At 69.8% G+C, this 57671-nt stretch carries 53 protein-coding genes (2 of these 53 cut by a window edge); 14 read left to right on the forward strand and 39 right to left on the reverse strand.

What is annotated here, in order from left to right:
- The 5 genes from ABEA33_RS21085 to ABEA33_RS21105 all read right to left on the reverse strand — a co-directional run.
- Positions 1-414, reverse strand: partial view of a ComEC/Rec2 family competence protein gene (locus tag ABEA33_RS21085; protein WP_345528982.1) — the 5' end (the start) only. It extends 1902 nt beyond the left edge of the window; only the first 414 of its 2316 coding nucleotides appear in the window; its start codon is at positions 412-414; the stop codon falls past the left edge of the window.
- Between the two features lies 1 nt (position 415).
- Positions 416-1351 carry a helix-hairpin-helix domain-containing protein gene (locus tag ABEA33_RS21090; RefSeq protein ID WP_345528983.1) on the reverse strand — a complete coding sequence of 312 codons (936 nt, stop codon included), beginning with the start codon at positions 1349-1351 and terminating at the stop codon, positions 416-418.
- Between the two features lie 101 nt (positions 1352-1452).
- Positions 1453-2349, reverse strand: a complete 897-nt coding sequence (locus tag ABEA33_RS21095; protein ID WP_345528984.1) for an aminoglycoside phosphotransferase family protein — start codon at positions 2347-2349, stop codon at positions 1453-1455.
- Between the two features lie 10 nt (positions 2350-2359).
- A complete protein-coding gene (locus ABEA33_RS21100) occupies positions 2360-3250 on the reverse strand; it encodes a DegV family protein (protein ID WP_345528985.1) in 891 nt (296 codons plus the stop codon).
- Positions 3251-3301: 51 nt separating this feature from the next.
- A complete protein-coding gene (locus ABEA33_RS21105) occupies positions 3302-5218 on the reverse strand; it encodes a CE1 family esterase (RefSeq protein ID WP_345528986.1) in 1917 nt (638 codons plus the stop codon).
- A gap of 343 nt (positions 5219-5561) precedes the next feature.
- Here ABEA33_RS21105 and ABEA33_RS21110 point away from each other — a divergent pair, with 343 nt between their 5' ends.
- Entirely contained in the window at positions 5562-7028 is a 1467-nt protein-coding gene (locus tag ABEA33_RS21110; RefSeq protein WP_345528987.1) for an AAA family ATPase, read from the forward strand.
- Between the two features lie 5 nt (positions 7029-7033).
- Here ABEA33_RS21110 and leuS read toward each other — a convergent pair whose 3' ends face one another.
- Both leuS and ABEA33_RS21120 read right to left on the reverse strand, forming a co-directional pair.
- On the reverse strand, positions 7034-9514 hold the full coding sequence (leuS, locus tag ABEA33_RS21115; RefSeq protein ID WP_345528989.1) for a leucine--tRNA ligase: 2481 nt from the start codon (positions 9512-9514) through the stop codon (positions 7034-7036).
- A gap of 141 nt (positions 9515-9655) precedes the next feature.
- Positions 9656-10282: a TetR/AcrR family transcriptional regulator gene (locus ABEA33_RS21120; protein ID WP_345528990.1), complete on the reverse strand. Its 627-nt coding sequence runs from the start codon at positions 10280-10282 to the stop codon at positions 9656-9658.
- Between the two features lie 187 nt (positions 10283-10469).
- Here ABEA33_RS21120 and ABEA33_RS21125 point away from each other — a divergent pair, with 187 nt between their 5' ends.
- The 5 genes from ABEA33_RS21125 to ABEA33_RS21145 are packed head-to-tail and all read left to right on the forward strand — an operon-like array spanning position 10470 to position 15247.
- Positions 10470-11267, forward strand: a complete 798-nt coding sequence (locus tag ABEA33_RS21125; protein ID WP_345528991.1) for an SDR family NAD(P)-dependent oxidoreductase — start codon at positions 10470-10472, stop codon at positions 11265-11267.
- Positions 11268-11269: 2 nt separating this feature from the next.
- Positions 11270-12403 (forward strand): DUF5938 domain-containing protein, encoded by a 1134-nt coding sequence (locus tag ABEA33_RS21130; protein WP_345528992.1) that lies wholly within the window; start codon positions 11270-11272, stop codon positions 12401-12403.
- A 2-nt stretch (positions 12404-12405) separates the two neighbouring features.
- Positions 12406-13932 (forward strand): acyl-CoA synthetase, encoded by a 1527-nt coding sequence (locus ABEA33_RS21135; protein WP_345528993.1) that lies wholly within the window; start codon positions 12406-12408, stop codon positions 13930-13932.
- Positions 13929-14702 (forward strand): SDR family NAD(P)-dependent oxidoreductase, encoded by a 774-nt coding sequence (locus ABEA33_RS21140; protein ID WP_345528994.1) that lies wholly within the window; start codon positions 13929-13931, stop codon positions 14700-14702. The genes ABEA33_RS21135 and ABEA33_RS21140 overlap by 4 nt, the downstream gene beginning before the upstream one ends.
- Before the next feature lie 56 nt (positions 14703-14758).
- On the forward strand, positions 14759-15247 hold the full coding sequence (locus ABEA33_RS21145) for a beta-class carbonic anhydrase (RefSeq protein ID WP_345528995.1): 489 nt from the start codon (positions 14759-14761) through the stop codon (positions 15245-15247).
- Between the two features lie 16 nt (positions 15248-15263).
- Here ABEA33_RS21145 and phoA read toward each other — a convergent pair whose 3' ends face one another.
- The 5 genes from phoA to ABEA33_RS21170 all read right to left on the reverse strand — a co-directional run bounded on the left by phoA (position 15264) and on the right by ABEA33_RS21170 (position 20425).
- Positions 15264-16688, reverse strand: a complete 1425-nt coding sequence (gene phoA, locus ABEA33_RS21150) for an alkaline phosphatase (protein WP_345528996.1) — start codon at positions 16686-16688, stop codon at positions 15264-15266.
- A 195-nt stretch (positions 16689-16883) separates the two neighbouring features.
- Positions 16884-17300: a VOC family protein gene (locus tag ABEA33_RS21155; RefSeq protein ID WP_345528997.1), complete on the reverse strand. Its 417-nt coding sequence runs from the start codon at positions 17298-17300 to the stop codon at positions 16884-16886.
- Positions 17301-17383: 83 nt separating this feature from the next.
- On the reverse strand, positions 17384-19048 hold the full coding sequence (locus ABEA33_RS21160; protein ID WP_345528998.1) for an acyl-CoA synthetase: 1665 nt from the start codon (positions 19046-19048) through the stop codon (positions 17384-17386).
- Positions 19049-19091: 43 nt separating this feature from the next.
- Entirely contained in the window at positions 19092-19880 is a 789-nt protein-coding gene (locus ABEA33_RS21165; protein WP_345528999.1) for a DinB family protein, read from the reverse strand.
- Between the two features lie 14 nt (positions 19881-19894).
- Complete coding sequence (locus ABEA33_RS21170) at positions 19895-20425, reverse strand: Dps family protein (RefSeq protein WP_345529000.1); 531 nt, start codon at positions 20423-20425, stop codon at positions 19895-19897.
- Between the two features lie 85 nt (positions 20426-20510).
- Between ABEA33_RS21170 and ABEA33_RS21175 the strand changes: the two genes are divergently transcribed.
- A complete protein-coding gene (locus ABEA33_RS21175; RefSeq protein ID WP_345529001.1) occupies positions 20511-21011 on the forward strand; it encodes a hypothetical protein in 501 nt (166 codons plus the stop codon).
- A 57-nt stretch (positions 21012-21068) separates the two neighbouring features.
- Here the strand turns inward: ABEA33_RS21175 and katG are convergent, their stop codons facing one another.
- The 4 genes from katG to ABEA33_RS21195 all read right to left on the reverse strand — a co-directional run bounded on the left by katG (position 21069) and on the right by ABEA33_RS21195 (position 25420).
- Positions 21069-23300 carry a catalase/peroxidase HPI gene (gene katG / locus ABEA33_RS21180; protein ID WP_345529002.1) on the reverse strand — a complete coding sequence of 744 codons (2232 nt, stop codon included), beginning with the start codon at positions 23298-23300 and terminating at the stop codon, positions 21069-21071.
- Positions 23301-23367: 67 nt separating this feature from the next.
- Positions 23368-23802, reverse strand: a complete 435-nt coding sequence (locus ABEA33_RS21185; RefSeq protein WP_345529003.1) for a Fur family transcriptional regulator — start codon at positions 23800-23802, stop codon at positions 23368-23370.
- A 66-nt stretch (positions 23803-23868) separates the two neighbouring features.
- Complete coding sequence (locus ABEA33_RS21190) at positions 23869-25194, reverse strand: chloride channel protein (protein ID WP_345529006.1); 1326 nt, start codon at positions 25192-25194, stop codon at positions 23869-23871.
- 16 nt (positions 25195-25210) lie between these two features.
- The gene (locus ABEA33_RS21195; protein ID WP_345529008.1) at positions 25211-25420 is read right to left on the reverse strand and encodes a hypothetical protein; all 210 of its coding nucleotides are present in this window, start codon (positions 25418-25420) and stop codon (positions 25211-25213) included.
- Positions 25421-25540: 120 nt separating this feature from the next.
- Between ABEA33_RS21195 and ABEA33_RS21200 the strand changes: the two genes are divergently transcribed.
- The 5 genes from ABEA33_RS21200 (at position 25541) to ABEA33_RS21220 (ending at position 30489) form a co-directional block, all read left to right on the forward strand.
- A complete protein-coding gene (locus tag ABEA33_RS21200) occupies positions 25541-27106 on the forward strand; it encodes a peptide chain release factor 3 (RefSeq protein WP_345529009.1) in 1566 nt (521 codons plus the stop codon).
- Positions 27107-27151: 45 nt separating this feature from the next.
- Positions 27152-28405: a cytochrome P450 gene (locus ABEA33_RS21205; RefSeq protein WP_345529010.1), complete on the forward strand. Its 1254-nt coding sequence runs from the start codon at positions 27152-27154 to the stop codon at positions 28403-28405.
- Positions 28406-28501: 96 nt separating this feature from the next.
- Entirely contained in the window at positions 28502-28708 is a 207-nt protein-coding gene (locus ABEA33_RS21210) for a hypothetical protein (RefSeq protein ID WP_345529012.1), read from the forward strand.
- A gap of 72 nt (positions 28709-28780) precedes the next feature.
- Complete coding sequence (locus tag ABEA33_RS21215; RefSeq protein WP_345529014.1) at positions 28781-29257, forward strand: DUF2243 domain-containing protein; 477 nt, start codon at positions 28781-28783, stop codon at positions 29255-29257.
- Positions 29258-30240: 983 nt separating this feature from the next.
- Positions 30241-30489, forward strand: a complete 249-nt coding sequence (locus ABEA33_RS21220; protein ID WP_345529015.1) for a hypothetical protein — start codon at positions 30241-30243, stop codon at positions 30487-30489.
- A gap of 102 nt (positions 30490-30591) precedes the next feature.
- On the opposite strand, the gene ABEA33_RS21225 is transcribed toward ABEA33_RS21220, so the two are convergent.
- The 11 genes from ABEA33_RS21225 to ABEA33_RS21275 form a co-directional block, all read right to left on the reverse strand.
- Positions 30592-30981, reverse strand: coding sequence for a VOC family protein (locus tag ABEA33_RS21225; protein ID WP_345529017.1), 390 nt, complete (start codon positions 30979-30981; stop codon positions 30592-30594).
- Between the two features lie 365 nt (positions 30982-31346).
- The gene (locus ABEA33_RS21230; RefSeq protein ID WP_345529018.1) at positions 31347-31823 is read right to left on the reverse strand and encodes an NUDIX domain-containing protein; all 477 of its coding nucleotides are present in this window, start codon (positions 31821-31823) and stop codon (positions 31347-31349) included.
- Positions 31824-31925: 102 nt separating this feature from the next.
- On the reverse strand, positions 31926-32984 hold the full coding sequence (locus ABEA33_RS21235; RefSeq protein WP_345529019.1) for a phosphotransferase family protein: 1059 nt from the start codon (positions 32982-32984) through the stop codon (positions 31926-31928).
- A 58-nt stretch (positions 32985-33042) separates the two neighbouring features.
- Positions 33043-35385, reverse strand: coding sequence for a transketolase-like TK C-terminal-containing protein (locus ABEA33_RS21240; RefSeq protein ID WP_345529020.1), 2343 nt, complete (start codon positions 35383-35385; stop codon positions 33043-33045).
- A complete protein-coding gene (locus ABEA33_RS21245) occupies positions 35382-35906 on the reverse strand; it encodes an HtaA domain-containing protein (protein WP_345529021.1) in 525 nt (174 codons plus the stop codon). The genes ABEA33_RS21240 and ABEA33_RS21245 overlap by 4 nt, the downstream gene beginning before the upstream one ends.
- On the reverse strand, positions 35903-37087 hold the full coding sequence (locus ABEA33_RS21250; RefSeq protein WP_345529023.1) for an acyl-CoA dehydrogenase family protein: 1185 nt from the start codon (positions 37085-37087) through the stop codon (positions 35903-35905). Before ABEA33_RS21250 ends, ABEA33_RS21245 begins: the two co-directional genes overlap by 4 nt.
- Complete coding sequence (locus tag ABEA33_RS21255) at positions 37084-38070, reverse strand: 2-oxoacid:ferredoxin oxidoreductase subunit beta (RefSeq protein WP_345529024.1); 987 nt, start codon at positions 38068-38070, stop codon at positions 37084-37086. Before ABEA33_RS21255 ends, ABEA33_RS21250 begins: the two co-directional genes overlap by 4 nt.
- Positions 38067-39953: a 2-oxoacid:acceptor oxidoreductase subunit alpha gene (locus tag ABEA33_RS21260; protein WP_345529025.1), complete on the reverse strand. Its 1887-nt coding sequence runs from the start codon at positions 39951-39953 to the stop codon at positions 38067-38069. The genes ABEA33_RS21255 and ABEA33_RS21260 overlap by 4 nt, the downstream gene beginning before the upstream one ends.
- Positions 39950-40255, reverse strand: a complete 306-nt coding sequence (locus ABEA33_RS21265; RefSeq protein ID WP_345529026.1) for a hypothetical protein — start codon at positions 40253-40255, stop codon at positions 39950-39952. The genes ABEA33_RS21260 and ABEA33_RS21265 overlap by 4 nt, the downstream gene beginning before the upstream one ends.
- A gap of 53 nt (positions 40256-40308) precedes the next feature.
- Positions 40309-41232, reverse strand: a complete 924-nt coding sequence (locus tag ABEA33_RS21270; RefSeq protein ID WP_345529027.1) for an SDR family NAD(P)-dependent oxidoreductase — start codon at positions 41230-41232, stop codon at positions 40309-40311.
- Positions 41225-42424 (reverse strand): cytochrome P450, encoded by a 1200-nt coding sequence (locus ABEA33_RS21275; protein WP_345529028.1) that lies wholly within the window; start codon positions 42422-42424, stop codon positions 41225-41227. Before ABEA33_RS21275 ends, ABEA33_RS21270 begins: the two co-directional genes overlap by 8 nt.
- Before the next feature lie 86 nt (positions 42425-42510).
- Between ABEA33_RS21275 and ABEA33_RS21280 the strand changes: the two genes are divergently transcribed.
- On the forward strand, positions 42511-43293 hold the full coding sequence (locus ABEA33_RS21280) for an enoyl-CoA hydratase (protein ID WP_345529029.1): 783 nt from the start codon (positions 42511-42513) through the stop codon (positions 43291-43293).
- A gap of 4 nt (positions 43294-43297) precedes the next feature.
- Here the strand turns inward: ABEA33_RS21280 and ABEA33_RS21285 are convergent, their stop codons facing one another.
- From ABEA33_RS21285 to ABEA33_RS21330, 10 genes are all read right to left on the reverse strand, one after another.
- Complete coding sequence (locus tag ABEA33_RS21285) at positions 43298-43765, reverse strand: nuclear transport factor 2 family protein (RefSeq protein WP_345529030.1); 468 nt, start codon at positions 43763-43765, stop codon at positions 43298-43300.
- Between the two features lie 9 nt (positions 43766-43774).
- Positions 43775-44533: an SDR family NAD(P)-dependent oxidoreductase gene (locus tag ABEA33_RS21290; protein WP_345529031.1), complete on the reverse strand. Its 759-nt coding sequence runs from the start codon at positions 44531-44533 to the stop codon at positions 43775-43777.
- Positions 44534-44538: 5 nt separating this feature from the next.
- Complete coding sequence (locus tag ABEA33_RS21295) at positions 44539-45711, reverse strand: thiolase family protein (RefSeq protein WP_425577460.1); 1173 nt, start codon at positions 45709-45711, stop codon at positions 44539-44541.
- A gap of 39 nt (positions 45712-45750) precedes the next feature.
- A complete protein-coding gene (locus tag ABEA33_RS21300; RefSeq protein WP_345529032.1) occupies positions 45751-46797 on the reverse strand; it encodes an LLM class flavin-dependent oxidoreductase in 1047 nt (348 codons plus the stop codon).
- Positions 46798-46876: 79 nt separating this feature from the next.
- Positions 46877-47725, reverse strand: a complete 849-nt coding sequence (locus ABEA33_RS21305) for an alpha/beta fold hydrolase (RefSeq protein ID WP_345529033.1) — start codon at positions 47723-47725, stop codon at positions 46877-46879.
- Positions 47722-48933 carry a CaiB/BaiF CoA transferase family protein gene (locus ABEA33_RS21310; RefSeq protein WP_345529034.1) on the reverse strand — a complete coding sequence of 404 codons (1212 nt, stop codon included), beginning with the start codon at positions 48931-48933 and terminating at the stop codon, positions 47722-47724. Before ABEA33_RS21310 ends, ABEA33_RS21305 begins: the two co-directional genes overlap by 4 nt.
- Positions 48930-50099, reverse strand: coding sequence for an alpha/beta hydrolase (locus ABEA33_RS21315; RefSeq protein ID WP_345529035.1), 1170 nt, complete (start codon positions 50097-50099; stop codon positions 48930-48932). Before ABEA33_RS21315 ends, ABEA33_RS21310 begins: the two co-directional genes overlap by 4 nt.
- A gap of 71 nt (positions 50100-50170) precedes the next feature.
- A complete protein-coding gene (locus ABEA33_RS21320) occupies positions 50171-50938 on the reverse strand; it encodes an enoyl-CoA hydratase-related protein (RefSeq protein ID WP_345529036.1) in 768 nt (255 codons plus the stop codon).
- The gene (locus ABEA33_RS21325; protein WP_345529037.1) at positions 50938-52065 is read right to left on the reverse strand and encodes a Rossmann-fold NAD(P)-binding domain-containing protein; all 1128 of its coding nucleotides are present in this window, start codon (positions 52063-52065) and stop codon (positions 50938-50940) included. The genes ABEA33_RS21320 and ABEA33_RS21325 overlap by 1 nt, the downstream gene beginning before the upstream one ends.
- 2 nt (positions 52066-52067) lie before the next feature.
- Positions 52068-52880, reverse strand: coding sequence for an SDR family NAD(P)-dependent oxidoreductase (locus ABEA33_RS21330; RefSeq protein ID WP_345529038.1), 813 nt, complete (start codon positions 52878-52880; stop codon positions 52068-52070).
- Positions 52881-53026: 146 nt separating this feature from the next.
- Here ABEA33_RS21330 and ABEA33_RS21335 point away from each other — a divergent pair, with 146 nt between their 5' ends.
- Positions 53027-53764, forward strand: coding sequence for an SDR family NAD(P)-dependent oxidoreductase (locus tag ABEA33_RS21335; protein ID WP_345529040.1), 738 nt, complete (start codon positions 53027-53029; stop codon positions 53762-53764).
- Positions 53765-53797: 33 nt separating this feature from the next.
- Here ABEA33_RS21335 and ABEA33_RS21340 read toward each other — a convergent pair whose 3' ends face one another.
- Both ABEA33_RS21340 and ABEA33_RS21345 read right to left on the reverse strand, forming a co-directional pair.
- Positions 53798-55747: an oxidoreductase gene (locus ABEA33_RS21340; protein ID WP_345529041.1), complete on the reverse strand. Its 1950-nt coding sequence runs from the start codon at positions 55745-55747 to the stop codon at positions 53798-53800.
- 23 nt (positions 55748-55770) lie between these two features.
- Positions 55771-57671: the 3' portion of an alpha-ketoacid dehydrogenase subunit alpha/beta gene (locus ABEA33_RS21345; RefSeq protein ID WP_345529042.1), read on the reverse strand. The gene runs 106 nt beyond the window's last position; only the last 1901 of its 2007 coding nucleotides appear in the window; the start codon falls outside the window, past its right edge; it ends in the stop codon at positions 55771-55773.

Raw genomic sequence — 57671 nt, forward strand, 5'->3', positions numbered from 1 at the left:
GGCGTACGACGAACCGCGACCGGTCACCTCCCGCAGCTCGAGCCGGGTGACGACCAGGTCGCCGTAGCGGGCGGAGACCTTCCGCGGATCGGAGCGGACGGTGCCGACGACGCTGACGGCGGCCCGCTCGTCGGCCAGTGCTCCCACCGGCCCGTGCCCGATCTGGTCGAGGCGGAGGACGGTGACCGTGCCGGTCGCGGCGAGGACCAGCAGCGCACCCGACGCCGTGCGAGCGACGGCGGCCCCAGACCACCGGCGCAGCGCCCACACCCCGACGGCCAACGCCGCGACGACCAGGACGACCCACCACCCCAGCCAGCGACCGGCGCCGGCACCTGCCCACCCCGCACCGGCGAGGGCGAGCATCCGGAGGTCGGGTCGGTCACGCCGGGTATCGGTGCCATCGACGTCCACCTCAGATGGTCACGTGCGGGGCGATCTGGGCCAGGGTCGCGTCGCCGATGCCGTCGACCTCGAGGAGCTCATCGACCGAGGTGAACCCACCGTGCTCGGTGCGCCAGGACAGGATCGACTGGGCGGTCACCGGCCCGACCTCGGGCAGCGCCTCCAGCTCGGGTTGCGTCGCCGTGTTGAGGTTGACCAGCGGCCCGCCGGGTGAGGCTGCGCCCGTAGCGGCGGCCGCGCCGGCGGTCGGCGCCGGTGGCCCGCCGACCACGATCTGCTCTCCGTCGACGAGCACCCGCGCCAGGTTGAGGGAGGAGAGGTCGACGCCTCGTCGCGCCCCACCGGCGGCCTCGACGGCATCGATCACTCGGGCGCCACCGTCGAGCACCACGATCCCCGGGTCGCGCACCTTGCCGGTGACGTCGACCGTCACCGACCCGTCCGCCGCTGACTCGACCCCGCCGGCCGCTGCCGGAGTGGCGTCGGCAAGCGGCGCAGCCGCATCGGACGGAGACGCGCCGGACGTCAGCGGTGCCGACGGGGCCTCGAGTCGATCGGAGTCACCGCGGACCACCCACCACCCCGTGACGGCGATGCCGGCCGCGACCAGCACCGCGACGATCACGAGCTGCGTCGGCCCCAGCGCGACCCGGCCACGCATGGCCTCCGGGAGCAACGCCGCCGCTCCGCGACGGGCGGCATGACGACCGGGCACGGGCACCACCGGCGCCGGCAGGTCTGGCACCGCAACCCGCTCCGGATCGGAGTCGGGCACCGCACGGAGCGGCCGGATCCGGGTGTGCCCGTCCAGCCACGACTCGTCCGCGCTCCCCGCTGGCTTCTCGGCCGCCTGCTCGACCTGGGTCGAGGCGAGCTCCGCGGTCAACAGCGCGAGCCGCCGGGAGACGGCCTCCTGATGGTCGGCACGAGGTCGGAGAGAGGTCATGCCGCGACGCTAGGCAGCGACGCCGACCATCGGCGACGCATGGACGCCGCCCTGTGCGCAACGGCGTCGGAGACGTCGCTGTGGACGGTAAACGGGCTGGTCTACCCGGCGTCGTCGAGCAGGCGGTCGAGGGTGCGGCGACCCCAGCGGCTCATCGTCGGGTTCGACTCCGCGTAGTACCAGACCAGACCCATCGACTGCTGGAACGCCCAGGCCATCCCGCGACGCCACTGCACCTCGCTGCAGCGCAGCGCGTCGCGCAGCACCTCCCGCCGTACGGCGTCCAGGAGGTGCCACGCACCCACCAGGTCGAGCGCGGGGTCGGCCGCCGAGAACCCGCCGCCGTCGAGCACGCCGACCAACCGACCGTCGCGAACCAGGACGTTGGGGGGCGTCAGGTCCCGGTGACACATGGCGTCCGGGTCGACGCTCGGTAGCGTCCGCAGCTCCGCCCACATCGCCCGCAGGCGCGGGACGTCGAGCAGGCCCTCGCTCTCCGCGAAGCACGTCTCCAGCCACTCGTCGTGGTCAGGCAGGCTCCCGCCTCGACCGTCACCCTCGAACCGCCTGCCGCGCACGTCGACCCGACGCAGGTCCGAGATGAAGCCGGCCAAGTCCTCGGCGAACGCGGTCGAGCTCGCCGGGTCCGCGTTAGTGGCGACCTGCCCGGGCAGCCACGTCTGGACGCTCCAAGGCGCCGGATATCCAAGCCCCGGCCGCCCGAGGGCCACCGGCACCGGCGTCGGCACCGTGCTGGCGTCGGCGAGCTCACGCGCAGCGCCGGCCTCGGCCTTCAGCTCCGCTTCGACCGCGGCCGGGTCCTCGGCGACCAGCGGGAAGCGTGCGGCCAGGTCCTCGCCGATCCGGAAGATCGCGTTGACGGTGCCGGCCGTCGCCACCGCCCTGACCGGCAGGTCGCGCCACTGCGGGAACTGCTCGGCGACCAGCCGTCGCACGGCCTCCTCGGAGATCTCGAGCTGGTCCTCGTGCATCGACATGGCTGGGAGGCTACAGCCGCGGGGCGACGCAGACCGCGATCATTCCCGGGCCGACATGGGCACCGAGGACCGCGCCGAGCTCGCCGCACCACACCTCACGCCCGCCGAGGTTGGCCTCGAGGCGAGCCGCGAGCTTCTCGGTGAGCTGACCGGCGCGATCGGGACTGGCGAGGTGCGCGACGCAGACGTCGACCGATGCCTCACCGGCCGCCAGTACGGCAAGCTCCTCGAGCCGAGCAAGCGCCCGGGCCGATGTACGCACCCGCTCGAGCGAGGCGACCTTGCCGTCCTCGATCTGGAGCAGCGGCTTCACCGCGAGCGCCCCACCCAGCAGGGCGGCGGCCGCGCCGATCCGGCCACCGCGGCGTAGGTACTCCAACGTGTCGACGTAGAACAACGAGGCCGACGCCGCGGCCCGGTCCCGCGCGGCCGACGCGGCCTCCTCGGCGGAGCCTCCCGCATCGACCACGTCGACGGCCGCCAGCGCGGCGTACCCGGTCGCGACCCCGACCTGCCGGGTGTCGACCGGGATCACCGGGATCGACGCGTCGCGGGCGGCGAGCTGGGCCGACTCGAAGGTGCCGCTCATGTCCCCGGACAGGTGGACGGACACAATCGCCGTCGCGCCATCGCTCGCGGCCTTCTCGTAGACCTCCAGCAGTGCGGCCGGGCCGGGCCGCGAGGTGCTGACCGGCTTCCATTCCTTGAGCGCCGCAGCGACCAGGTCCGGCGTCGCGCCGTCGGCGCCCTCGTCGTACACCGTCGCACCGATGACCACCTGCAACGGTACGACGACGATGCCTCGCTCCGCCGCCACCTCCGGAGGCAGGCTGGCGGTGGAGTCAGTGACGATCGCGACCTGGCGCGGCGACCCCGCCGACCCTACTGACCCCGCTGGCATGGCCGCAGGCTACCTGGCGCGACCGCCCGCGCCAGGCCGCGGTCGGGACAACTAGGACGGAATCTCGACCTCGTCGCCTCGGCGCTGGAACCCGCTCGGACTGAAGGTGCGTAGGACGCGACCCTTCCTGGTGACCTGGTGCCGGTAGTGGCGGAGGAACTCCCACAGCAACGGAGTCTCCTCCGGGATGTTGTTGTGGGACCGGTAGAGGTTATTGGTCAGCTTGACCATCGGGACGTCACTCGAGCGGTCCTTCCAGGTCCACGTCCGGAACCGGTCCTTCCAACCGCCCCGCCTGCCGGCTCGGGTGTCCACGTCCTCGAGTCCGAGGTCGTTGACGCCCAGGTGGTAGGCCGCCCAGGCGTCCAGGCGGTTGTCGATGTCGTCCCACAGGTCCCCCTCCTGGAAGGCGAGATCCCCGTAGCCGTAGATCAGGTAGGTGGGGATGGGGCGTTTCGCTGAAGGGTAGGTCACCCCGTCGATCTCCACCGTGCCGGCGGGACTCGGCGCCACCGCGAACGACGTGGAGGCGACCGCGGCGAAGTACTCGGGCTTCGCGAGCGCGAAGTTCTGGGTCACCGCACTGCCCGCCGACTGTCCCGTGCTGTAGAAGCGGGTCGGGTCGACGTCGTACTCGCGCAGCATCACCTCGCGCAGCTGGCGGAAGAAGACATCGGAGTCGCGGTGGCTCACGGAGATGGCCGACGCGCTGTACTGCTCGCAGACGGTCACCACGATGCAGCCCTCCCGTTCCGCGACCTTCCACCACTGGGCGGAGTCGAAGAACACCCTGTCGGTCTGGGTGTTGCCCGGCCAGACGAAGACCACGGGTGCCCGGCGACCCCACCGACGGCGCGCGGAGTCAGGCACGTGGACCAGGTACTCGCGTGCGTACCCCGCGACCTCCATCGTGCGCACCTCGACGTCGAGTCGGTCGTAGTCGGCTCGCTGCACCAGCTGGTTGCCGTAGGCGAAGAAGTTCTCGTAGCGCGAGTAGAACGTCAGGAAGGCCACGATCTGCCGCGTGGTCCGGGGGCTCCAGTAGCTGAGCGGGCGGTCCTGGACCGCGACCTGCGAGATCGGTCCCGAGTACGACGTCATCCACCGCTGCGACCCGCGCCGCTGCTCGTGGACGACTCCCAGCACCCCGTCCCGACGACCGTGTGCCTCCGCGTCGTTGGCCCGTCGCCAGTAGCTCACGCTGAACGACGCCGTCCGGCGTGGATTGATGTGCCAGGTCGGAAGCACGACCTCGTCGTGCCGGATGAGGTCGAAACCGTCGGGGAAGACGACGTCGGTGTAGCTGCCCTCGGTCCGCCCGTCGAACTCCAGGGGCCCGATGCCTCCGAGGTAGTCGGCCGGCAGGCCCGTGGAGTCGAGGTAGACCTGGCTGATCACCCGCAACGGGAAGGCGGCCGCCCAGGCCTCGAGCGGACCGGCGCCGGCGCCGTACCCCACCAGGTAGTGCTCACCGAAGATCGAGAAGTAGCTGTTCGCCTGGTAGAAGGCCATGGCCGCGTCGAGGTACCCCCGCTCGGTCACCGCGTCACCCCAGCCCTCGGCCCCGGGCTCCAGCAGGAAGAGTCCCTCTCCGCGGGCATCGGCGACGTCGCGCCACCCGGTCCGGCGCAGGAAGTCGGTGGAGTCGACGCCGTCCGGGACCGCCAGGACGGTGTAGTAGGAGCGGATCGGCGTCTCCGGTGAGATGTAGACCTTGGCGGTCCGTGCCGCGCCCGCAATCGTGAACGCCTTCTCCCAGTAGCCGGTCATCTCGCGCGGCAGCTTGTTGGCCCTGCTGTAGTCGAACGCCGGTGCTGGCCGTCCGTCGAGCGGCTGCGCCGGGCCGAGGGGACGGGAGCGGCGGGCCCGGGCCGCGGCGGCCGGATCGCGGACCAGGCCGGTCCCGGCTAGGGCGGCTCCAGCGGCGGCAGTGCCCCGGATGACGGTACGACGATCGACGTTGGACATGCGTTCTCCCTGTTCGACGGGCATGCGGCAGCGCATGCTGGACAGGCACCAACGCCGGTGAGGTCGGCCTCGATCGCGGCAGCCCAGACTGCCCCAGTAGACCGACGGATCAGGTGCGACGCGGATCGTCGCGCACGTCCCGAGCGTTCGTGCGTGTGATGGCCATCACTGCACCCGAGTCTCGGTGCCGGATCAGCACGGGGTCAACGAGTTGCCAATCGGTTGCCATCGTCCGACGACCGCGATCGATACGCGGGCCGACCGGGGACGGAAGTCGGGTGCTCCGCGGCCGCCGCGCCACTAGGCTGCGCGGACCGCTGACTACCCCGGAGGCCCCGTGCCGATGTCCAGGTCCACCATGGTCTTCCACACCGAGCAGGCCGCTCCGGTCGACGACTCGCGCCCCGAGCTGTCGGACCTCGGGCGCTACGGCCGGATGCTGGTCCGGCGCTTCGTCAGCAAGGCCCGCGCCGCCGAGCAGCCGAGCTTCCGCGGACTCATCGCGGAGCACCTGGCCAGCGACCCGGACGGACTCCCGGTCGTCGAGGAGCACTGGCCGGCGTACGAGCACGTCAACGTGCAGCGCGCAGTGGACGCGTGGCTCGCCGCGCCCGGACGTGAGCACCGGATCATCGGAGTCACCGACTTCCGCCACCGCGGACCGCTCGGGCTGGCCGACCTCCTCGGCCAGTCCCCGATCGAGCAGATGCACGGTCCGCGTCCGGGCAACGTGTCGCGGGCCAGCCAGCCGATCGGACCGGGCGGAGAGACGATCGACTGCGTGCGCGCGGCCGTCTTCCTGGTCGAGCAGGGCGAGGACCGCCTCGCGTTCCTCTATCGCGGCGCCGACCCCGAGAGCGACATGCGCGGGGTCTCCGTCGAGGTCGTCGCGACCCGCCCGGAGCTGGCAGCAGACGTCACCGCGACGATGCGTCGGCTCGCGCTCGAGCTCAACGTCTACCGCGGTCAGGTCGTGTCGTTCGGGCACAGCATGTTCGGCGAGCGGTCCTCGCTGCTGCGCTTCCACGATCGGCCGCACCTGTCGGCCGAGGACCTCATCCTGCCGCCCGACACCTTCGCCGACGTACGCCGACAGGTCGTCGGGGTCGCGCGCAACAGCGAACGGCTCAGGGCAGCCGGGCAACACCTCAAGCGCGGCCTCCTGCTCTACGGCCCGCCAGGCGTCGGCAAGACCCACACCGTGCGCTACCTCGTCGGCGAGCTGGTCGGCACGACCATCGTCGAGCTCACCGGCGAGACGCTGGGGGCGATCCGGGACGCCTGCTCGATCGCGCGGAGCCTGCAACCGTCGATGATCGTCGTCGAGGACGTCGACCTGATCGCCCAGGAGCGGGACCACTACGGCGGCGAGACTCCCCTGCTGTTCACCCTCCTCAATGAGATGGACGGTCTCGCCGAGGACGCCGACGTGGTCTTCCTGCTGACGACCAACCGGGCCGACCTGCTCGAGCCGGCACTCGCGTCGCGGCCCGGCAGGGTGGACCAGGCCGTGCACATCGACCTGCCCGACCGGGATGCCCGGCGTCGGCTGGTCGAGCTCTACTCCGGTCGCCTGGAGGTCGACCTCAGTGGGCTCGACGGCATCCTCGACCGCACCGACGGCGTCACCGCGTCGTTCCTCAAGGAGCTGCTGCGGCGGGCCGCGGTCGTCACCGCCGACCGCGAGGACACCCCCGACGCCGCCGACACGTTGACGGTGACCGCCGAGGACCTCGAGGTCGCCCTCGACGACCTGCTCGACACGCGCAACCAGATGACCCGAGCCGTCCTCGGCTTCCGCGAGGAGTGACCGGGTCAGACGACGACGTTGACGAGCTTGGGCGCGCGCACGATCACCTTGCGCACCTCACGCCCGTCGATGGCGCGTACGACGTCGGCGTGAGTCAGCGCCAGCTGCTCCAGGTCCGCCTCGGAGATGTCCGGGGCGACGTCCAGGCGGGCCTTGACCTTGCCCTGGATCTGGACGACGGCGACCACCGACTCCTCGACCAGCAGGGCGGGGTCGACCTCGGGCCAGCCGGCGCGGGCGACGGTCGGCTGGTGGCCCAGCCGCTCCCACATCTCCTCGGCGGTGTACGGCGCCACCAGCGACAGCAGGATCGCGACCGCCTCGGCGGCCTCGCGCACCGCCGGGTCGTCGGGACCGCAGCCGGAGTCGACGGCCTTGCGGGTCGCGTTCACCAGCTCCATGACCTTGGCGACCATCACGTTGAACCGGTACGCCTCGACCAGCTCGGCGGCGTCGTGCACGGTGCGCGCGGTGATCCGGCGCAGCGCGACGTCGCCACCCTGGGGCGACGTACCGACCGCCGAGGTGACGTCACCGGACAGCCGCCAGGCGCGCTGGATGAAGCGCAGCGAACCGGCCGGGGACATGTCGGCCCAGTCGATGTCGTCCTCCGGCGGACCGGCGAAGACCAGGGTCAGGCGTACGGCGTCGACTCCGAACTCCGCAAGTTGGTCCCCCAGACTGACGCCGTTGCCCAGCGACTTGCTCATCTTCTTGCCGCGGTTGATGACGAAGCCCTGGTTCAGCTGACCGGCGAACGGCTCACCGACCTCCAGCATCCCCATGTCGCGCAGCACCTTGGTGAAGAACCGTGCGTACAGCAGGTGCAGCACGGCGTGCTCCACACCGCCGACGTAGATGTCCGCGGGCATCCAGGCATTGGCCAAGGCCGGGTCGAACGGGCCGTCGGTGTACGTCGGCGAGCAGTAGCGCAGGAAGTACCACGACGAGTCGACGAACGTGTCCATCGTGTCGCTGTCGCGCTTTGCCGGGCCGCCGCACGTGGGGCACTCGACGTTGACCCACTCCTCGGCCGCCGCCAGCGGCGAGACGCCCTTCGGCTTCAGGTCGGCGCCGCGCAGCTCGGGCAGCTCCAGGGGCAGCTGGTCGTACGGGACGGCGACCTCGCCGTCCTTCTCGCAGTGGATGACCGGGATCGGCACGCCCCAGTAGCGCTGACGGCTCAGCAGCCAGTCACGCAGCCGGAAGTTGACGGCTCCCTGACCGGCGCCCTGCCGTTCCAGGAAGTCGATCGTGGCCCGCTTGGCCTCCGCGACGGGCAGGCCGTTGATGTCCAGCAGCGCGTCGACGCCGGCGGCGGGAGAGTTGATGGCCGGCCCCTCTCCGTGGAAGGCCTCGCCGTCGAAGCCCTCAGGGGTCTGCGTGGTCCGGATGATCTCCAGGCCCATGGCCGTGGCGAACTCCCAGTCGCGCTGGTCGCCGCCGGGCACACCCATCACCGCGCCGGTGCCGTAGTCGGCCAGCACGTAGTCGGTCGCCCAGACCGGGATCTGCCTGCCGGTCACCGGGTTGGTCGCCGTGACCCCCAGATCCACGCCGGTCTTCGGGCGGTCTGCGGACAGCCGCTCGATCTCCGTCTCCTTGCGGATCTCCTCGCGGTAGGCCTCGAAGGCGGCCCGCTGCCCGTCGGTGACCAGCTCCGCCGCCAGCGGGGAGTCGACCGCAACGACCAGGAACGTGGTGCCGAAGATCGTGTCCGGACGAGTGGTGTAGACGGTCACCGGCTCGTCGCGGCCCTCGATCGCGAACGAGACGTGCGCACCCTCGGAGCGCCCGATCCAGTTGCGCTGGGCGGCCACGACGCGGGCCGGCCAGGTGGCCTCCAGGTTGTCCAGCTCGTCCAGCAGCTCCTGGGCGTACTCGGTGATCTTGAAGTACCACTGCGTCAGCTCACGCTTGGTGACCTCGTGGCCGCAGCGCTCGCACCTGCCGTCGACGACCTGCTCGTTGGCCAGCACCGTCTGGTCGTTGGGGCACCAGTTGACCGGGCTGTTCTTGCGGTAGGCCAGTCCTCGCTCGCGGAACTTCAGGAAGAGCCACTGCGTCCAGCGGTAGTACTCGGGGTCTGAGGTGTGCAGCCGGCGCGACCAGTCGAAGGAGATGCCGTAGCGCTTGAAGGATTCGTACTGCGTCTCGATGTTGGCGTAGGTGTACGTCGCCGGGTGCTCGTTGTTGCGGATGGCGGCGTTCTCTGCGGGCAGCCCGAAGGAGTCCCACCCCATCGGGTTCAGGACCTCGTAGCCGCGCTGCCACCAGTAGCGCGCGATCACGTCGTGGAGCGCCGTCACCTCGGCGTGGCCCATGTGCAGGTCGCCGCTCGGGTAGGGGAACATCGTCAGCGCGTACTTCTTCTCGCGCGGCGAGTCGTCGTCGGCGCGGAAGGGCTGCAGCTCGTCCCACACCGGCAGCCACTTGTCCTGGGCGGCGCGTACGTCGTACGTCGCCGGCTCGTCGTGCTCGCTCATCGTCGTCTCTCTCGCGTGGTCTCGGATCTGCTCGGGGCACAAAAAAACCCCTCGGGCGTGAGGGGTGGCCGCACTGTGAAGGTGATCAGTGCGGCTGGCTAAGGAGCAGGGTCCTGCGCATGTGCCCAGGGTACCCGAACGTCAGGCCGCGGCGCTGGTCACCATGAGCGGCATCAGCTCGTGGACCCGGGCCGCCATCGTGTCGACGGCGTCGGCCGCGCCCGTCAGGTGCCCGAGCAGGGCCTGCTGGAAGAGTCCGTCGAGCACGCCGTACGCCGCCGCCGGGGTCATCGCCGGCGGCCGGCCGCACAGCTCGGCGTACTTGCTGACGATCCGCCAGATCATGTCCTCCAGCGTCTGGTCGATCATCAGCACCGCCTCGCGGAGCTTCTCCTCGAACATGCTCTGCGTGCGCAGGTCGTACCAGAGCCGGTGCATCGGAGCCTCGTCGCGCAGCGTCTCGACCAGCTTGGCGGCGAACGCGTCCAGCAGCCCCTCCGGGGTGGTCGAGTCGTCGACGACGGAGTCGTAGCGGGTGACGCAGCGCGCCTTGTAGTAGCGCACGCAGTAGATGATCAGCTCGAACTTGTCGGCGAAGTAGTAGTGCACGACGCCGTGGCTGAACTCCGAGTTGTTGGCGATCTCACGCAGGCTGGTGCGGGCGTAGCCGAGCTCGCCGAGGGTCTGCAGGGCGGACTCCGCGAGCTGGTTGCGGCGCTCGTCGTACTTGTCCGACGGGGCGCGCCGCGCCTCCTTGGTGCCTGCCATCAGCCGCCTCCTCGCTCGCTCGACCGCCTGGGTCGGGCGTCACTGTACGCGACCACGGCCGCGCCTCGTCATCGATCTTGACGATTGTCCAGACTCATCTGGACGTTTGTCCAGAAAAGTCTTGACAGTCGTCAAGGGTTACGGCCTACGTTGTGACGACCACCACTTCTGCCCCGAGGAGAACTCCATGACCGCTCTCGATCTCACGGGCCGCACGGCCCTCGTCACCGGAGGCGCGCAGGGCCTCGGCGAAGGCATGGCTCGCGCCCTGGCCGCGGCCGGCGCACGGGTCGTCGTCGCCGACCTCCAGGACGAACTCGGCGCGAAGGTCGCCGACTCGCTGGAGGGTGACGGTCACGGGTTCGTGCACCTCGACGTGACGGACGAGGGCAGCTGGGAGAACGCCGTCACGGCGGCGGCCTCCGACTTCGGCGGGCTGGACGTGCTGGTCAACAACGCCGGCGTCGAGATCAGCAGCCTCATCGTCGACGTGGACCCGAAGGACATCCGCACGATGCTGGAGGTCAACATCCTCGGCACCGCCCTCGGGCTCAAGTGGGGTCTGCGAGCGATGCGGCCCGACGGCGTCGCGGGCAACGGCGGCAGCATCATCAACATCTCATCGGTGGCGGCCACGATCGCCTTCCCGGGCATCCCGATCTACTCGGCCACCAAGTCGGCTGTCGACCGGATGACCCGGGTCGCGGCGATGGAGGCCGGCAAGCTCGGCTACGGCGTACGCGTCAACTGCATCTACCCCGGCCTCGTGCCCACGGCGATGGGCCAGGGGCTCGCCGTCGACATGGCGAAGCTCGGCCTCTTCGCGTCCCCGGAGGAGGCCGTCGGCGCGGTCGTCGAGCTGACCCCGTCGGGACGCCTCGGCGAGGTCGCCGACATGGCGGACGCTGTGGTCTTCCTGGCCTCCGACAGCGCCCGCTTCGTCAACGGCGTCGGCCTCCCGGTCGACGGCGGGATGGGGATGTGACCATGACTGCGAGCTCCCGCCCCGTCGTCGTCTACGGCGCCTCGGGCTACACCGGCCGACTGATCTGCGAGTACCTCCGCGAGTACCACGTCCCCTTCGTCGCCGCCGGCCGTGACGGCGGCAAGATCAAGGCCTCGATGGAGTCCAACGTCGCCGGCATCGAGACCGCCGACTACGAGGTCGTCGAGGTCAGCCACGACGTCGAGTCGCTCACCGACCTCTTCAGCGGCGCCGCGGTCGTACTCAACACCGTCGGGCCCTTCAGCAAGTGGGGGCCCGAGGTCGTGGAGGCCTGCCTCGCCGCCGGCGCGCACTACACGGACACCACGGGCGAGCAGGACTGGCTGATCACCTGCGACGAGCAGTACGGCGCCGACTTCGCCGCCGCCGGTCTCCTGCTGTCGCCGGGCATCGCGCAGATGTACACGACCGGCGAGATCGCGGCCGAGGTCGCGCTCGAGAAGCCCGGCCTGGACACCCTCGACATCGCGGTCTTCTGGGGCGGCAGCCCGACGATCGCCTCCACCCAGACGATCCTCTTCAACGCAGCGCTCTCCGGCGCGCACTACCTGGACCAGAACACCTACGTCCCGTTCGACCCCGAGGACGGTCACACCCAGCTGGTGATCCCCGGCCAGCACGAGCTCGGTCTCGCGCTGCCGTGGGGCGGCACCTCGCACCCGGTCTGGTACCGCCGGGATCCACGCGTCGCCAACGTCAAGGCCTTGGGCGGCGTCTTCAACCGGGCGCTGATGCTGGGTGTGCCCCAGATCGTGGCCGCCGCCATCGAGGCGACCAAGGACATGGAGGCCGACGAGAAGTACGACGCCCTCGCCGCGACCGCGGCCCAGGTGATGAACTCGATGCCGCCCCGCGAGAACCCCCGGGTCAACAAGTCCCTCGACTCGGTGCACGCCTCGGGCCCCCTCGGCCGGGCGCACTGCGTCATCCACGGCAACCAGAACTACAAGCAGACCGGCGCGCTACAGGCGTACGCGGCGTACTCCCTGCTGCAGCAGCCACCGAAGCGCGTCGGCTTCGCGTCGGGCTGCCAGGCCTTCGGGCACCGCGAGCTGCTCGGCGTGCTGCGCAGCTTCGGCCTCGTCTCCGAGCCGGTGCTGACGGTCGAGGGCTGAACGTGAGGCTCGCCGACTACCTCGACAAGGGGGCGTCCCTCGGACCGGACGCGCCCTGCCTGACGACCGACGGCGAGACCTTGTCGTACGCCGAGGTGCAGGATCTCAGCGGTCGGATCGCGGCCGCGCTGGTCGCCCACGGCGTACGCCCGGGCGAGAAGGTCGCCATCTTGTCGGCGAACGACCCGCTGGCCTTCACCTGCGTCTTCGGGATCAGTCGAGCCGCAGCCGTGTGGTGCCCGATCAACCCTCGCAACGAGGCTGCCGAGAACCAGGAGCTGCTCGAGCTCTTCGAGTGCGTCACGTTGTTCTTCCAGGAGCGGTTCGCGCCGCTCGTGCAGCAGATCCGTGGAGACCTCCCCCAGCTTTCCACGCTGGTCTGCATCGATGGCGACGTGCCCGGCGCGCTGTCGTGGGAAGACTTCGTGGCAGGCCACGTCATCGACGTTCCCCCCGTCGATGACGTGGCCATGATCGTCGGCACCGGGGGCACCACCGGCCGGCCCAAGGGGGTGATGCTGACGGGCACCAACCTCGAGACGATGACCGCCATCACCCTGATGAGCTACCCGTTCGAGGGCCGGCCGGTCTACCTCGCGCTCGCACCGCTCACCCACGCGGCGGGCGTGCTGTGCTTCCCGGTGCTGGCGCTCGGCGGCGAGATCGTGGTGATGCGCGCTCCCGACGTCGGACAGTTCCTCGAGCTCGTGGAGCGACATCGCGTCACCCACACGTTCCTGCCGCCCACACTGATCTACATGGTCCTCGCTCACGAAGCGCTCGACACCACGGACCTCTCGTCGCTGCAGTGCTTCTGGTACGGCGCGGCGCCGATGTCGGCAACCCGGCTCGAGGAGGCACTGGTGCGCATCGGGCCGGTCATGGGTCAGCTCTTCGGCCAGACCGAGGCGCCGATGATGATCTCGACGCTGCCGCCGCGCGACCACTTCCGGCCCGACGGCAGCATCGCCCACGAACGGCTGTCATCAGCGGGGCGACCGGCCCCGCTGGTGACGGTCTCCATCATGGGCGACGAGGGCGCCCTGCTCCCCCGCGGCGAACGCGGGGAGATCGTCGTCCGAGGCTCGCTCGTGATGGCGGGCTACCACCGCAACCCGGAGGCGACCGCCGAGGCCTCGGCGTACGGCTGGCACCACACGGGCGACATCGGCTACCTCGACGACGACGGCTTCCTGCACATCGTCGACCGAGCGAAGGACATGGTCATCACCGGCGGCTTCAACGTGTACTCGACCGAGGTCGAGCAGGCGCTGATGGCGCACCCGGACGTGCAGGACTGTGCGGTGATCGGTCTGCCCGACGAGAAGTGGGGCGAGCGCGTCACCGCCGTGCTGCAGCTGCGCCCGGGCGCCAACGTGGAGCCGGCCGAGATCACGGCGTTCGTCAAGGAGCGCATCGGCAGCATCAAGGCGCCCAAGCAGGTGGAGGTCTGGCCAGACCTGCCTCGCTCGAAGGTCGGGAAGGTGCTGAAGTCCGACATCCGGACGTCGCTACAGTCGCCCGCATGACTGACAACCGCACCGTCCCCGATCTGTTCCGGCTCGACGGCAAGGTGGCGATCGTGACGGGGGCGTCGAGCGGCCTCGGCGTCGCGTTCGCCCAGGGGCTCGCCGAGGCCGGCGCCGACCTGGTCCTCGGCGCCCGGCGGGTGGACCGGCTCGCCGACACGGCCAAGCTCGTCGAGGCGGCCGGGCGGCGGGCACTGACCGTCGCGACCGACGTCGCCGACCCCGACTCGTGCAGCAACCTGGTCGCACTCGCCGTGGAGGAGTTCGGCCGGGTCGACGTGCTGGTCAACAACGCCGGCATCGCTACGGCGGTACCGGCGACGCGGGAGGCACCCGACGACTTCCGCACGGTCATCGACGTCAACCTCAACGGCTGCTACTGGATGGCGCAGGCGTGTGGCCGGGTGATGCAACCGGGATCGAGCATCATCAACATCAGCTCGGTCCTCGGCATCACGACCGCGGGACTCCCCCAGGCGGCGTACGCCTCCTCGAAGGCCGGCCTGATCGGGCTCACGCGCGATCTCGCCCAGCAGTGGACCGGCCGCAAGGGCATCCGGGTCAACGCGATCGCGCCCGGGTTCTTCACCTCGGAGATGACCGACCAGTACCCGCCCGGCTACCTCGAGTCACAGCAGCAGCGGATCCCCGCAGGCCGCAAGGGCGACCCGGCCGAGCTCGCGGCCGCCGTACTGTTCCTCGCCTCCGACGCCGGCGGCTACGTCACCGGCCAGACCCTCGCCGTCGACGGCGGCATGACGATCACTTAAGGCTTGTTTCTTTAGTGATTTGATCTAGATTGGAGCTCCGTACCCCAGGAGGCTCCATGTCCGTGACCGACCAGCTGCTCGAGAACAACGAGAAGTACGCCGCCGGCTTCGACGGCCCGCTCCCCCTCCCGCCGGCCAAGCACGTCGCCGTGCTCGCGTGCATGGACGCCCGGATCAACGTGTACGGCGTCCTCGGGCTCGAGGAGGGCGAGGCCCACGTGATCCGCAACGCCGGCGGCGTCGTGACCGATGACGAGATCCGTTCGCTCGCGATCAGTCAGCGGCTGCTCGGCACCCGCGAGGTCGTGCTCATCCACCACACCGACTGCGGGATGCTGACCTTCACCGACGAGGAGTTCAACGCCGCGCTCCAGGAGGACACCGGGCTGCGTCCCACCTGGGCGGCCGAGGCGTTCGACGACCTCGACGCGGACGTCCGCAAGTCGATCGGGAGGATCAAGGACAGCCCGTTCGTCCCCTACACCGACTCGGTGCGCGGCTTCGTCTTCGACGTCGCGAGCGGACGGCTGCGCGAGGTCTCCTGAAGCCGCGCACCGACTGTCAGTGGTGGTGTGACAGCCGTTCGCGGAGACCGAGCGCGTCGCGGATCGTGAAGTAGAGATCCGTCTGGTCGGTCAGCCCGACGATGTTGGCCGCACCGGGCCCGTAGCCGGCGACCCGCAGCTGCGTGCCCGTGTGCTGCTGCGAGGTGCCGGTCGAGGTCGCGTAGTTGATCGCCATCGGCGCCTCGTCGGCAGTGGTGAGCGTGACCGTCTTGCCGGGCGAGTCGCTGCCCACCTCGATGATCTGGCTGGTGTGGGCGTGGTCGGCCGTGACGAAGACCGACGTGTTGCCGTGCTTCTTCGCGTAGGCCAGGGCCACCTGGACGGCCTCGTCGAGGTCGACGGTCTCGCCGAACTGCCCGCATGCGTCCGACGCGTGGTCCTGCTTGTCGATGCTGGCACCCTCCACCTGGAGGAAGAAGCCGTTGCGGTTCTCGAGCAGGTCGATGGCCTTGTCGGTCATCTCGGCGAGGGTCGGCTGGGTGGACGGACGCGCCGGGTTGTCGGTGCACTTCACACCGGGCAGCTTCGAGCCCCCCGCCGTCGCCGCCGGTCCGACCCACCGCACCGGCAGGTTGCCGGGCGCGAAGAGACCGAGGAGGGGCCTGCGCTGGTCGGCTCGGCGGATGCCCGCGAGGCCGGCCTCGTCCGCGACCAGCTGGTAGCCGCGCTCCCGTGCCTGCTGGGTGAGCGTCTTGCCCGCCCAGCTGCCGGCCTTGGCCGTCTGCGCAAACGTCGTGGATCCACCACCGAGCGTCACATCGGGGCGGGTGTCGAGCAGCTGCTCGGTGATCGAGCCCAGCCCGCCGTTCTCCTTGGCCTCGGCCGTGCAGGTCGCCGTCGCCTGGTCGGGGCCGTAGCAGGAGCGCGCCGAGATGTGCGAGACCTGGACCGCCGGGGTGGCGTCCTGGATCTCCGAGGTCGTGACGTCACCGGTCTTGAGCCCGTTGGCCTTGGCCAGCTCGAGCAGGGTGCGCTGCGGGGTGCCGTGGATGTCCACCGAGACCGCGTTGTCGTAGGTCTTCGTGCCGGTCGACCAGGCGGACCCGGTGGCCGCCGAGTCGGGCACGTAGTCGGGCAGGCCGGTCGCCTTCGTCAGGGAGTACGTCGTGTACTGACCGGTCAGCGGCAGCGCGTCGATCCCGGCGAACCGGCCCGCAGCGCCCTTCGCGTAGTTGCGGGCGGAGGTGATCTCCGAGTCGCCCATGCCGTCGCCGATCAGCAGGATGACGTTACGAGCGTGGCCGCCGACGACGGCCTTGCGTACGGCGTTGGTCCGGTCACCGTCGTTGCGGGTGGCGCCGCCTTTGTCGGACAGCGCGTCCGGCGACGTGCCGGCGGAGGCGAGGGTGCCGGTGACAGAGATCGCGAGAGCGGCGAGCCCGGCGACGACGAGCCAGGGCCGAGAGGTGCGTGCATGCATGCCGAGGGGGTCCTTCCGAGTCAGGATGTCGACTCGAGCCGACCAGTCCCAGGTGAACGGCCGACCACGTTGCGGTGACGGCAACATGGCACTGCAACACGGACTCAGGCTCGCGCGCCCGGCGTCTCCTCCGTCCCCGGTGGACGCCGTCGGTCGTGTTCGCCGTCGGGCTCGAGCTGGCGCACTGAGGCGGGATCAGCCGCTCGTGCCCGCGATGTTGACCATCCAGCTGACCCCGAACTTGTCGGTGAGGTCGCCGAACCAGTCGCCCCACGGCGCCTTCTCGAGCGGCACGTTGACGGTGCCTCCTGCGGCCAGTCCGTCGTACCAGCCCCTGAGCGTGTCCACGTCGTCGCCGCTCAGCGCGATCCGGCCGTTCGCGAAGTCGCCCTCCATATGGCTGGGCACATCGGCGCCCATCACCTGCACGGAGTCCGACACCGACAGCGCGGAGTGCATCAGCTGGTCGGACTCGCTGTCAGGCACGCCCATGCCACCCTGGTCGGCGAACGTCATCACCTCGAGCTGGCCGCCGAAGACGGACTGGTAGAATTCCATCGCCTCCCGGGCCTGGCCGCGGAAGTTGAGGTACGGGTTGAGCTGGGTGGTCATGTCACGCTCCCTTGTCGATGGTTCGTCGGTGCTGTGTGGAGTCATTGACCACCCTCGCACCGCGAACTCATCGGCGTAAGGCATCAGCCGGCGTCGGGGACCGCCTGTGCCTTCGCCCACCGGTAGTCCGCCTTGCCGGACGGCGACCGCTGCACCGACGGCACCCGGATGATCGCCTTCGGCACCTTGTAGCGGGCGATGTGCCTCTCGGCCTCGGCGACCAGCTCCTCGTCGGTCGCCTCGGCGCCCTCCTCGAGCTGGACGACGGCCACAGCCTCGCTCCCCCAGCGCTCAGACGGCCGGCCGACCACGATGACGTCGCGTACGGCGGGATGCGCGGCGAGCGCGCGCTCCACCTCCTCGACGAAGATCTTCTCGCCGCCAGAGTTGATCGTGACGCCGTCGCGGCCGAGCAGCACGATCTGCCCTTCGGCGTTGATGATCGCGCGGTCTCCGGGGATCGAGAACCGTACGCCGTCGATGACCGGGAACGTGCGCGCGGTCTTGGCCGCGTCGCCGTGGTAGCCCAACGGCACCCGGCCGCGCTGCGCCAGCCAGCCCTCTCCCTCGCCGGTGTCGATGACACGGGTGAAGAGGTCGTCGACCAGGGCCGTGGCGGCGACCGGGTTGAAGGTGGCCGTGCCCGCCTCCATGCCCTTGAGCGAGAGCGAGCTCATCTGGAGCCCGGTCTCGGAGGCGCCGGCGGCGTCCATCACCAGGATGTGGGGCAGGGTCTCGAGGATCCGGTCCCGGACACCGGGGGTCAGCGGGGCACCGCCGTTGTTGAACGCCGCCAGTCCGGACAGGTCGTAGTCGCCGCGCTCCACCTCCTCGATGAGGGGCAGAGCGACGGCGTCGCCGACGACCGGGATGCTGACGACCCGCTCGCGCGCCGCGACCCGCATCGCGTCGGCCGCGTCCAGGCGACGGACCTCGTCGGGCAGCACGATGGTGCCGCCGCTGGTGATCGTGTGAAACGTCGACCACTGTGCCGCACCGTGCATGAACGGCGGGATCATCAGCAGCTTCATCGAGCCGCCGGCGTTGCGAGCGGCCTCCGCGATGGCGTCGTACGACGCGAACGGCTCGTTCGTCCCGAACGGGGTGCCGCCCATGGAGGTGACGTAGATGTCGTCGTTGCGCCACAGCACGCCCTTGGGCATCCCGGTGGTGCCGCCGGTGTAGAGGATGTAGAGGTCGTCGCCGTCCGGCTCGGGCAGCCCGCTCGCGGGCACCGGCGTCGCGACGGCGGCCTCGTAGTCGATCGCGCCGGGCAGCAGGTCGTGGCCGGACTCGTCCGCCACCTGGATCAGCAGCTCCAGGTCGGGCAGCTGGTCGCGGATAGCGGCGAGAGTCGGCGCGAACTCACTGTGATACACGAGCGCCTTCGTCCGGGCGTCGGTGAGGAGGTAGACCAGCTCTTCCTCGACGTAGCGGTAGTTGACGTTGAACGGCGCGACCCGGGCCCGGAAGGAACCGACCATCGCCTCGATGTACTCGTTGCCGTTGTGGAGGTAGATGCCGAGGTGGTCCTGGCCCGACTCGTGGCCGGCCAGCTCCTCGCGCCCGACGTGAGAGCCCAAGCCGTGCTGGACGAGCAGGGACGCGAACCCGGTGGACCGCGCGTCCATCTCGGCGTACGTCACCCGCCGGTCGCGCCAGACCAGGACCACCTGGTCGGGCACCGCGGCCGCCACGGTGGAGAAGACCGTCGACAGGTTGAATCCGTGGGCATCGGGACCGGGCATCGTTGACCGCCTCGCGCTAGAACGGGTTCTCGTTCGCGCGATGCTAGCGACTCCGCGCCTCCAGCGTCGCGAGGTCGCGCTCAGCGAACCGGCGGTGCTCCCACTCCTCGCTCAGGATGGCGCCGATGCAGCGGCGAACCGGATAGCTCTCCGACGCCGGGTAGCCGGGCTCGAGCACCGGGTCGGTCATCTCGGCCAGACGCTCGTCGGTGAGACCGGCGACCACCGCGCCGACCCGGGCCATCCGGTCGGCGCGCACCGCCAGCACCTCGTCGAGGCTCGGCCGCGCGTCGAGGTCCTGCGGCACCGTCCCCGGCCGGTCGTCCATCTCGGAGTGCGGCAGCCCGAGCGGGTGGTACGGCGTCGGGTCACCGAGCAGCGCGCGCAGCACCCAGGCGTCGGTAGCCATGATCAGGTGGCGCAGGGTCTCGATGAACGACCACTCCTCGTCGACCCGTTCGTCGAGCAGCTCGGGCGGCAGCCGCCGGGCCCGGTCGACGGTCTCGGCCCAGCGCCGCTCGATGATCGGCCACGCCGTACGAAAGCCGTCGGCATCCTCCGGTCGCATCAAGACGCGCTCCGGGTCGAGCCGGTCCATCTCGGCCCGCACGTACGGCGCGACGTCGACGCCGTTGACGATCAGGCTCCCGAAGTCACCGTCGAGCTCGAGCCGGTCGGCCCACACGCCCCGCAGGAGGGCGCCACTCATGTTCAGGTCGCTGAACCGGCTGTTGCTCAGGTCGACGATCTTGAAGCGGGCGCCGGTCAGGTCACGTTCGATGAACTCCACCATGGCGGCAGCCTGCCACCAGGCACCGACAGTGCGGAACACTCAGCGATGCTGCGTCACCGATGGATGGGACGCGGCAGGCTCGCGTTGGCGACCCGGTTCTCCGAGTCGATCATCCAGGCGAGCTGCTCGAGGCGCTCGATGATCGCGTGCAGGATGTCGGCGGTCGTGGGGTCCTCCGCGTCCACGTCGTCGTGGATGCGTCGAGCGGTGCCCGCGACGGCATACAGGCTCGCGGTGATCAGGTCGACGGCGTCCGCGGTGTTGATCTCACCGGTCGGGAACTCCGGGAGGCTGGACTTCTCCGCGACGGTGGCCGCGCGGCCGTCCGGGGTCACGTAGACGGCGCGCATCCGCTCGGCGACCTGGTCGGAGAACTCTCGAGCCGCGTCGACGACCTCGTCGAGCGCCAGGTGCAGGTCGCGGAAGTTGAGGCCGACGACGTTCCAGTGCGCCTGCTTGCCGACGAGGTGCAGGTCGATCAGGTCGACGGAGAGCTGCTGGAGGTGGGTGGCCAGCTGCTCCGAGGCGGTGAACGGCGGGCGGGCGGCGTGAGTGGTCTGGTCGGAGTGCAGGAGATCGGTCATGGCTCCAGCCAACCACCTATTCTGGATCAATTCCAGAAAGGTGAGGCTAGCCTCAACCCCGATCCGAGGCCGGATACTAGGGGTCGTGCGCGCCAACCATCCCCTCTCCGACCCGCTCGGCTTCGCTCGAGGCGGCGAGGGTGCGATCACCGGCACCGTCGTCTGCGCCGCCGCCATCGCGGCCGGCGCCGGCACCGTGGACACGACCGCTCAGCTCAGCGTGGCCATCGCCGGCACGGTGATCGTCTACTGGATCGCGCACCTGCACGCGATCACGATCGGCAGTGCGATGAACCAGCACCACCACCCGCTCGCCGCCGTCCGGCACGCGTTCTGGGAGGCACTCCCGATCGCCGGAGCGTCCCTGGTGCCGCTCGGCATCCTGTTGATCATGCGGCTCTTCGGCGCCAGCCTGATCGTCGGCGCCTGGACGGCGCTCTACGCGACGATCGCGCTGCTCGCGATCTACAGCTACCAGGCCGGCGCCCGGGGCGGCCTGGGGATGCGTGGCCGGCTCGCCAGCGCCCTCGTCGGCGCCCTCGTCGGTGTGCTGGTCGTCGTGCTCAAGCTGCTCCTGCAGCACTAGAAAGCACGAGAGGCCCGCGCGACGCGCGAGCCTCTCGTGGTGGAGCAGGTGGAGCGATCAGGCGAGGTCGAACCGGTCCGCGTCCATGACCTTCGTCCAGGCGGCGACGAAGTCGCGCACGAACTTCTCCGCGGCGTCGTTGCTCGCGTAGACCTCGGCGAGTGCCCGCAGCTGCGAGTTGGAGCCGAAGATCAGGTCGACGGCGGTCGCCGTCCACTTCAGGTCGCCGCTGGCGGCGTCGCGGATCTCGTACACGTTCTCCGCCGACTCCGAGGCCTTCCACTGCGTGCCCGAGGCCAGCAGGTTGGCGAAGAAGTCGTTGGTGAGCACGCCCGGACGGTCGGTGAGCACCCCGTGCTGCGCACCGTCGACGTTGGTGTCGAGCGCCCGCAGGCCACCCACCAGGACCGTCATCTCCGGTGCCGACAGGCCGAGCATGTACGCGCGGTCGACGAGCAGCGTCTCCGGCTGCAGCTTCTCGCCCGGCCGCACGTAGTTGCGGAACCCGTCGGCGCGGGGCTCGAGCACCTTGAACGAGTCGACGTCCGTCTGCTCCTGCGTGGCGTCGGTGCGGCCCGCGTGGAACGGCACGGTCACGTCGACACCGGCGTCCTTCGCGGCCTTCTCGACCGCGGCAGAGCCCGCGAGCACGATCAGGTCGGCCAGCGAGACCTGGGCGCCACCACCGGCGTTGAACTCACCCCGGATCTCCTCGAGCTTCTCGAGGACCGCGGCGAGCCGCTCGGGCTGGTTGACCGCCCAGCTGCGCTGCGGCTCCAGGCGGATGCGGGCTCCGTTGGCACCACCACGCTTGTCGGTGGACCGGAAGCTCGCAGCCGAGGCCCATGCGGTCGAGACGAGCTGCGACACGGACAGGCCGGACTCCAGCACCTTCGCCTTGAGCGCGGCGACGTCGGCGTCACCGACGAGCTCTCCCTCGACGGCCGGCACCGGGTCCTGCCACAGCTGCGGCTCGGGGACCCACGGACCGAGGAAGCGCGCAACCGGACCCATGTCGCGGTGCAGCAGCTTGTACCAGGCCTTGGCGAAGGCCAGCGCGAACTCGTTGGGGTTCTCCAGGAAGCGGCGCGAGATCTTCTCGTACGCCGGGTCGAACCGCAGCGCGAGGTCGCTCGTCAGCATCGTGGGCTTGCGCTTCGGCGAGTCCGCCGCCGGGCCGGGGATGATGTCCTCGGCGTCCTTGGCGACCCACTGGTGCGCACCCGCGGGGCTCAACGCGTGCTCCCACTCGTACTTGAAGAGCAGCTTGAAGAAGTCGTTGCTCCACCGGGTCGGCGTCGTGGTCCAGGTGACCTCGAGACCCGACGTGATGGCGTCGGCACCCTTGCCGGAGCCGTAGGCGCTCTTCCAGCCGAGGCCCTGCTCCTCGAGCGGGGCACCCTCCGGCTCCGGGCCGACGAGGTCGGCGTCGCCGGCTCCGTGGGTCTTGCCGAAGGTGTGGCCACCGGCGATGAGGGCGACGGTCTCCTCGTCGTTCATGGCCATCCGGGCGAAGGTGTCGCGGATGTCGCGGGCCGAGGCCAGCGGGTCCGGGTTGCCGTTCGGACCCTCGGGGTTGACGTAGATCAGACCCATCTGGACGGCGCCGAGGCTCTCGTGGAGTTCGCGCTCCTCGGCGTACCTCTCGTCGCCCAGCCAGGTGTCCTCCGGGCCCCAGAAGATCTCCTCCGGCTCCCAGACGTCCTCGCGACCGAAGCCGAAGCCGAAGGTCGTGAAGCCCATGTCCTCGAGCGCGACGTTGCCGGCCAGCACGAGGAGGTCGGCCCAGGAGATCTTCTGGCCGTACTTCTGCTTGACCGGCCACAGCAGGCGGCGCGCCTTGTCGAGATTGCCGTTGTCGGGCCAGCTGTTCAGCGGCGCGAACCGCTGCCCGCCGTCGCCGGCGCCGCCGCGGCCGTCGTAGATGCGGTAGGTGCCGGCTGCGTGCCAGCTCAGGCGGATCATCAGGCCGCCGTAGTGACCGAAGTCGGCCGGCCACCAGTCCTGCGAGGTGTTGAGCACCTCGACGAGGTCGCGCCGGAGCTCGGCCAGGTCGAGCTTCTCGAACTCGGCGGCGTAGCTGAAGTCCTCGCCGAGCGGGTTGCCCTTCGACGAGTGGCTGTGCAGTACGGAGAGGTCGAGCTGGTTGGGCCACCAGTCCCGGTTGGTGTGGGGCCGTCCGCCGGTCTTCGGGGTGGGCGCGTCGAGCGCGGGGTTCTCGCTCTCGCTGCCCGAGCCGTCGTGCATCACCGGGCAGCCCCCTTCGGGGTTGGACTTGCTCTCGCTCATGGTCTTTCGCGCTTCCTTCCAACGGGGGTGTTCATTGCTGGGTTCATTGCTGGGTTCACTGCCCGGCTCATTGCCGGGCTGGTGCGATGGCGCAGGAGGGACACCGGCCCCAGTAGATGACCTCGGCCTCGTCGACCACGAAGCCGGAGTCGTCGGAGGCGGTGAGGCACGGCGCGTGGCCGACGGCGCAGTCCACGTCGGCGATCGCCCCGCAGGAGCGGCACACGACGTGGTGATGGTTGTCTTCGACGCGCGACTCGTAGCGCGCGACCGACCCGGTCGGCTGGATCCGGCGTACGAGTCCCGCGGCGGTCAGCGTGTGCAGCGAATCGTAGACGGCCTGATGGGAGACCTCGGGCAGGTCAGCGCGGACGGCGCCGATGATCGACTCGGTGTCGGCGTGCGGGTGGGAGTGGACCGCCCCCAGGACCGCGACCCGGGGCCGCGTCACCCGGAGCCCGGCACCCCGCAGCAGCTGCGGGAAGTCGTCGGCCGGGGTCACGTCGGCAGTCTTGCGCGCTTTCTGGAACGAGTCAAGAAAATGGAATGGTGTGTCCCAGTGCGACCGTCACGGGGCGGTCGCAGCCGCCACGGCCGATTCCTGCGTCTGCCGCCGAGAGCCGTACGTCGTGAGCAGCTCGCCGACCACGAGCGCGACCACGGCAGCGAGGATGACGACGGGCATCTGGCTCGCCGCCGCGTCTCCCAGGAGCAGCACCACGAGGAGCACGCTGGTGATCGGCAGGCCGATCACGGCAACGCCGGCCGCCATCCCGATCGCCAGCGCCGGCACCAGCTCGACGCTCGGGACGAGAGTGAAGGCCAGCACGCCGATCGCCGCACCCAGGAAGATCGCCGGGAACGCCGGACCGCCCCGGAACGCGCCCAGGCACACGGCGTACGCGACACCCTTCAAGACGATGAGCGCGACGAGCGCGCCGGTGGACCAGGAGTCCGGGCTGCTCGCGAGCGTGCCCAGCGTCGCCTGTCCCGAGAGGGCTACCTCGGCCGGGGAGTGATCCGTCAGCACGGCGTACAGAGCCGCACCGCAGCCGGCGACCAGCCCGGCACCGATCGTGCCGGCGAGGACGTGCTCGCCGGCGATGACCGCTACCCGCTTGCCGACGCCGAAGATCACCCACGTCACGACGCTCACCGCAGCGGCCAGCGGGAAGACGAGGACCACGTCACCCACCGACAGGCCGGTCGCCTCCAGGTCGGGGATCGCGAGTGAGCCGATGCCGAACCCGGTCCAGTCACCGAGGCCGGTGAACAGCACGGCGCCGACGCCGCTGGCCACCAGGCAGGGCAGCAGCACCAGCGTCGCCTGACGCCGTGCGAGCCCGACGATCTCGAGGAACAGGATCGCGGCGATCAGCGGGTTCCCGAAGATGGCGGAGATGGCGGCGGCCGATCCCGCACCGGACAGGATCATGGTGGCTTGGGGGTCGTCCGCGAACCTGGTCCACCTGATGGCGAGCAGGGCCAGTCCCCCGCCGAGCGCGATCAGGGGCGCCTCGGGTCCGACCACTGCTCCCAGCGCGAGACCGGCGCCGGCCGCGAGGACGACGCCGGGCACGGCACTCGCCGAGGCCCCGCCTGCGGAGAACCCGTCCGCGGGCACGTGACCGCCGTGGCCGGGCAGGTATCGCACCGCCAGACCGACCAGCACTCCGCCGAGTCCGAGCGCGGCAATCGCCCACCAGGCCGGCGGCTCGGCGTAGCCGAGCTCGTGCGGCAGCGAGTGCCAGAGCAGGTGCTCGAGCTCGTGCACGGCGGCCAGGAAGAGGAACGCCACCAGGGACAGCGGGATCCCCAGCAGTGCAGCGCCTCCGAGCAGCGCGAGGTAGCGGCGGTTGTGCAGGTCCGGACCGGCCACTGCCTCACTGGTCATGCGCTGAGGCTAGTGGTCAGGAGGCGCTCGCTGACGCGTCCTGCGTGCTCGTGGTGTCCGCGGTGTCCGTCGTGCTGGTGGAGCTCCCGGTGATCGAGGCGATCAGGCCGCCGCGGACGGGGAGGATGACCTCGCCCACCAGACCCGGGCCGACGGTGCCGGTGACCCGACCCTCCTGGCCGACGACGCCGCCGTCCTCGCGGTCGACCGACGAACGGCGTGCCATGGTGCCTCCGAGTCTGCAGCGAACGCCCGACCGGCATCCTGTGACGGGGATTCAACCAGTGGAACGGACGCCGCGCATCCCGATCCGTCGAACCGCCGGTCCGGCCGGTAAGTTCGCGGCGTGTCCGACAACCGCCCACGCCGTACCTTCGCGGTGATCAGCCACCCCGACGCCGGCAAGTCCACGCTCACCGAGGCCCTCGCCCTGCACGCCCGGGTGATCACCGAGGCGGGCGCCGTCCACGGCAAGGGCGGACGCCGCGCGACGGTGTCGGACTGGATGGACATGGAGAAGGCGCGCGGCATCTCGATCACGTCGGCGGCCCTCCAGTTCGTCTACCGCGACCACGTCGTCAACCTGGTCGACACCCCCGGTCACAGCGACTTCTCCGAGGACACCTACCGCGTGCTGTCCGCGGTCGACTCCGCCGTGATGCTGGTCGACGCCGGCAAGGGGCTCGAGCCGCAGACGCTCAAGCTCTTCAAGGTCTGCGCGCTTCGGGGAATCCCGGTGATCACGGTGATCAACAAGTGGGACCGGCCTGGCCTGGCCGCGCTCGAGCTGATGGACCTGATCGAGCAGCAGATCAAGCTGCGCCCCACTCCTTTGACCTGGCCGGTCGGTGAGGCCGGCGACTTCCGCGGCGTGCTGGACCGTCGTACGGGCGAGTTCGTGAAGTACACCCGGACCGCGGGCGGCGCGACCCGCGCCCCCGAGGTGCGGATGCCGGCCTCCGACGTCGACGAGATCGATGCGGCTGTCTGGCACGACGCGGTCGAGGAGCACCAGCTGCTGTCGGCCGACGACGCCGACCACGACCAGGAGGGCTTCCTGGCCTGGCGTACGACGCCCGTCATGTTCGCCTCCGCGCTGCAGAACTTCGGCGTCGCCCAGCTCCTCGACCTGCTCCTCGACCTGGCCCCGGCGCCGCACGCGACCGAGGGCGTGGACGGCTCGGTGCGCGAGGTCGAGGACCCGTTCAGCGCGTTCGTCTTCAAGGTGCAGTCCGGCATGAACGCCGCCCACCGCGACCGGGTCGCCTACGCGCGGGTGGTGTCCGGCGAGTTCGACCGCGGCATGATCGTGACCCATGCCTCGACCGGCCGGCCGTTCGCGACCAAGTACGCGCAGGCCGTCTTCGGTCGGGAGCTGTCCTCGATCGAGCACGCCTATCCGGGCGACATCATCGGCCTGGTCAACGCCCAGGCTCTGCGCGTCGGCGACACGATGTACGTCGGCGACAAGATCGAGTTCCCGCCGGTGCCGAGCTTCGCCCCTGAGCACTTCCAGACCGCCACCGCCGCGGACATCGGGCGCTACAAGCAGTTCCGGCGCGGCATCGACCAGCTCGACCAGGAGGGTGTCGTCCAGGTGCTCCGCTCCGACCTGCGCGGCGACCAGAGCCCGGTGCTCGCCGCGGTCGGGCCGATGCAGTTCGAGGTCGTCCAGGAGCGGATGACCAACGAGTTCAACTCCCCCATCCGGCTCTCGCGGCTCGACTACCAGGTGGCCCGTCGTACCGACGCCGCCGGAGCGACCGCGCTCGCGGGCAAGCGCGGCGTGGAGGTCCTGCAGCGCTCGGACGGCACCTACCTCGCGCTCTTCGTCGACCAGTGGCGCGCCGGCACGACGGCCCGCGACAACCCCGACGTGATGCTCGAGGCGCTGCCTGCCGGCGGCGGCTGAACCCCGCAGATCAACTTCGATTTTCAATCGATAGGGTCGCGACCCATGGTGGTGCGCGCGGAGCAGTTGAGACGGGGCGTCCGTTTCGCCGCAGACCTGTACGGCGGCAAGGCGCGCGGGCTGCTCGACGTCCACGTGCGCCGCAACGACTTCGCCCGGCTGCGCTCCGTCGTCGACCCCTACCCGGTCTACGAGCAGATCCGGACAGCCGGTTCGTTCGTCGTGACGCCGACCGGGCACCTCGCGTCGGCCGACCATGCCATCTGCGACGAGGTCCTGCGCAGCCGCAGGTTCGGAGTCGCGCCGGAGAGCTCGGCACCGGTGGACCAGGCCTTCGACCGCTCGTTCCTGACCCGCAACCCGCCCGACCACACCCGGCTGCGGCGACTGGCGGCCCCTGCGTTCGCCCCCAGCCGGCTGGCCGACTTCCGCGTCATGGTCGAGACGACCGTGACCCGCCTGCTCGACGACGTCGCTGCTGCCGGGACGTTCGACCTGGTCCCGAGCCTGACGTCGCCGTTGCCGGTCGCAGTCATCAACGAGCTGCTCGGCCTCCCAGAACGCGAGGGGACCACGCTGGCGGCGTACGGCGCGGTCCTCGGCGACGCCGCGCCGGGGTTCCGCTCCCTGCGGCACGCGCAGCAGGTGATGGTGGCCGCCGACAAGCTGACCCGGCTGCTCGACCAGATCATCGACGAGCGCCGCAGGGAGCCCCGTGACGACCTGATCAGCGCCCTCGTCGCCGCCGAGGGCGACGGCGACGCACCGATCCGCGCGGACGAGCTGGTGCCACTGTGCCGGATGCTGCTCATCGCCGGGTTCGAGACCACGGTCGGCCTGATCGGCAACGCCGTCGACACCCTCCTCGACCACCCCGACCAGTGGGCGCTGCTGGTGGCGGATCCCGAGCTCGCCGGGGCCGTGGTCCAGGAGACCCTGCGGTTCGACCCGCCCGTGCAGCGCACCGGCCGGGTGTCCTTCGACGAGACCGAGGTCGCCGGCCGGCCGATCGCCGCCGGCCAGTGGGTCAACGTGCTCATCGGCGGCGCCAACCGGGACCCCGCCGTCTTCCGCGATCCCGCAGCCTTCGACATCACCCGCACCGACGCGGGCGAGCACCTCGCGTTCTCCAGCGGCATCCACCACTGCATCGGCCGCCCGCTCGCCGAGCTCGAGGCGACCATCACGCTGCGGGTCCTCGCCGAGCGGATGCCGAGCCTGCGCCGAGCGGGGCGTGTACGACGCGGCAACGCGACCCTCGTCCGGATGCCGCTGAGCCTGCCGGTCCGCGCCCACTGATCCTCAATGTTCGGTACCCGGCCCCGCGTTTCGCCGCTGTGGCTGCCCGACCGGCCAAGGTCGTACCCGAGAGCCAGCCGCCGACCGGGAGAACGCATGAGTGTCATCGAGCTCGTCGACCAGTCGGCGGCGACCGCCCTCGAACACGCATCGGCCCTGGAGGCGCACCTGCGAACGGCGGGAGACGCGGCCGATCCGGCCATGCTCGAGTGCCGGGAGGAGATGCACCAGCTCGTTGCCGACATCGTCTCGCTTCGCAATGCGGCCGAACTGCTCAAGCGGGAGCTCGCGAACGCGAGCTGACCAATCGTGGTGCGAGCACGCGAGTAGTCGTCGAGGCGAATGCGGGGAGCGCTCCTGGGCTACCAGGAAGACGTGGACGCAGAAGGAGGAGCCGAGCGGCCATCGGCGGCGCCCGGCCTGCTCTTCGGCATCGGCCTGGGCGGTTTCGTCGACGGGATCGTGCTGCACCAGATCCTGCAGTGGCACCACATGGTCAGCGACGTCGAAGGAGCACCGACGACGACGGTCGGCGGCCTCGAGGTCAACACGATGGCTGACGGGTTCTTCCACGTCGGGACGTTCCTCGTCGTCCTCGGCGCCTCCATCGTCACCATCGCGCTCTGGCGGCAGGGACGGATCGCACCGAGCTGGTCCTTCCACGTGGGCGGCATGCTGGCCGGCTGGGGCCTCTTCAACCTGGTGGAGGGCCTGGTCGACCATCAGCTGCTCGGCGTCCACCACGTCCGTGACGACCTGGGAGGTCCGCTGTCCTGGGAACTCGGCTTCCTCGGCGTCTCCCTGCTCCTCATCGCGGCCGGCTGGGTCCTGATTCGACGCGGCCGGACCTGAGCCGATGGACCACGTGGCGGCTCGTTGACCAGCGCCACGGCGCCGAGCGGCACGGTGAGCCAGGTGCCGTGCGTCCTACTACCTCGGGCGGGTGCCGCGCGCTTGGGAACGTGCGTGTCCGCCACCAGCACGATCTCCGTCGTCATGACATCAATCAACAGAGGAGTCCGCCGCAGACAACGCGGGAAACAAATGAGACCGGGCTGGCGCTGATCCCCTGAATTCGGGTTCAACGCCAGCCCGGGCCTGCTTCTTCGGTGGAGCTGAGGGGATTCGAACCCCTGACCCCCTGAACCGAAAGGCATATCCACAACATCTCGGAAGATCTCGACCGAACACCCGCCGACATCGCTCTCACCTGGGCCAACGCCCTGGATCACGAGCACTGACATCGCCCACGTTACCTGACCTGTTGGCACCCGCTCGGCTCACTTCGGGCGATCTCGACACCAGAAGTGCCGCCTTTCCGCCGCTTTCAGATCGACAGTTGCGGACGGCCGCTTTGTCGGAGCAACGCAACGCCACGAAGACTACGGACTTGCCACCGGCACGCCAGGCAGCCTGCCTGCCGGGCCCGCGGCACGTTGCAGGGCCAGCGGAGCAGGAATTCGAACCTGCGACCTCTGGACAAGATCGGAGGCCCTCACCGGGCTACCTCAGACTGCGGATTCCCCTGGAAAACCTCGGTTTGCTGAGGAGGTTCCCCATCGGACGCCTTCAACTCTATCGGAACGTCTCGGGTCACTTGCCGGTCGTTTCTGATGACATTTCGATGACCTGTCAGATCCCTTACCCGACCCAGTGGCGAGGGAGATCGAGTGAGGCCATCGCAACCATCGGCAAGGACCCTCATCCTCCAGGCCTGGGCACCCCGAACGCGCCCGCCATGACTACCGCGCTCGTGCCATCGCCCGCGTCCCGGAAGAAGAAGCCGTTCCTACTCCCTCCGCCCACGCGATGGCGGGAACGCCTGCTGCTCCACCATGACCCCGTACCTCGAAACCATCGACAGCGTCGACGCTCTCGACGACCTAGCCTCCCTGCTGTACACCTCTGACACCTACGCGCTGTTGTTACTTGCTGGAGCAGTTCAGGACTTGGCAGTCGACGCGGACGAGCTCACCCTCCGCTCGCTTGAGAACGATGGGAAACCGTCGCGAACGAGCCTGGAAGATCTCGCGACCTTCATCCCTTTTCAAGTCGTGCTCATTACCCTGTCAGACATGATCTAGGACCCGACCGGTGCCACCACTCTGAGGTTGCAGATATGCCCACGATGCGCCGCTAAGGGGCAACGTCCGCTCCAAGGCGTCATCCAAGTTCTGGGAGTCCCTCTACTCCATGTGCACCAGTTCGAGCGCAATCCCGTCCGGGTCACGAAACGTGAGCTGATGGCCATTGGGCGGCATGACCACGACAGGAGTGAGGCGGTCCCCGCGGCTTCGCAGGATGGCTTCCACCGACGCTAGATCACTCAATTCCGCCACAGCGAAGGAAAGATGGTCCAATCCTGGGCGGCGCTCATCGAAGGCTGATGGCTCCGGCACGTCGTGCTGACGGAGGACAATCGCCAAGTCCCCGGGAAGAAGTCCATACGCGAACGTCGTTGATTCGCTTCGCCCAACTGCTTGCTTCGACCAGCCGAGGACCTCGGAATACCAGCGCTCACTCCGGCCGAGATCAGAGACAGTGATGCTGATGTGCGATATGGCTGTAGTGGGCATGACCAAGGGTATACGGGGGCTGTGCCCTCGTTGAGACCTTTGGCCGAGTCAAACCTGCGCGGCACCGGCGTTCCCTTCCGATCCTGCACTCGGCGACACTCGACGCCATCCAACTTCGCCATGAACACGCTGAGCCGCGACTTCCGCCTCCGAGGTACAGAAGTAGCGGCAAAGCCAAGCGTTTTAAGGTCGAACCGGATGTAGCCGACTTCGACGGATCGACCTGAAAGCGCTCGCCCAGCGAGGGGAGCTCGATCCGGCCCATCGTGGCGTCGTCTGGACGCTGCCCGTATTGAGCTGGATGGCGGCTTCTTCGGCCTGCCCGACCGCTGTCGTCGAGTACGTTCGCCGTCGCTAGGGTCGGATCAGCGGATCGAGGCGTCCGTGGCTCGCACAACATCAGCAAGCCAGACGACCTGCCCGCCGAACCCTGCGACCGCCGCCGGGCGGACCCACCGGTACGTGCTGTGCTCCCAGTTGAGCTCGAGCCGCCGCCGCTGCGTGCGAGCACTGAAAGTGTGGACCTGCCAAGGCGGACCGCTCAATGCAGGGAGTTCCAAGACTGGGCCAGCCACAAGGTCGTCCAGCTCTCGCAAGCCGAGGCCTGTCTCCTCGTGCACCTCGGTGACAGCCTTCTCCAGGGGCTGATGACCCAATTCGACGAAGCCGGTGATGCAGTGCCACAGTCCGCCGTCGTGGCCGACTTCTGGGCTCCGCTTGAAGAGTCCAATCCGGCCACGCCAGGTAAGAACCACTGCGACCACTGTGCGCTCAAGCATCCCGGGGTACGCGGGTATGGACGAGGCCTCAGAGACCAACGGCGTCCCAGCAACGTCCACCATTGCCTCCCGGTTCTCAGGACAGATAATCTAACATTGTCCGATTAAGACTCTGTCGCGCAACCCCGGATGGGAACGAAAGCCGCGAGACTCTGTCGATCGACGTCAGGAGCGCATCGCGAGCAGACTCGCCTCAAGGTACGGACCGACCGCTCGACCCGCAGTATCGAACCCCGCTCCCGCCCCTGAACCGGCGCGTCGACGATGCTCGATGCCCGCCGCGATGACCGCGATCTTGTAGTTGGCCAGGGCGAGGTGGAGATCGAGGTCGACGAGAGGAACGCCGCCGGCCGACTCGTACGCGGCTGCCAGCCCTTCAGGATCGGGCAGGTGAGAACTGGTCCAGGCGCTGCTCTCGCCGACGATCCAGTCGAAGGCCGGGTTCCGGTAGGCCAGCATGGTCGCCACGTCGGCGACCGGGTCGCCGATCGTGCACAGCTCCCAGTCGACGATGGCCGCTACACGCGGTGACCCCGAGGCCCCCAGATCGAGGATCGTGTTGTCGATCCGGTAGTCGCCGTGGACGATGCCGGTCGATCTCTGCTCGGGAAGGAGCTCAGCCAGACGCTCGCTGACGACCGATGCCAGGTCGTCGAACGAACCGTCGCTGACCAGGCTCCACTGCCCCGACCACCGCTTCAGCTGGCGCTCGGCGTAGGCGTCCGGCCGACCGAACCGCTCGAGCCCGACAGCCACGTGGTCGACCGCATGGAGGGTGGCGAGCGCCCCGACGAGCTCCCGGACGACGGCGTCGAGGATCGATTCGTCGAGCGCGGTCAGATCCGCACCCGATTGCAGGGTCCGGCCAGGGACGTACTCCGCAACCGCGAACGGCCCACCCAGCACGGCCTCGTCCTCGCAGACCGCCACGGCCCGGGCGACCGGTACGTCGGTGGTACCGAGTGCCGTGGTCACCCGGAACTCTCGTGCCACATCGTGGGCCGACGGCGTGCGTCCGGTGCGCGGCGGCGTACGCAGGACCCACTCTCGGGTGCCGTCACCCAATCGGAAGGTGAGGTTGGAGCGACCGCCGGCGATCAGCGCGGAGGTCAGCGGCCCTGCCGGGGTGACGCCAACGGCGGACATCACGGCAGCAACGCCGGCGAGCTCGGGCGCGGTCAGGCTCACATCCGGGGGCGCTTCGGTGGTCAGACGGCGGGTCACGGGATTCTCCTCGATGCTCGGATGCTTCTCAGGGTCGGCAGGTGGGTGGGGGCGCAGCTCAGCGACCCAGCAGACCGAGGCCGGCATCGACGATCGAGACCACGTCGATGCCGTGCAGGGCGTAGGCGTCGGGTACGTCCGAGGACTGCCCGAACTCGGTGACGCCGAGGCACCGTATCCGGTCGCCCCGAGCGCCTGCGAGGAACGACAACGTGTGCGGGTGTCCGTCGTGGACGGTGACGATCGGTGTCGGATGGGCGGCCGGGAAGAGGGCATCGAGCACGTCGCTGCGGTGCTTACCGTGTCCGCGCTCCTGGAACGACCGGAAGACGAGATCCGGACTGGTGAGGCAGACGACGCCGGCGATGACGCCCTGGCGCTCCAGCGCCTCGGCGGCACGGACGACCTCGGGCATGATGGCGCCGACACCCACCAGGGTGACCTGCTCGGTGGCCGGGTCATGGTCGGTCAGCCGGTAGCCGCCGGACACCGCCTGCCGGCGCCGCCGTTCCAGCAGGTCGGGATCCTCGGGCAACCTGGCCAGGGCCGGGTCGACGGGGCGCGTGGAGAGCCGGAAGTACGCCGATGTGCCGCCCTCGAGCCCGACCTGGGACATGGCCCGGAGGAAGCACCACTCGAGGTCCTGCGCGAAGGCCGGTTCCCACGAGACACAGCCCGGCTGCTCAAGACCGATCGACGGCGTGCTGATCGACTGGTGCGCTCCTCCCTCGGGAGCGAGGGTGACCCCGGAGGGCGTCCCGACCAGGATCGACTGACCACCGGCGTAGATCCCGTACGACCAGGGCTCGAGGGCGCGCGAGACGAACGGGTCGTAGAGCGTGGCGATCGGGATCAGGCGCTCGCCCCAGCGGCTCCAGGTCGCACCCAGCTCGCCGAGCAGGCCGACCAGGTTGACCTCGGCGATGCCGAGCTCCATGTGCTGCCCGGTCGCGACCTCCGCCCAGCGGAGGACTCGCTCGGCATCGTCATCGAACCAGTCCCGCCGCGAGCGCACCGACCAGACCCCGGTCTTGTTGATCCACCCTCCGAGATTGGTCGAGGACGCCACGTCGGGGCTGCACGTGACCACCCGCGCCGCAGCGTCGGGGGCGTCACGGACGAGGTCGGCGAGGAGTCGGCCGAGCGTTGCCTGGGTCGAGGCGGGCTTGCGGTGGGGGTGCCCCAGGGAGGTCGGCACCTTGAGCGGAGGGGTCTCGCTGGCCGTCGTACGACGCAGTCGGGTCCCTCGCTCGCGACAGAGGCTCGCGGCGGGGGTTCCGGAGGCGAGTGGTTGCCACGGGTCGTCCAGGTCAGTCCCGCAGTCGACCGCGAGCGCCCGCACCTGGGCCTCGGTGAGCAGCGCAGAGTGGTTGTTGGGGTGGCCCTCCGTGGGCAGGCCCCGGCCCTTGATCGTGTAGGCGAAGACCACCGTCGGACGGTGCTCGTCGACGGTGGCGAACGTGTCGACGAGCAGGCCGAGGTCGTGTCCACCGAGGTCACGGACGGCATCCGCCAGGGCGCGCTGGTCGATCCCGGAGACGAGGCCGCGCAGAGCATCGCTACCGTCCTCCCCGACCACCCGGGCGGCGACCTCGTCCACACCGGCCCGGAGCAGCCTCTGGTACTCCTCGTTGGGCATCTCCTCCATGCGGGTGCGCAGCTCGGCACCGCCCGGGAGCTCGAAGAGCGCCGAGATGGCCCGACCCCACTTGAGGGTCACGACCTGCCAGCCCGCCGCCTCGAACATGCCCTGGAGACGCGAGATCTGGATGTCCGGCACCACCCGGTCCAAGGATTGCCGGTTGAGGTCCACCACCCAGAGCAGCTCACCCAGCGATGCGACGGACGGGTCGGCCACCGCCTCCCAGATCGCCCCTTCGTCAAGCTCGGCATCGCCCAGCAGGGACACGAAACGTCCGGCAGGCGGAGCGTCCGGGAAGTGGGAACGCACGTAGCGGTGGGCCATCGCCGCCCAGAGCGCGGCGGTCGCACCGATCCCGACCGAGCCGGTCGAGAAGTCCACCGTGTCCGGGTCCTTGAGGCGGGACGGATAGGACTGGAGACCGCCCTTGGCGCGCAGGGTCGGGAGGTACGCCGGATCGAGGTCGCCGAGCAGGTAGTTGATGGCGTGCAGCACCGGCGACGCGTGCGGCTTGACCGACACCCGGTCGAGCTCCGTGAGCTCCTGGAACCACAGCGCCACCATGATCTCGACCATCGAGGCCGATGACGCCTGGTGGCCGCCGACCTTCACACCGGTCTCATTGGGTCGTCCGCGGTTGGCCGCGTCGACGATAGCCGTGGCCAGCCACCTCACTCGCTGGGCGATCTCGCGGAGCACCTCGGTCTGGTCGGCACCGAGTCTCTCGGTCGCGCCGGGGGCGTGCACGGTCTCGGTCATGCGGATCCCTCTCTCGGTTCGTCGACCACGGCGCGCACGTCGAGGGGCTCGAACGGCTCGCCGGCGGCGTACACATCGTTGAAGAGCTCGACCGCCTCGGGCCGCAGGGTCGTCGCCAGGGCGGGCCAGGCCCGGGCGTCCCCGTGCCGGACCCAGGCACGGACCTCGACGTCGAGTAGCGGCACCCGCTTGTCGAGGGTCGGGTACGACGCCGGGTCGGCGACCGACAGGACGGCCGTGCCAGCCGTGAGCTCGAGCCACGGCTGCGCGAACATCACGAAGAGCATCCCGTGGTGGGCGGAGAATCGGACGTCGCCGCCGAAGCGCAAGGTGCCCAGGCCGGTACCCGCGTCGTACTCCGCGGCGGACACGAGCGGGAAGTAGAAGCCGTTCGCCGGGGTCGTCACAGCACCGTCGGCGACCGACGACTGCAGGTCCGGCATCCGGGCGAGGTAGGACAGGAACGATGCCTTGATGCCCCAGATCAGACCGGTGGCGGCTCCACCGGTCCCCTGAGTCACGCGCCCGCCGCCTGCCGTCGGGCCACCCGCTGGGCGATCGACATCTTGTGCACCTCAGTGGCTCCGTCGTAGATCCGGAATGCCCGGATGTCAGCGTAGAGCCTCCCGAGCACCAGCTCCTCCGAGGTGCCCAGGCCGCCAGCCAGCTGGACCGAGCGGTCGACCACGCGGGCCGTCGCCTCGGAGACGAACACCTTGGCTCGCGACGACTCCTCGCCACCCTTGATCCCCTGGGCCAGCTGCCAGGACGTCTGCCACAGCAAGGCACGTGCAGCGGCGAGGTCGATCTCGTTGTCCGCGATCATCGCCTGCGCTTGCCCCTGCGCGGCGAGGGTCGAGCCGAACATCTCGCGGCTGACGGCCCGCGCAGTCGCGATGTCATGCGCGCGACGGGCGACGCCGAGCCACCGCATGCAGTGGGTCAGACGTGCAGGTGCCAACCGGACCTGCGCGTAACGGAATCCCAGGCCGGGCTCCCCGAGGACGAAGTCGTCACCGACCTCGACATCGATCTCGACGGTGCAGTGACCGCCCACCGTGGTGGTGTCGATCGTGCGGTGGTGGCCGGTCACGGCGAAGCCGGGCGTGCTGGTCGGCACCAGGAACATGGTGGCCCCCTCGTCGCCGTCCGCACCGCCGCCTCCTGAGGCCATCACGATCGCGACTGCCGCCCCGTCCGCACCGGTGATGAGGTGCTTGGTGCCGGTGACCCGCCACCCCTTCGGCGTACGCCGGGCATGCGTGCGCAGCGCTGACGGGTCAGATCCGGCACCGGGGGCGGGCTCGGTCATGGCGAAGCAGCTGCGGATCTCGCCGGCGACGAGCGGGACCAGGAACGCGTCGCGCTGCCGGTCGTCGGCGATCTCGCTGAGCATGTGGATGTTGCCCTCGTCGGGGGCGGCGCAGTTCAGGGCCAGCGGGCCGAGCAGGCTGTAGCCCGCCTCCTCCAGCAGGACAGCGGTCTCGTCGAAGGCGAAGCCGCCGCCCCCGAGCTCCGCCCTGGCCTGCGGCGCCCACCAGCCGGCGGCACGTCCAGCTGCCTGCAGATCGCGACGAAGCTCGTCGGTGACGCCGCGCTCGAAGGCGTCCTGCTCGCGCGGGATCACCGTGTCTCGGATGAAGGCGGCGATGCCGGCCTGCCACTCGAGGACACGCGGGGTGAGGGTGAAGTCGAAGCTCACGGGGTGCTCCAGGTGTCGTTGCCGTCGATCAGGGCCTGCAGGTCGCCTGGCCCCCGGGTCACCGTGTCAGACTCGACCTGCGCGCGCGCCTGGTCGTCGTATGTCGGGCGGACGACCTGGCGGAAGACTCCGATGGGGACCTGCGTCTGGGTGCCATCGTCCATCCGCGACAACGCGAACTGCCGCGACGGGTTGACGTCGCCCGGGTCGTGGGCCCAGGTCTGCTCGTCGACGGTGACCTCGAGGCCGGGCTCGAGCCGGACCAGCCGGTGGGCGGCCTCCGGTCCCCGCAGTGCCTCGAAGGCGCCGTCGTTGAAGATCGGGCAGTTCTGGTAGATCTCGACGAGCGACGTCCCTCGGTGAGCCGCGGCGGCCGACAGCACGGCCGTGAGGTGCTTGCGATCCGAGTCGATGGTGCGCGCCACGAAGGTCGCCTCCGCTCCCAGCGCCAACGACACCGGGTTGAAGGGATGGTCCACGGACCCCATCGGGGTGGACTTGGTGACCTTGCCGGCCTCGGAGGTCGGCGAGTACTGACCCTTGGTGAGCCCGTAGATCCGGTTATTGAACAGCAGGATCGTCATGTTCACGTTGCGGCGCAAGGCGTGGATGAGGTGGTTGCCACCGATCGACAAGGCGTCGCCGTCGCCGGTCACCACCCACACGCTGAGGTCGGGTCTCGCCGTGGCCAGCCCGGTGGCGATCGCGGGCGCCCTGCCGTGGATGGAGTGCAGCCCGTAGGTGTCCAGGTAGTAGGGGAACCGGCTCGAGCAGCCGATGCCGCTCACGAAGGTGATGTTCTCGCGCCGCAGGCCGAGGTCGGGCAGGAAGCCCTGGACGGCCTTCAGGACGGCGTAGTCCCCGCACCCGGGGCACCAGCGCACCTCCTGGTCGGACGTGAAGTCCTTGCCCGTCTGGACGACGTCCGTGCTCGGCACCAGCGCGGTGCCGAGCACCGGGGCGGGCAGGTCGACGGTGGTCATCGGGTCTCCTGGTCGGTCTGGTCGAGCGCGTCGAGGTGGGTCAGGAACTCGGTCTCGAGCTGCTCGGCACCGAATGGCATCCCGCGGACAGTGGTGAGCCGACGCACGTCGACCAGGTAGCGGTCGCGCAGCAGGGTGGCCAGCTGGCCCAAATTCATCTCGGGGCACACGACCCGGTCGTAGCGCGCCAGGATCTGCCCCAGGTTGGCCGGGAACGGGTTGACGTGACGGAGGTGGACCTGCGCCACGTGCTGACCGCGGCGACGAACCCGTCGTACGCCCGCCCCGATCGGCCCGTACGTCGAGCCCCAGCCGATCACCAGCAGCCGAGCGCTTCCCGACGGGTCGTCCACGACGAGGTCGGGGATGGTGGCAGCGATCCCGTCAACCTTGGCCTGGCGGGTGCGGACCATCAGGTCGTGGTTGTCGGGGTCGTAGGAGATGTCGCCCGTCAGGTTCTGCTTCTCGATCCCGCCGATGCGGTGCTCGAGGCCAGCGATGCCGGGCGGCGCCCACGGACGTGCGAGTGTCTGCGCGTCGCGGGCGTAGGGAAGGAACGGCTCGCCTGACTCCGGGGCGGTAGCGAACGACGGGTCGATCCGGGGCAGTTCGGCCACATCCGGCAGCCGCCACGGCTCCGAGCCGTTTGCCAGGTAGCCGTCGGACAGCAACATCACGGGCGTGCGGTAGGTGACCGCGATCCGGCAGGCCTCCACAGCGGCGTCGAAGCAGTCACCCGGGGACTGCGGGGCGACGACCGGGATCGGGGCCTCTCCGTTGCGGCCGTACATGGCCTGCAACAGGTCGGACTGCTCCGTCTTGGTCGGCAGCCCGGTCGACGGACCACCGCGTTGCACGTCGACGACGACCAGTGGGATCTCGAGCATGACCGCGAGCCCGATGGTCTCCGCCTTGAGCGCGACCCCCGGGCCCGAGGTGGTCGTCACGCCGAGATGACCGCCGTACGACGCTCCCAGGGCTGCACCGACGCCAGAGATCTCGTCCTCGGCCTGGAAGGTCGTGACGCCGAAGTTCTTGTGCTTCGAGAGCTCGTGGAGGATGTCGGAGGCAGGCGTGATCGGGTAGGCCCCGAGAAAGAGCGGCAACCCCGACAGCTGCCCGGCAGCGACCAGGCCGTAGGACAGTGCGGTGTTTCCGGTGATGTTGCGGTAGCGACCGGCAGCCACGACAGCCGGCTTCACCGTGTAGGAGACCGCGAACGACTCGGTCGTCTCGCCGAAGTTCCAGCCGGCGCGCAGTGCGGTGATGTTCGCGTCACGGATGTCCGGCTTCCTCGAGAACTTCGCATCGAGGTAGCGCACCGTGCCGTCGACGTCGCGGCCGTAGAGCCACGAGACCAGTCCAAGCGCGAACATGTTCTTCGCGCGGACGGCATCCTTGCGCGAGAGCCCGAACTCCGCGACCGCTGCCACCGTCATCCCGGACAGGTCCAAGGCGTGGATCGCCAGCTCCGACAACGAGCCGTCCTCCAGCGGGTTGCCCGCATAGCCCAGCTTGGCCAGGTTTCGGGCGGTGAAGTCGTGGGTGTCGACGATCAGGGTGGCGCCTGGCCGCAGATCACCGACGTTGGCTCGGAGCGCAGCCGGGTTCATCGCCACCAGCACGTCGGGCCGGTCGCCGGGCGTGAGGATGTCGTGGTCGGCGAAGTGCAGCTGGAAGCTCGAGACGCCGGCCATCGTGCCCTGGGGAGCACGGATCTCTGCCGGGAAGTTCGGCAACGTCGAGAGGTCGTTGCCGAAGACTGCCGCCTCCTGGGTGAACCGGTCGCCGGTGAGCTGCATCCCGTCCCCCGAGTCCCCGGCGAAGCGGATCACGACCCGCTCGATCTCGGTCACGGTCTTGTCCTGCACCACCGCGGTCACGACGCCACCTCCAGGTGAGCACGAACGATCGAGTCCCCGTCAGCGGTCCAGCCCTGGCTCGCGGCGTACCCGATCATCGCGGCGTACCTCTCTGGCCACCCGGCATCCTGGTCCACGGCGGCCCGGCGCGCGAGGCCGGCCACGTCGAGCCACACGAGGCCAGGCTCGAAGCGGATCCCGAGTCCGTCCTGACTGAGAGCGACGAAGGCGTCGACCTCCGCGATCTCGGCACGCACCGACAGCGCCGTCAGCACTTCGGGCTCGAGCACTTCGACGGAGTCGACGGTGACGCGGACCAGCACGGTTCTCTTCTTTCCTAGATTCTTCAGGACTTCGCAGGGTTTGCGGGTAGAGGTCAGACGGGCGCGAGCAGCTGCTCGGCGGTGTCCCAGAGCCGACTGGCGTTGGCCGGGTCGAGGGCGTACGCCGCCACTCCCCCGGAGTAGTCGGCCGGGCGGGCATCGACGACCTGAGCGGGCTGGCAGTCCTGCCAGTAGACGAGCGCGCCCGCCCCGAGCTCCGGTGCCGACGAGACGAGGACGCTGGTGGCCGCGCCCTGCTCCGGCGACTTGAGCGGGAGGCCGTCGGTCTCCCATGTGATGTGCCGCTGCAGCTCTGTCCGGATGATGCCCGGGTGCAGAGCGAAGCCCTGCACGCCGCGATCGCCCCACCGCTGTCCAACCTCGACCGCGAGCAGGACGTCGGCGGTCTTGGACTGGCCGTAGGCGAGCCACGGGTCGTAGGGCCGGAAGCGGAAGTGGAGGTCGTCGAACACCACCGGCGACCGCAGATGGGCCGCTGAGCTCACGCACACGACCCGGGACCCGGCGGCCTCGGCCAGCGGCCGTTCCAGGCCGCGCAGCAGGGCGTAGTGACCGAAGAAGTTCGTGGCGAGCTGGAGGTCCCAACCCGCGGGTGACTTCTCCGGCTCCGGCAGCGCCATGATCCCGGCGTTGTTGACGAGCATGTGGAGCGGCCCCACCCAGGCCGTCGCGAAGGCATCGACACTGCCGAGGTCGGCGAGGTCGAGGTGCGCGACCTCGATGCAGCGGTTCCCGGTGACCGCCATCAAGTGGGCGGCGATCTCGTGCGCCGCCTGGGGACGTCGTACGGCGAGGGTCACCTCGGCTCCGGCTAGGGCCAGCGCCCGAGCGGTCTCGACCCCGATGCCCGAGGTCGCGCCGGTGACGACGGCCCGCCGTCCGGACAGGTCGACTCCGGCGACGACCTCGTCCACGGTGGAGGAGAAGCCAAATCCTGCCAGTCGCTGGTCACCCATGGTCGGGCACCAGCCGGACCGGCAGGCTGCGCAGGCCGTGGGAGTTGGTGTGCCCGCCCCAGACGACGTCACCGTCGAGCTCGAGCGGCGACAGCTCGTCGAGAAGCACGTCGAGGACGGTCTGCATCTCGAGGCGCGCCAGTCCTTCGCCGAGGCAGCGGTGCCGGCCGCTGCCGAAGGTGAGGTGCTGGCTCAGCCCGGCGCGGTCCAGGTCGAAGGTGAACGGGTCCGCGAACTTCTCGGGGTCGTGGTTGCCGGCGCCGAAGGCGAGCATCACCTTCTCGCCCGGTAGCAGGTCAACGCCGCGCACCTGCGTCGGGTTGCGCACGGTCCGTGCCATGTTCCAGACCGGGGCGTGCAGGCGCAGGCACTCGTCGATCATCCTCGGGACCAGAGCACGGTCGGCGACCAGGCGATCTCGCAGACCTTGCTCCACGATCAGTCGATGGACCATGGTCCCGATGGCGTCGACGGTGGTGCCGTGGCCGGCCACCACGAGCAGCTGGACCAGGCCCAGAGCCTCAGTGTCCGTGATCGGGGCGCCATCGACCTCTGCGTTGACGAAGAGTCCGAGCAGGTCCGTCACCGGCTCTCCACGCCGGGCCGCGATCTCTTCACCGAGGAACGCCTCCAGACGATGCGCGGCTGCCTTGCCGCGTTCGGGGTGGGCGGTGTCGGCGAAGGCCGCCATGAACTCCTCGCCCAGGTCGTGGATTCGGTTCCAGTCGGAGTCGATGCCGAGCACCAGGCAGATGATGAGCACCGGCACAGGTCTGGCGAAGTCGGTGACCACGTCACCACGCCCTTGGTCGACGATGGGCTTGAGTCCATCGGCGACGATGCGGCGAATGTCCTCGTGCCACGGAGACAGCGCACGGGGCGTGAAGTGCGGAAGGACCAGCTTGCGGAAGCCGCCGTGTCGCGGTGGGTCCAGCTCTGCGGGGATCACCGGCATCGACTTGCCGGTCGGCGGGATCATGATTCCCTCGGTGACCGTGAAGGCCTCCCAGTCCGAGGAGGCGGCGACGATGTCGGCGTGCTTGAGCAGGGCCCAGAACCCGCCGGACGCATCGCTCCAGGCGACGGGCTGAACCGCCTGCATCTCGCCGAGAGTCTCGAACAGTCGCTGCGAGAGCTCGGGTCGACGATTGTCCAGGTCGACGAGGTGCGCCGTGCGTCGAGCGTCGCTCATGGTGCCTCCTGATGGCTAAACCAAACATCGATAGACTAGGTCACTCACACCTTTCGCACCAGAACCCATCACTGTACGGTTTATGAGTGCGCATCTACGAGACCGTGCTTGTCGACCAGACAGATGCCGTCGCCGTCGTCACCCTGGACCGGCCTGAACGGCGCAACGCCCTGAGCTCCCAGCTGATCCGCGAGTTGAGCTCCGCCATGGAGGATGCAGCCGCCGACCCGTCGGCCCGGGCGATCGTGCTCACCGGAGCGGGGTCGGCCTTCTGCGCCGGCCTCGACCTGCGCGAGCTCGGCACCAGCGGTGACAACATGCGCGAGGCAGGTCCGGCGGCCGGCGACAACAGTCCCTGGCCATGGCTCGGGAAGCCCGTGGTCGGCGCGGTGAACGGCCCGGCCGCGACCGGCGGCCTCGAGATCGCCCTGCACTGCGACGTCCTGGTCGCCGCGGACACCGCTGCCTTCGCGGACACCCACGCCCGAGTCGGGGTGCTCCCCGGATGGGGCCTGTCCTACCTGCTTCCCGAGGCAGTCGGCCTCCGGCGGGCACGGGAGATGAGCCTGACCGGCCGCATGGTGCCCGCCGTCGAGGCGCTCGCCTGGGGGCTGGTGAACCGAGTGGTGCCCGGTCCCGACCTGCTGGCGACGGCGATCTCCATGGCGACAGCGATGGCCGAGCTGGACCCGACGGCCAGTGCCGCGTTCCTGCAGCTCTACCGCGACACGTCCCGCACCACGGTGGCCGAGGCCGCCGAGATCGAGGAGTCGCGGTCCTTCGCGTGGGCCGACGCTCACTTCACTCCGGAGGGCGTGGCGCCGCGCAGCGACGCGATCATCGCCCGGGGTAGCGCCCAGCTCGACTGAGTCCTCAGGACGAGGAGGACTCCATGAAGACCTCGGTGCTGCGCTTGAACGAGATCTCCACCAAGCGCTCCGTGAACAGCCAGCGACCGTCCACCTTCACCAGCTTGTCCTTGTAGTCGCCCACGACCGCGGGCCTGGTGTCCTCGGCCAGCCCGTCAGCCCCGCGATCGCCCCGGATCTCGACGGCGTACGAGCGGGCCCGCGCGTGGTCCTCGTCGAGGACGTCCACGGCAATGTTGGTGACGACGTGCCGGGTGAGCCGGTCGGTCAGGTCGGCGCGGCGCTGGAAGAAGGCCTTCAGCTGCGCCTGACCGACGGCGTCGATGGTGTTGGAGCGCCAGGCCCCGTCCTCGGTGAACAGCTCAGCGGTCGAGACCGCCACGCCGTGGTCCAGGCGCAGGCCGTACTCGACCATCAGCCGGGTGCAGTCCGCGATCGCCACCAGCCGGGTGAGCGGGTCGACTTCGGTCACGGTTCCTCCTCAGTGTCCGGACATGCCGCCGTCGATCGGCAGCGTGATCCCGGTGACGTACGACGACGCGGCGCTCGCCAGGAAGACAACCGCCCCGTCGAGCTCGTGGGGCTCGCCGAGACGCTTGAGCGGCGACGTGTGGTCGATGAACTCCTGCAGCATCTCGCGCGGGACCTCGTCAGTCATGTCGGTGGCGAAGTAGCCGGGGGCGATGGTGTTGACGCGGATGCCGCGACGGCCTGACCACTGCTGGGCCAGGTCCCGGGTGAGGCCCACCAGCCCCGCCTTGGACGCCGAGTACGCCGCCTGGGGCGCGAACGACTTGATCAGAGCCAGCACGCTGGCGATGTTGATGATGCTCGACCCGGGCTGCATCACGCGGGCACACTCCTGGGCCATCCAGTACGCGCCCATCAGGTTGACGTCGAGCACCCGCCGGAACTCCTCGGGCGACTCCCTGAGCGCGGGCACCGCGGTGCCGATCCCGGCGTTGTTGACCAGGATGTCGACGTGCCCTAGCTCTGCCATCGCGTGCGCCACGAGAGCGGCGCAGTCCTCGGGGACGCTCACGTCGCAGCGCTGCACGACCGCCCGGACCCCGATTGCCTCGACCTCGCTCGCGACGCCCTCGAGCAGATCGATACGTCGGGCGGCGAGGACGACGTCGGCGCCGGCCGTGGCCAGGGCCCGGGCGAACCCGGCACCCAGGCCGGAGGAGGCTCCGGTGACCACGGCGACCTTGCCGTCGAGGGAGAACAGGTCGGGCACGAGCGTCAGACGGTCTCGATGATGGTGGCGTTGGCCATGCCGCCGCCCTCGCACATCGTGATCAGGCCGCGGCCGCCGCCGATGGACTCGAGGTGGTTGAGCAGCGTCGCCAGGATCCGGGTGCCGGAGGCTCCCATCGGGTGGCCGAGCGCGATCGCACCACCTCGGGGGTTGACCTTGGCGAGGTCGACGGCGAGCTCCTGGGCCCACACGAGCGGCACGGGGGCGAACGCCTCGTTGACCTCGAACGCGTCGATGTCGTCGACCTCGAGCCCGGCGCGGGACAGCACCCGCTGCGTCGCTGGGATGACACCGGTGAGCATCAGCAGCGGGTCGCTTCCCGTCACCGAGAAACCGCCGAAGCGCGCCCGAGGGGTGAGTCCGAGCTCCCGTGCCTTGTGCTCGCTCATCACGAGCGCCGCCGAGGCGCCGTCGGTGAGGGGCGAGGAGTTGCCGGGCGTGATGTGCCAGCCGATCTCGGGATAGCGCTCGCCGAGCGCGTCGTCGCGGAAGGACGCTCGCAGTGCGCCCAGTCCTTCAGCGGTGGTGCCGGCCCGGACGGTCTCGTCCGCGGTCAACGTACCCGCCTGCACCAGCTCGTCGTCGAAGCCGCCGGCGGCTGCGGTGGCAGCGGCCAGCTGGTGGGAGCGGGCCGCGAACTCATCGAGCTCGGACCGGTCGAGCTTCCAGCGTCCGGCGATGATCTCTGCCGAGACACCCTGCCCGACCAGACCGTCGGGGTAACGCCGTGCGAGTGGCGCGAACGGTGCCCCGTCACGAGCGGCGAATCCGAGCGGGAGCCGGCTCATCGACTCGATGCCGCAAGCGACCACGACGTCGTAAGCGCCGGTCATCACGCCCTGCGCCGCGAAGTGCAGGGCCTGCTGGGACGACCCGCACTGTCGGTCGATGGTCGTCGCCGGCACCGACTCGGGGTAGCCCGCGGCAAGCAACGCGGTGCGGCCGATGTTGACCGCCTGGTCCCCGGCCTGGCTGACGCACCCCGTGATGACGTCATCGACGAGCACCGGATCGATCCCGGTGCGCTCGACGAGCGCGCGCAGGGTCACAGCCAGGAGGTCGGCCGGGTGCTCGCCCGACAGCCCTCCGCCTGGCTTGCCGCGTCCGGACGGAGTCCGGACGACGTCGACGATGACGGCAGGGACGATCTCGGGCACAGCGTCTCCTCTGTCTCGCTCGGGTGTGGCGTGGATGGCTCAGGCGTCGGCGAGCTGCGGGATGACCTTGTCCCCGAAGAGCTGGATCGCCTCGAACAGCTCCGACTCCGGCATGCCGCCCATGTCCATGTAGGCCAGGTGCGTCGTGACGTGCAGCTGCTCGGACAGGACTGAGATGCGCTCGACGACCTCGTCGGGGCTGCCGACGATGGCCGGGCCCTTGGTGGTCAGCCACTCGAAGTTGAACGGCCTCTTGTTCTGCGGCGGGATCGCGGGGTTGACGACGCTGAGGAGGTCGTTCATCCATGCGTGGTAGGCGCCATAGCGCGGCTCCCACTGGTCGCGGGCCTTCTGGCTCTCCTCGCCGACCCAGACGTGCCAGCCGGCGCCGATCTCCGGCTCCCAGTCCCAGCCAGCCTGCTCCCAGATGGCCAGGTAGTGCTCGACGACCTTGACGAAGAACGACGGGTCGCCGAACGCGCTGGGCAGCATCAGCTTCCAGCCCAGGCGGGCGGCGAGCTCGACGGACTCCAGGGAGCTGCCACCGCCGATCCACATGCAGTCACGGGCCCGCTGGATCGGTGCGGGCTGCAGCGACTCACCGTTGATGGAGGGTCGGAACTGGCCCGACCAGTGCACCGGCTCCCCGGTCCACAGCTGGTCGACGAGCTCGGCGTTCTCCTTGAAGCGCGCCGCGGACTCTTCCAGCTCGTGACCGAAGAGGGTGTACGTCGAGGCGAAGAAGTTGCCGCGCCCGTGGACCACGTCGACGCGCCCGTCGGAGAGGACATCGACTGTGGCGTAGTCCTCCGCGATCCGGAGGCCGTCGAGATTCGCCAGCAGGGTCACCGCCGTACCGAGGCGCAGGGTCGAGGTCCGCTCGGCGATGGCCGCCAGCACGACCGGTGGGGCCGAGTAGATGTACTCGATGCCATGGTGCTCGCCCATGTTGATGCCGTTGAAGCCAGCGGCCTCGGCGAGGTGCGCCATCTCCGGAAACATCTTGTAGCGGCGCGCGTTGGTGCTGCGCTCACCAGTGACGGGATCGGTGACCAGGTCACCCAGCGACATCAGGTTGAACTTCATGGAGCCTCTTTCGGGCCTCGTGCACGTGCGGGCAAACACCCTTTGGTTTTCACGAACCTAACATCCTTGGATTAACTGGTCAATCACCCAGGAAGGTGTGGATCTCGCGCAGGAACGCGTCGTTGCGGTCTCCCACGACCATGTGCGAGGCGCCGTCCAGGACGACCGCGCGGGCCACCGGCATCACGTCCAGGAGTTCGCGGATCTCGTCACCGCTCACCACGTCCGAGGAGCCGCCCGCGACGAGGAGCGTGGGTACCCGGACACGCGATGCCGCGGCGATCACGTCCTCCGGGTGGATGATCGGGTCGTCCTCCTCGGGACCCGCCGGCAGGATGGCCGGATCCCAGTGCCATCGCCATCGCCCGTCCGGACGTTGACGCACCGAGCGGCGCAGCCTCTCCGGATCGCGGGGCGGGTCGTCCGTGCGGTAGCCGGACACTGCGGCCGCCACGTCGTCGAGGGTCGCGAAGCCCTCGGGGTTCGCTGACATGAACTCCTTGATCCGCATGACTCCTGCGGGACGCGGACGAGGCGTGATGTCGACGAGGACCAGGCTGCGGGCCGCGGCCGGTGTGCGATCGAGCAGCATCAGCCCGGTCATCCCTCCCAGCGACGCCCCGACGACCGCTTCCGCTGTCCCCTCGCCGGCCTGCTCGAGGACCCGCTCGAGGTCGTCGACGTAGAGCTGGAGGTCGTAGGCGCCGTCCGCCGCCCAGGCGCTGTCGCCGTGACCCCGAGCGTCGTAGGTGAGAGTCGTCCACCCGGTTGCGCACAGGCTCTCGGCGGCTCTCGACCAGGAGTGCCGGGTCTGGCCGCCGCCGTGCAGCAGCACGACCAGGCCGCGTGAGTCGCCCGCCGGTCGCCGAACCTCGCCGATGAGGGTGCCCGCGGTCCCGACGTACGACGTGGGGCGCGGGTCAGTCACGAGCGGCCGACCGGCTCTGGGCTCAGAGCCCGGTGGATCGCCCCCAGCACCTCGTCGTTGTGCTCACCGAGGAGCGGGGCTCCGCGGACCACCCGCCCCGGCGTCAGGCTCAGCTTCGGCACGACGCCCGGCATCGGGACCGTCTCGTCGCCGAGGTCCGGGGTCGCGACCTCCAGCACCATGTCGCGGGCTCGGTAGTGCGGGTCCTGGAGGATGTCGGGCGCGGTGAAGATGCGACCTGCCGGGACACCTGCGCGCTCGAGCTCGTGGAGCAGGTCCTCGACCGACCGGGTGCGGGTCCACGCGGCGATCTCCGCGTCGAGCTCCTGCTGCCGATGACCGCGCTGGACATGCGTGGCGTAGCTGCCGTCCGGACCCGCCCAGTCCGGACGATCCATGACGGCGGCCAGACGGGCGAACACGTTGTCCTTGTTGGCGCCCATCACGATCCAACGACCGTCGTCAGTGGGATAGACGCTGGACGGCGCGATACCGGGCAGCAGCGGGCCGGCCGGCCCACGGACCTCCCCCAGCTTCGCGAACTCCGGGACGATCGACTCCATGTACATCCACATCGCCTCGTAGAGGGCGACGTCGACGACCTGGCCCCGCGGGCGATCCGGTCGGAGGTGGCCGGACAGCAGCGCGAGCAGGGCCCCGACGAACCCCTGGGTGCCGGCGAGCGCGTCGCCGAGCGAGATGCCGACTCGCACCGGAGGTCGCCCGGGCTCGCCCGACAGGTGCCGGAAGCCGCTCATCGCCTCAGCGATCGAGCCGAAGCCGGCAACGTCCCGCATCGGCCCGGTCTGCCCGTAGCCGGTGATCCGGACCATGATCAGGTCGGGGTTGAGTGCGCGCAGGTCGTCAGGTCCGATCCCCCAGCGCTCCATGGTGCCGGGCCGGAAGTTCTCGATCACCACGTCGGCGGTGCGAGCAAGCTCTCGGAACACCGCTTGGTGCTCAGCGGTGCGCAGGTCCAGCGTCACGGACTTCTTGCCACGCGCGATGATCGGCCAGTAGAGACCGACGCCCTTGTACATGCCACCCCAGCTGCGCATCGCGTCGCCGGTCGCGGGCTCGACCTTGATCACCTCGGCGCCCTGGTCAGCGAACAGGTGGCCGCAGAACGGTCCGCTGATGATGTGGCCGACCTCGAGAACCCGGAGCCCGGTCAGGGCTCCGTCGGCCGCGGAGTCGGTCCCCGTCACCGATCGAAGCCGTTCTGCACCAGCCAGCCGTCGATGTGGTCGATCGCCGCCTGCAGGTGCTTCTTCTGCCCGCTGTAGTAGTGGTTGGCGCCCTCGACGACGGTGAGCTGCTTGTTCTGGCCCGGCAGTGCCTCGTAGATGGCCCGAGGATGCGCCGGCGGGCAGGCGTCGTCGCGGGAGTTCTCGAGCAGCAGGACCGGGACGCTGACCCGCGCGGCGGCGTCGACCGCGTCGACCTGGGCCGTGTCGAAGGACCACTGCGACAGCCAGCTGCGGGTCGTGGTGAAGCGTCCGAGTGCCGACGGTCCGTCGTTGACCAGGCGCGGATCGCCGAGGTAGCTCCCCGGGGCGCGGTCGTTGGGATCCACGTTCTGGTCGAGCCAGCGCGGGTCGGCCATGGTGCCCTGGACGACGAAGCAGTGCTCCTCGTTCTCGCGTCCCGTCGCCTTCAGGTCCGCCAGTCGCTCCTGGGCGTAGGCGGTAATCCGGCGGCTTCGCGCCAGCTGCGCCGCGCGGTACTCCGCGACGTACTCCGCCGTGTACGGCGGCTGGTCGGGGTTCTCCGGGGAGTAGAGATTGAGGTGGGGGTCGCGCTGGTCGGGCGTCGACTCGTCGAGGATCGAGGCGTCCAGGAAGTCCGTGAGCAGGTGGTGCCGACTGCGGTGCGCGGCCAGGATCATCACACCGTCAGCAGCAGTCAGCTGGGTGTCGGCCAGCGGTGTGGGCTCACCCGCCCCGGTCGCAGTGATGATCGGCTTCTCTGCCTCACCCTGGTAGCCCATCATCAGCGAGCCACCTCCGCTCCACCCGGCCAGGATGACCCGTTCGTACCCGAGCCGCTCCTTCGCGTCCTTGACCACGGCACCGAGGTCGAGAAGGACGTTCTCCATGATCAGGGCGGCGTCACCGTTGCCGTAGCGGGTGTCGCTGGCAACGACGTGGAAACCGGCGCGGGCCAGGCCCGAGAACATCGGGAGGTAGCCGGGCGACCCGATCGGGTGCATCGCCACGACGCAGGTCTTGGACGGCTGCTCACCGCGCAGGAGCTGCGCGTGCAGCACGACCGAGTCGCCGATGGTGCCGTAGACGTCCTTGCGGGTCGAGGCGTCCCGTTGGACGACGAGGTACGGCGTACGCGTGTACGAGGTGGGGCTGTCCGCAGACATGGGCGTTCCTCCGAAGCTCGGGTCGGTCGGGCGCCGACGGAGTCCGACGCCAAAACCATACAGTGTTTGGATCAGTCTGTGGAGAGGTAGCCGCGACGCGCGCCGGAGATGAACGTCTCCCGTGCCTCGTGGGCGTCGCCGCGCATGTTGAGCTCGAGCGTGAGCGCGGTCTCTTGGCGGTAGAGCCGCCCGATGTCGCGTCGCGCGCTCCCGTTCACAGCGGCCTTCGCCGCCCGCAACACCGTCGGTGGCTTCGCGGCAATGACCGCCGCCAGCCGTCTGGCCTCAGGCAGCACGCTCGCCTCGTCGGACACGGCCACCACGGTGCCGTACGTCGCGAGCTCGCGTCCCAGCACCGGCTCGCAGGTGAACATCGCCTGCCTCAGCCGCTTGTCCGGCATCAGGCCCATGGCCTGGACGGCACCACCGGTCGCGCCGTTGTCGACCTCGGCCAGCACGAAGGTGCAGCTCTCGTCGGCCACGACGATGTCGCAGGCCCCGGCCACCAGCACACCGAGCCCGATGGCGTAGCGGTGCACGGAGGCCACCACCGGTACCGCGCAGTCGTGGAGGGCGACGGTTAGGTCGGTGGAGCCGGTGACCTGGCCGAGGATGCCCTCGAAGCCCGGAAGTCGCTGCACCTCCTTGACGTCACCGCCACCGATGAACCCACGACCTTCGCCCCGCAGGACCACCACCCGGACCTCGGGTCGCTCGGAGACGGCAGCCACCAGCCGGGCGAGGGTCGCCAGGTCGGCGATCCCGACCGCGTTGACCGGGGGCGCGTCGATGACGAGCTCCAGCACGCCCTGCTCGGACAGGCTCTCGTGGATCGGCATCAGCGGCCGCGCTCGTCGCCCGTCAACGACGGCAGCTTCGGGTGTGGCATCGGGTGCGCCAGTGGCGGAGCCGTGTCCGGAGCCTCGGCCTGCACTGCCTCGACGGCGCGCGAGTAGGCCGCGACGAGCCGGTCCTCCAGCGGATAGTCGAAGGTCCCGGTGTACATCGGGTAGGCCTCGGGAGTCGGCGGGTTCTCGCGCAGCCACGCCACGGTCTCGGCGAGAGCGTCGTACGCCGAGATGACGTCGCGGTAGCCGAGCTGGGTACGGATCTTGGAGGCGTCGACCATCATGTGCGGCCGCGACGCGGGGGCGAGGAACTCGTTGACGGCCGAGGGTGCCAGCAGGGACGGGATACCGATGAACTCGAGCTCTCCGCCGGCGATGTCAGCGACCACCTCCGCCCACTGGCGCATGGAGAACTGGTCGTCGTCGGCGATGTTGTAGGACTCGCCGTCGGCCAGCTCGGGGTTGTCGACGATGCACATGAGGGCGGCCGCGGCGTTGCGCGCCGCACTGCGGAAGAACACCCACAGTCCGTCGTCCGGCAGGATCATGTAGGGACGGCCGTCCTGGATCCGCTTGAGGACCGCCCACTCCCACGGCACGATGTTGCGAGGACCGTAGATCTGCGGGTAGCGGACGTACGACGCCCGGTAGGCGCCGTTCGCGGCTCTCTCGAGCACACCCCGCTCGGCATTGAGGATCTGCATGGCGAACTTCGCCGGCACCTCGGCGGTGTCGGCCATCGGGCTGTCCTCGCGGGCGTTGACCTTCATCCCCCACGGCTTCGACCCCTGCGGCTCGATGAAGCCCCGATAGACCGGCACTCCGCCAACGCAGATCAGCTGGTCGGTGCGGCCGGCGAAGAACTCACCGGTGACTCGCATCCGGCCGTACGTGGCGACCACCAGGTCGAACTCGTGATCCCCGACCGCCTCCGCCAGGGTCTCGGGGAAGTGCGGGTCCGCGTGGAGGTGGCGGACCTCCGGCAGCCCCGCGGGCTCGTGGGCACCGCGGTGCAACATGCTCACGTCGTGCCCTCGGTCGAGCAGCCCTTGCAGGATGTGCGGCCCGGTGGGGCCAGTGCCCCCGATGACCAGCGTCCGCTTCGTCGCACCACTCATGTTCAGTCCTCGATTCCGCGGCTGACCGCAGGGGCCAGCCCTTCGCTGAAGGCGGTCTGCCCGCCGTCGACCGGGATCACCGCCCCGGTGATGAAGCTGGCCGAGTCGGAGGCGAGGAAGACGACGACCTCCGCCATCTCCTGGGGTCGGCCGAGCCGGTTGAGCAGGTGGGATCGCTCTACCTCGCGCAGGCGCTCGGGTGGGATACCGCCGCGCAGCGCCGGGGTGTCGAAGACGCCCGGCACGATCGCGTTGCAACGAATCCCTTGCGCGCCGTAGTGCACGGCGACGGTACGGGTGAGGCCGATGATCCCAGCCTTGGCCGTGTTGTAGCTCATGCGCCACGTCGCCCCGGTCACGCCTCGGGTGGAGGACATGTTGATGATGCTGCCGATCCCCGCCTCGAGCATCCCGGGCAGGACGTGCTTGCAGCCGAGCGCGGCCCCCGTGAGCGTGATCGAGAGGCTGGTGTTCCAGGCGTCGAGGTCGAGGCTGATCGGGTCCCGGTCCTTGTCCATGACCGGGCCGCCCGTCAGCGCGGCGTTGTTATGCAGCACAGTGATCGGAGCACCGAGCTCGCGCGTCGCCGAGGCCACCACCTCGCGCCAGGCGGACTCGTCGGCGATGTCCAGCGCGGCCGCTACTGCGGTGCCTCCGATCTCGGCGATCGACACTGCGGTGGCCGAGGCCGTCGCCGGGTCGATGTCGGTGACGACGACCATGGCACCAGCCGAGGCGAGCGCGAGCGCCGATGCTGTCCCCATGCCCGAGCCTGCGCCGGTCACCAGTGCGACCCGACCCTCCAGCGAACCCATCGTCGTCTCCGTCCGTCGTCAATAAACCAAACACTGTTGTACTATGGATCGCGGCCTGTGCCCAGAGCAGAGCTCGAATCAGGTCGACATGACGAGCGTCACACACTCGTCCTCCCGTCACGCTCGAGCTTCCCGGAGGATCCTTCGTGCCTACCCCTCAGGTCGTCATGGTCACTGGAGGAGCGAGCGGCATCGGCGCGGCCACCTGTCGCCTGCTGACCGAGCGCGGGTTCCAGGTCGTGATCGCCGACCTTCAGGAGGAGCTCGGTCGCAACCTGGCCGACGAGCTGTACGGGCTGTTCGTCCACCTCGACGTGAGCCTGCCGGAGTCCTGGACGGCTGCGCTGGACGCTGCGACGACCGCCTACGGTCCGCTGCACGGCCTGGTAGCGGCCGCAGGGTTCAAGAGCGAGTACCTGCTGGGAGGTCCGCTCGACCCCGAGCTGTTCCACCGGACGGCCGCCATCAACCAGCTCGGCATCATCCTCGGCGTCCAGGTCGTCGGGCAGCACCTGCGCGAGCAGGGCAGCGGCTCGATAGTGAACATCTCGTCAGGCTCCGCCATGGCCCCGACGCAGAGCCCCGACATCGCGTACGTCAGCACGAAGTGGGGGGTGCGCGGCATCAGCCGCGTCGCAGCCAAGGAGCTCTCCCCCTATGGCGTGCGGGTCAACACCGTGCTTCCCGGGCTGATCCGCACGCCGATGATCGCGACGATCATCGAGTCGTTCCCCGAGCGGGTCGCGGACATCGAGGCCGACATCCCGCTTCGCAGGATGGGCGAGCCGATCGACGTCGCGCGGGCGGCGTACTTCTTCCTGTCCGAGCTGGGCTCCTACTGCACGGGGTCCGAGCTGGTGGTCGACGGCGGCTCGCTGGTCTGAGCCGCCGCCGGCCTCATCGCGCCGGTCCGGGCCTCAGAACGTCTGCGCCAGCAGCGTCGCCTCGCGCGTCGCCGTCGTGACGCCGCGCGGAGCGATGACGTCTCCACAGGTGTGGGCGGTGACGCCGAGCGCGTCGAGCTCGTGGACCAGGCCGTCGCGCGGGATCGTGTGCACCGACGCGACCACGACGTCGACCGCCAGCGGGTCGCTCTCGATTCCGTCGGGGTCGATCAGGATCGCCTTGCCGTCCGCGAAGGAACGCAGGTCGCGGAAGGTGAGCGCGGTGATCAGCGGAGACCGTCGGAAGATGTCCTGGTAGTCGAGCCGGTGGTTGTAGCCGCCATTGATGGTGATCCGGTCGAACGGCGTCGCATAGATGACCTCGTGGCCCTCGGCCGCCAGCTTCTCGACCGCGATCCCGGCCGGGTTGAGGCCCGTGCGGTCGATGACCAGGACCCGCGCACCCTTGGGCACGCCGTGGAGGACCGCGTCGTCGACCGTGACCACGCCCGGGACGTCGAGGCCGTGGGCGGCAAGGTCGTGCTCGGCCCCCGTGGCAACGACGACTTCGTCGACGTCCAGGTCGGCGATCTCCTCGGCGGTCATCCGGCGGCCGTACTCGACCTCCACGCCCTCGTGTCGGAGCTCGCCGACCAGGTGGTCGATGGTCCCGAACAGCTCGAAGGCCCGGGTCCCCAGGATGTTGCGCAGCCTGCCTCCCGGGGCGTCGGCAGCCTCGACCACGGTGACCTCGTGCCCACGCTTGGCCGCGACCTCGGCGGCCTGGAGGCCGGCGACGCCGGCCCCCACGACCAGCACCCTCTTGCGCGAGACCGGGTCCGGAAGCGCGGCGAACTGGCCCTCGCGGCCGAACTCGGGGTTGTGCCAGCACTGGACGACCTTGCCGTCGACGCGACGGCTGTTGCACTCCGCAACCCGGACACAGGTCCGGATCCGTCCCTCGTCGCCGCGGATCACCTTGACCCCCAGGTCGGGGTCCGAGAGGAAACCGCGCGTCATGCCGATGAGGTCACACTTCTCGTCGGCCAGCGCGTGCTCAGCCATGTCCGGATCGACGATGCCGCCGACCCCGACGATCGGGATCCGGCCGCCCGTGGCCTCGCGCAGTCCCTGTGCCAGCTCGAGGTCGTAGCCCTTGGGGTAGCGGAAGGACCCGACCGAGGGCTGGGAGTACGCCGGCGCCTTGGTGCCGATCGACAGATTCATGAAGTCGATCTGGCCAGTGTCCACGAGCCGGCGTGCGACGTCCTTGAGCTCGTCGACGGTCAGTCCGTTCTCGTCCGCACGAAGGTGGTCGTCGGCCGTCATCCGGAAGCCGAGGATCTTGTCCTCACCGAGGCCTGACCGCACTGCCTCGAGCACCGCGGTCGAGAAGGCGAGCTGCTCCCCCCACTCGTCGTCGCGGCCGTTGCCCCACGGACTGTAGGACTGCTGGAGCAGGTAGCCGTGGGCACCGTGGAGCTCGAGACCATCCAGGCCTGCGGCGGTGAAGACCTCCGCCATCCGGCCGTAGGCCTCGACGACCAGCTGCACCTCCGCCGTGGTCATCCGGTGTGCAGCCTCGCCGTACTCGTCCTGGCCCCCGTTGAACGACCACTCGGCGCGTTCGTCGAGCAAGACGTGGGAGCCGATCTGCCGGCCGAAGTTGACCACTTGAGGGGTCACCAGGGCCCCTTCCTCGTGGACGGCGTCCGCGAGTCGCTTGAACCGGTCTACGACCGGCCAGGGCCAGTTGTGAAAGGGCTCGACGTTGACCGGCTGGGCGATGAGCAGGGCGGCGCCACCCTGGGCGCGGCGCCGGCAGTAGTCGACGTACGTCGTCTCGTCGCCGGCGGGGTGCCACGGCGCCATGATGCTGTGGCCGGTGGTGATCATCCGGTTGCGCAGCGTGTTGCCGCGGATGGTCAGTGGGCTGAGCAGCCGGGCGTACTTCCCGTCCGTGCGGATGGTCGTGGCGGTCATCTGTCTCTCCTAACCGGCCAGCACTAGGGGGTGATGGCGAGGATCCTGCGGACGGCGTTCTCGATGTTGCTCTGGCCGACGACCCATTCCTTCTCGAGGGCCGGGGCGTAGGGCGCGGGCGTGAAGGGCGCCCCGACTCGTAGTACGGGAGCGTCGAGGGACCAGAAGCCCTCGTCGACTGCGCGCGCCGCGATCTCCGCACCGACCCCGAAGTCACTCACTGCCTCGTGGGCGATGACCAGCTTGTTGGTCTTCGCGAGAGAGCTGAGCACCGTCTCCCAGTCGATCGGGGCGACGGTCCGCAGGTCGATGACCTCGACGGAGATGCCCTCGCCTGCCAGCTTCTCGGCGACCACGAGGGACTCACGGGCCATCCTCGAGAAGGACACGACGGTGACGTCGCTCCCCTCGCGCAGGACCTTCGCCTTGCCGATCGGCACGAGGTGGTCGAGGGCGAACCCGGGACCGGCCTTCTCGTAGAGCAAGCGGTGCTCAATGACGATGACCGGGCTGTCTTCGGCGATCGCACTCCGGAGGAGGCCGTACGCGTCGGCAGGGGTCGACGGCATCACCACGGACAGCCCGGGGATGTGCGCGAGCATCGCCTCGATGCTCTGGGAGTGCTGGGCCCCCGAGGAACGTCCGGCGCCGAACTGGGTGCGCACCGTGAGAGGCACGGAGACTTTGCCGCCGGTCATGTAGCGCAGCTTCGCGGCCTGGTTCATGATCTGGTCGAGGCAGACACCGAGGAAGTCGGAGTACATGATCTCCACGACCGGGCGCATGCCGGCCATGGCGGCCCCGACGCCGGCGCCGATGATGGCTGCCTCGGCGATCGGGGTGTCGCGCACTCGTCCGGGGAACTCCTCGTTCAGTCCTCGTGTCAGCCCGAAGACGTTGCCTCCCTCGCCGACATCGATGCCGGCCACGAACACCTCAGGGTCCTCGAGGAGCGACTGCCGCAGGGCGGCTTTCACCGCTCGGCTGTATCGGGTCTCCTCGGCATCGACCGGCAGGTCGGCCTCGACAACCGGGCTCGCGACGGTCCGGATGTACTCGAACAGGCTCCCGGTGGAAGGCTCCGGAGCGGCGGTGGCGGTGGCGACCGCTTCCTCGACCTCGGCGCTCACGGAGGCGTGGACGGCAGCGATCTCGGCCTCGCTGGTCCCGCCGGCGATGAGCTGGGCCTCGGCCATCAGGATCGGGTCGCGCTCGGCCCAGGAGGCGGCGAGCTCCGCGTCACGGTACTTCAGCTGGTCACCCTCGTAGTGCCCGCGCGCCCGGAAGGTGACGGCTTCGACGAACGCGGGGCCCTCGCCCCGTCGCACGGCGTCGACGACCGTGGTCATGGCGTCCGCCATGGCCTGCACGTCGTTGCCGTCGATACGGTGGAATGACATGCCGTACGCGGCCGCGCGTGCCTCCATCCGCTCGGGCGCAGACATGTGGGTGCCGGTGAACTCGGAGAACTGGTTGTTCTCGCAGAGCAGGATCAGCGGCAGTCGCCAGTCCCCGGCCAGGGTCGCACCCTCGTGGAACGCTCCGGTGCTGGTCGCGCCGTCCCCGAAGAAGCTGACAGCGACCTTGCCGTCGCCGCGGAGCAGAGATGCCGTCGCCGCGCCGGCCGCGATGGGGACGCCGGCCCCGACGATGCCGTTGGCGCCGAAGATGCCCAGGCCCGGGTCGGCGATGTGCATGGATCCGCCTCGGCCGTGGTTGGTGCCCGTCTCCTTGCCGAACAACTCGGCGAAGGCGCCGGTCAGGTCGAGCCCCTTGGCGAGCACGTGGCCGTGACCGCGGTGGGTTGAGGTGATGACGTCGTCGGGACGCAGTGCCGCGACGGTGCCGACCGGGACCGCTTCCTGACCGACGGACAGATGCACGAAGCCGCGGATCACGCCGTCGCGGTACAGGCCGGCGGCCC

It is taken from the genome of Nocardioides endophyticus (assembly GCF_039543845.1).
Lineage (GTDB): Bacteria > Actinomycetota > Actinomycetes > Propionibacteriales > Nocardioidaceae > Nocardioides > Nocardioides endophyticus.

What these genes read in the sequence shown, in the direction of transcription:
- ABEA33_RS21090 (WP_345528983.1), bottom strand. Translation starts at nt 1,351, where the DNA reads ATGACCTCTCTCCGACCTCGTGCCGACCATCAGGAGGCCGTCTCCCGG.
- ABEA33_RS21095 (WP_345528984.1), bottom strand. Translation starts at nt 2,349, where the DNA reads ATGTCGATGCACGAGGACCAGCTCGAGATCTCCGAGGAGGCCGTGCGA.
- ABEA33_RS21100 (WP_345528985.1), bottom strand. Translation starts at nt 3,250, where the DNA reads ATGCCAGCGGGGTCAGTAGGGTCGGCGGGGTCGCCGCGCCAGGTCGCG.
- ABEA33_RS21105 (WP_345528986.1), bottom strand. Translation starts at nt 5,218, where the DNA reads ATGTCCAACGTCGATCGTCGTACCGTCATCCGGGGCACTGCCGCCGCT.
- ABEA33_RS21110 (WP_345528987.1), top strand. Translation starts at nt 5,562, where the DNA reads ATGTCCAGGTCCACCATGGTCTTCCACACCGAGCAGGCCGCTCCGGTC.
- leuS (WP_345528989.1), bottom strand. Translation starts at nt 9,514, where the DNA reads ATGAGCGAGCACGACGAGCCGGCGACGTACGACGTACGCGCCGCCCAG.
- ABEA33_RS21120 (WP_345528990.1), bottom strand. Translation starts at nt 10,282, where the DNA reads ATGGCAGGCACCAAGGAGGCGCGGCGCGCCCCGTCGGACAAGTACGAC.
- ABEA33_RS21125 (WP_345528991.1), top strand. Translation starts at nt 10,470, where the DNA reads ATGACCGCTCTCGATCTCACGGGCCGCACGGCCCTCGTCACCGGAGGC.
- ABEA33_RS21130 (WP_345528992.1), top strand. Translation starts at nt 11,270, where the DNA reads ATGACTGCGAGCTCCCGCCCCGTCGTCGTCTACGGCGCCTCGGGCTAC.
- ABEA33_RS21140 (WP_345528994.1), top strand. Translation starts at nt 13,929, where the DNA reads ATGACTGACAACCGCACCGTCCCCGATCTGTTCCGGCTCGACGGCAAG.
- ABEA33_RS21145 (WP_345528995.1), top strand. Translation starts at nt 14,759, where the DNA reads ATGTCCGTGACCGACCAGCTGCTCGAGAACAACGAGAAGTACGCCGCC.
- phoA (WP_345528996.1), bottom strand. Translation starts at nt 16,688, where the DNA reads ATGCATGCACGCACCTCTCGGCCCTGGCTCGTCGTCGCCGGGCTCGCC.
- ABEA33_RS21155 (WP_345528997.1), bottom strand. Translation starts at nt 17,300, where the DNA reads ATGACCACCCAGCTCAACCCGTACCTCAACTTCCGCGGCCAGGCCCGG.
- ABEA33_RS21160 (WP_345528998.1), bottom strand. Translation starts at nt 19,048, where the DNA reads ATGCCCGGTCCCGATGCCCACGGATTCAACCTGTCGACGGTCTTCTCC.
- ABEA33_RS21170 (WP_345529000.1), bottom strand. Translation starts at nt 20,425, where the DNA reads ATGACCGATCTCCTGCACTCCGACCAGACCACTCACGCCGCCCGCCCG.
- katG (WP_345529002.1), bottom strand. Translation starts at nt 23,300, where the DNA reads ATGAGCGAGAGCAAGTCCAACCCCGAAGGGGGCTGCCCGGTGATGCAC.
- ABEA33_RS21190 (WP_345529006.1), bottom strand. Translation starts at nt 25,194, where the DNA reads ATGACCAGTGAGGCAGTGGCCGGTCCGGACCTGCACAACCGCCGCTAC.
- ABEA33_RS21195 (WP_345529008.1), bottom strand. Translation starts at nt 25,420, where the DNA reads ATGGCACGCCGTTCGTCGGTCGACCGCGAGGACGGCGGCGTCGTCGGC.
- ABEA33_RS21205 (WP_345529010.1), top strand. Translation starts at nt 27,152, where the DNA reads ATGGTGGTGCGCGCGGAGCAGTTGAGACGGGGCGTCCGTTTCGCCGCA.
- ABEA33_RS21210 (WP_345529012.1), top strand. Translation starts at nt 28,502, where the DNA reads ATGAGTGTCATCGAGCTCGTCGACCAGTCGGCGGCGACCGCCCTCGAA.
- ABEA33_RS21220 (WP_345529015.1), top strand. Translation starts at nt 30,241, where the DNA reads ATGACCCCGTACCTCGAAACCATCGACAGCGTCGACGCTCTCGACGAC.
- ABEA33_RS21225 (WP_345529017.1), bottom strand. Translation starts at nt 30,981, where the DNA reads ATGCCCACTACAGCCATATCGCACATCAGCATCACTGTCTCTGATCTC.
- ABEA33_RS21230 (WP_345529018.1), bottom strand. Translation starts at nt 31,823, where the DNA reads ATGGTGGACGTTGCTGGGACGCCGTTGGTCTCTGAGGCCTCGTCCATA.
- ABEA33_RS21240 (WP_345529020.1), bottom strand. Translation starts at nt 35,385, where the DNA reads ATGACCGAGACCGTGCACGCCCCCGGCGCGACCGAGAGACTCGGTGCC.
- ABEA33_RS21255 (WP_345529024.1), bottom strand. Translation starts at nt 38,070, where the DNA reads ATGACCACCGTCGACCTGCCCGCCCCGGTGCTCGGCACCGCGCTGGTG.
- ABEA33_RS21270 (WP_345529027.1), bottom strand. Translation starts at nt 41,232, where the DNA reads ATGGGTGACCAGCGACTGGCAGGATTTGGCTTCTCCTCCACCGTGGAC.
- ABEA33_RS21275 (WP_345529028.1), bottom strand. Translation starts at nt 42,424, where the DNA reads ATGAGCGACGCTCGACGCACGGCGCACCTCGTCGACCTGGACAATCGT.
- ABEA33_RS21300 (WP_345529032.1), bottom strand. Translation starts at nt 46,797, where the DNA reads ATGAAGTTCAACCTGATGTCGCTGGGTGACCTGGTCACCGATCCCGTC.
- ABEA33_RS21315 (WP_345529035.1), bottom strand. Translation starts at nt 50,099, where the DNA reads ATGTCTGCGGACAGCCCCACCTCGTACACGCGTACGCCGTACCTCGTC.
- ABEA33_RS21320 (WP_345529036.1), bottom strand. Translation starts at nt 50,938, where the DNA reads ATGCCGATCCACGAGAGCCTGTCCGAGCAGGGCGTGCTGGAGCTCGTC.
- ABEA33_RS21325 (WP_345529037.1), bottom strand. Translation starts at nt 52,065, where the DNA reads ATGAGTGGTGCGACGAAGCGGACGCTGGTCATCGGGGGCACTGGCCCC.
- ABEA33_RS21330 (WP_345529038.1), bottom strand. Translation starts at nt 52,880, where the DNA reads ATGGGTTCGCTGGAGGGTCGGGTCGCACTGGTGACCGGCGCAGGCTCG.
- ABEA33_RS21340 (WP_345529041.1), bottom strand. Translation starts at nt 55,747, where the DNA reads ATGACCGCCACGACCATCCGCACGGACGGGAAGTACGCCCGGCTGCTC.